Here is a 42,560-nt window from a genome sequence, read left to right as displayed (position 1 = left end):
GCCAGCGGGTCAGCGCCGCGCCGTCCGGGTCCTCCGGGAACAGCGAGACCAGCTCCGGGCGCTCGCCCAGCAGCCGCTCCCACTGGGGCAACGGCCCTTCGTCCGTTACGAGATGACTGGCCGACAGCCCCGGGCCGGCAGTGCTGACGCCGCTCGGACGACCGGCTCCCCGGTGCGGTTACGTCGGCCCGTGCGGGGCGGCCGGGCATCCCCCGCGCCCCGCCCCGGGCGGGTCACTTGCGCAGCAGCAGGATGACGCCCGCGGTCACCAGGCCGACCACGACCGCGGCCGCGCCGTACGCCAGCCGGTGCGCGCGCAGGACGGGCAGGAAGCGGTCCACGGCGTAGCGGCCGGGCCCGGTCAGGGCGAGCGCGGCGGCGCCGGCGGTGAGCAGCAGCTCGTACTCGCTGCCCTTGGGCGCGAAGAAGCCGCCGCCCCAGGTGACGGCGAGCGCGTTGACCACGGTGCCGAGGATGGCGGCGGCGGCCAGCGGGGTCAGCAGGCCGACGGCGAGCGCGAGGCCGCCGAAGGTCTCGGTGAGACCGGCGACCACGGCCATGGCGTCGCCGGCCGGGTAGCCGCTCATGGTGAAGAACTGACCGGTGCCGTCGAGGCCGCCACCACCGAACCAGCCGAAGAGCTTCTGGCTTCCGTGCGCGGCCATGGTCAGGCCGAGTGCGAGGCGCAGCAGGAGCAGGCCGGCGTCGTAGGCGTGCGGTGACGTCGCCGCGGACGCGGGTACGGCCCGGCCCGGGAGGACGGTGGCGGTGGTGGGGGCGGTCGTGCTCGGGCTGGTGCTCGGCATGCGCGTCTCCATCATTCGGGATCGGTCGAGGCAAGGGGTCACGGACGGTCACGGGTGAGCAGTTCGTTCAAATTCGAACCGGCCGCCGTTCGACCGTACCTGGAAGTTCGAATTTGAACAACCGCGGCGAACGCGGGGCGTGAGGAGAGGTGCACCCGGACCGGACCGGCCGCGGCGCGGGCGCGAGTCGCGGGCCGTCGAACGCGGGCGCAGGGTGGAGGCATGGCTCACCGCAGGGAACACCAGCGGCCGGCGCGGCCCGGCACGCCGTACGCCGGAGCGCTGGCCGCGTTCGGCGAGCGCGTCCGGCTGGTCGCGCCCGACCAGTGGGACGCGCCCACACCGTGCGCCGAGTGGTCGGTCCGGGACCTGGTCAACCACCTCACCGGCGAACAGCTCTGGGTACCCGAGCTGCTGATGGGCTCGACCGTCTCGGAGGTCGGCGGCCGCTTCGAAGGCGATGTGCTCGGCACCGACCCGGCCGCCGCCTGGACGGCCGCCGCCGGAGCCGCCCGCGCGGCGTTCGAGGTGCCCGGCGCCACCGAGCTGACCGTCCACCTCTCGTTCGGCGACGTCTCCGCCCAGTACTACCTGGACCAGCTCACCACCGACGCCGTCGTGCACACCTGGGACCTCGCCGAGGGCATCGGCCGGCGGACCCGGCTGCCGAGCGGCCTGGCGGAGTTCGCGCTCGGGCAGCTGGCGGGCTACGGGGACCTCTCCGGCAGCGGCCTGTTCGACCCGCCGCTACCGGTGCCCGACGACGCCGACCCGCAGACCCGGCTGCTCGCCCTCACCGGGCGCCGCGACCGCGCCTGATGCCGCGCCCGCCCCGGAGCGCGCCCGCACCGGGACCGGACGCCGATCGGGCCGCACACCCGGGGTGACCTGGGGTGATCCGTTCCGCCCCGCCGCAGTGCCCGACGCCGGATACTGGAGGAGTCGGGGGATCACCGGACGAGAGGCGGGCGCGCCATGAGCCGCAGGCCTGACATCCTCGGCGAGTTCACCGCCGACCACCGGGCGGTGACGGAGCTGCTCGCCCGGATCGAGGCCGCGCCGGACGGTGCGCCCGAGCGTGGCGAGCTGGTCGGACAGCTGACCGACCTGCTGTTCACCCACTGCGCCGCCGAGGAGGAGCACCTCTTCCCGGTCGTCCAGCACGATGTGCCGGACGGCGGGGCACTGGTGTTCACGAGCATCCACGAGCACCTCGCGATCGGCCAGTACCTCTCCGACCTGCAGGGGGTCGGCCCCGGTGAGCCGGCCTTCGCCACCCTGTACCAGGGGCTCGCCGACATCGTGCGCCGGCATCTGGCGGTGGAGGAGGAGCAGCTCTTCCCGGTCGCCCGGAAGGCGCTGCCCGCCGCCGCCCGGGCCGCGCTCGGCGAGCGGCTGCGGGCCGGGCGGGAGCGGCAGGAGGTCACGGAGCAGGGCCCGTAGCGGGCCTCGGGCCGGAGCGCAGGCACCGGACGTCGGACCCCGCCGGACGTCGGACCGTCGGACCTCAGGCCTTCGGGCTGATCACCGCGAAGCGGCCGCCCTCCGGGTCCTGGAGACGGGCCACCCGCCCGTACGGCGAGTCGAAGGCCGGCCCGATCCCCGAGCCGCCGAGCGCCTCGGCCCGGGCCAGCGCCGCGTCGGTGTCCGGCACCGAGAAGGAGACCTCCCAGTGCGGTGACAGTCCGGTCGGCCCGCCCGCGTGCTCCCTTGCCAGGGCGGCCACGCTGTGGCCCTCGGCCCGCAGCACCACCCGGTCGTGCTCCCACCGCACCTCGAAGCGCTCCGGGTCGCGGCCGTCCCAGCGGAACACCTCGCCGTAGAAGAGCGCGGCCGCGAACGGGTCCGGCGTGCGCAGCTCGATCCAGACCGGCGCGCCCGGCAGGTCCAGGCGCCGGGCGCGGCCCAGCGGGCCCTCCCAGATGCCGAACACCGCGCCCGCCGGGTCCGCGGCGAAGGCCACCCGCCCGGCGTCGAAGGCCAGCGGGCCCACCGCCAGGGTCGCGCCGCGCTCGCGGACCGCGTCGGCCGCGGCGTCGGCGCTCTCCGTCCCGAAGTAGCTGGTCCACGCCACGGGCATCTGCCAGCCGCTGCCGGCGACTCCCAGCCCGGCCACCGCCTCGCCGCCGGTCACCGCGTGCACGTAGGGGCCGAAACGATCCGGTCCGGGCTCGAACTCCCAGCCCAGCAAGGGCCCGTAGAACGCCTTCGCCGCGTCGAGATCGCGCGCCATCAGGCTCACCCAGCACGGAACGGCCGCCACGCAGCGCACCTTGGCGGTCTCACCGCTGCCCATCGCGCACCTCCTCGACGCCCGTCCGCCGGGCCCCTCCCGACGCCCACGGCCTACCGGCCGCCCGGGCGACTTCAGCCTAGGCCGACATGCCGACCCGGGCGCGGCACGGCGCGCAGGGGGCAGCGCTCGCGGCGCCCCGCCGGCGCGCGGGCACCGGCGGGCGCGGGCCGGGGGCGGGCCGGCGACGCAGTTGCGGCGCGCCGCGCCCTCCGAAGGCGTCGTGACCCACGCGGGACGCGGGGCGGGCGGGCCGGACGCCCCCCGGGGCGTGCTGTCGGCGGTGCTGCTCCCGGACAGGCGGACGCAAAGCCGCCTCGCGCCCTCGGAGGAGTTCCGGAGCGGGCGTCCGCGAAGGGGAGGACACCTCCGATGCGGCGGGCGTGCCGGTCACCGTGTGCCCCCGGAGCTACGGGGCCTCATCTCCCGATCGGCTGGACCCGGCAGGCCCCGGCAGCAGCCGGCCGCCGTCCATGGTCGCGACGGAGTCCGCGAGCACGTCGGCGGCGGACAGGTCATGGGTGACGAAGAGCAGTGCGAGGCCGCTGCCGGCCCGCAGCTCCGCGAGCCTGCCGAGGATCGCCGCCCGGGTCGCGGCGTCCAGGCCCGAGGTGATCTCGTCGCAGACCAGGACCGCCGGCCGGGCGATCAACGCCCGGGCCAGAGCCGCCCGTCGCAGCTCACCGCCGGAGAGGGCGGCGGGCGGGCGGGCCGCCTGGGCCGGGCCGAGGCCGAGCCCGGCGAGGAGCGCGAGGGCCTCGTCGGCCGCCGCCGGCCCGCGCAGGCCGCGCAGCCGGACGGCGGCGCGGGCGACCTGCCCGCCGACCGGGCGGCCGTCCGCGAAGGACGCCCGGGCGTCCTGGAACACGTACTGCACGGCGGCGAGTTCGGCGCGGTCACGGCCCCGGACACTGCGCGGCAGCGGTGCGCCGTCGAGCAGCAGGAGGCCCCGGTGGCGGGAGTGCAGACCGGCGAGACAGCGACCCAGGGTGGTCTTGCCGCTGCCGGAGCGGCCGACCAGCGCCAGACACTCCCCCGCCCGGAGCACGAGACGCACGTCGTGCAGGACGGTGCCGCCGCCGGGGTGGCGGGCGGTGAGGCCGGTGACGGCGAGGCGGGCCGGCCCGGGCGGGCGCGGCCGGGCCGGGGGGACGGCCGGGACGGGCCGGCCGGGCGCCACCGGCGCGAACCCGTCGAGCACCTCCGACGGCGGGCCGCAGCGCCGCACCCGGCCCGCGTCGAGGACGACCACCTCGTCCGCGAGCTCCGCCACCACGCCCAGGTCGTGGCTGAGCAGCAGGATGCCCGTGCCGCGCGCGGCCAGGGCGCGGAGCAGGGCGGTGAGCCGCGCCTTGGTCCGCGCGTCCTGGCCGGTGGTGGGCTCGTCGGCGACGATCACCCGCGCGCCGAGCAGCAGTGCCTGGGCGAGTACCACGCGTTGCTGCTGGCCACCGGAGAGCTGGTACGGGAATCGTCGCAACAGGCCCTCCACACCGGCCAGTTCGGCGTCCCGAAGAGCTTCCTCGACGGCGGCCGGTCCGGCGCCGGTCCGGCGGGCGACGTCGCGCAGCAGCACGCCGACCCGGCGCGCCGGGTTGAGTACGGTGGCGGGATGCTGCGGGAGGTAGCCCGCCGGACCGGCCGAGGCGGCGACCGTACCGCGGACCTGCGCCCCGGGCGGGTACTCCCCCAGCAGGGCGAGCGCGGTGGTGGTCTTGCCGCTGCCGGAGGGCCCGACCAGCGCGGTCACCCGGCCCCGGCGCACCCGCAGGCCGACGCCGTCCACCAGCGCCCTCCCGTCCACCGCCACCCGCAGGCCGTCCACGCTCACCAGCACCGGAGCGGTCATCGTCGCGTCCCCTTCCGGCCGCCGCCGTGCAGGGCGGCGTCGAGCAGCAGGTTGGTGCCGGTGGCGAGACCGGCGATCAGCAGTGCGGGGACGACCACCGCCCAGGGCTGGAGCAGGAGGCCGGGCCGGTTGCGGTCCACCATCACCGCCCAGTCGGCGGCATCCGGCTGTACGCCCAGGCCGAGGAAGGCCGCCGTGGCGACCAGGTGGAGCGCGCCGACCAGCCGGGTGCCGGCATCGGCGGCGAGGGTGCGGCGGATCGACCGGGCCACCTGGCCGAACGCGATCCGCGACCAGGACTCCCCGTGCAGCCGCAGTGCCTCCACCACCGGGCGCGCGGCGGCCTCCACGGCGGCCGCGTGCACCACCCGGGCGATGTCCGGGACGGCCGCCACCGCGACCAGGACGGCCAGCCCGACCGGCCCGGGCGACAGGGCGGTGGCGGCCAGCAGGACGAGCAGCAGTGTGGGCACCGCGATCAGCACGTCCACCGGCCGCAGCAGCACCTCCTCCAGCCAGGCCCGCCCGGTGAGCGCGGCCGCCAGTGCGAGCGGCAGCGCCACCGCGTACCCGAGCGCCGTCGCGGCGACCGCCACCAGGACCACCGGCCGCCCACCGAGCAGGATCTGGCGCCAGACGTCGCGCCCGGTGAAGTCGGTACCCAGCCAGTGCCCGCCGCCCGGGGTGAAGGAGACCGCGCGCGGCCCGGCCTCCCCCGCGAGCAGCGGACCGAACAGCGCGAGCAGCAGCGGCCCGGCGATCAGCGCGGCGCCCAGCAGGTACCGGCGCGTGCCACCGGCACCCCCGGCCTCCCGCGCCCTCACACCGCCACCTCCGTCCGGGGCGCCAGCCGACGGGCCACCAGGTCGGCGGCCAGGTTGAGCAGCACCGTCACCACACCGAACAGCAGCGCCAGGGCCTGCACCACCGGGACGTCCCGGGTGGCGACGGCGTCCAGCAGCACGGTGCCCAGGCCCGGGATCACGAACAGCGCCTCGACGACGACCACACCGCCCAGCAGCCAGTCCGCGGTCCGGGCGAGCTGCTGGGCGGCCGGGGCGAGGGCGTTGGGCAGGGCGTGCGTCCAGCGCACCCGGGCCGGCGCGACGCCGCAACGCAGCGCGTGGACGGCGTACGGCGCGGCCATCGCCTCGATCAGGCCGGCCCGGACCAGCCGGGCGATCGAGCACACCGGGCGCGCCAGCAGCACCAGCACCGGCAGGGCCAGGACGGCCGGCTGCCGCCCGAGTCCGCCGACGGCGGTCGGCGGCAGCCAGTCCAGCCGCAGCGCGAACACCGCGGTCAGCAGCACCCCGAGGGCGAACTCCGGTACCGCGTGGACCGCCAGGGTCAGGGTGCTGATCGCACGGTCCAGCGGCCCTCCCTCGCGGCGGGCCGCGAGCATGCCCAGCCCGACCGCGATCGGGACGAGCAGCACCAGGGTGAGCGCCGCCAGCAGCACCGTCGGTCCGAGGCCGTCGGCGAGCAGGCCGGCCACCGGGCGGCCGCCGGCCAACGAGCGGCCGAGCTCGCCGTGCGCCAAGTCCCCCAGCCAGTCGGCGAATCGCTCGACCGCCGGGCGGTCGAGCCGCAGCGCCTCGCGGATCGCGGCGATCCGCGCCGGACCGGGGTCGTCCCCGGCCAGGGCGACGGCGGCGTCGCCGGGCAGCGCCTCGGTGAGGGTGAAGACCAGCACGGGGACGGCCGCCACCTGGGCCGCGCCGAGCAGCAGCCGGCGTCCGGCCCAGGCGCGCAGCGGTGCGCTCACGCCAGCCAGACCTGGTCGAAGCGGGCCCAGTCCAGGGTGTTCGCGGGGGCCCCGGCGTCGACGCCGCGCAGGCGCGGCGCGGTGCCGACGATCCAGTCCGCGAAGCCCCAGATCAGGAAGCAGCCCTCGTCGTACAGCCGGCGCTGCATCCGCTCGTAGAGGGCCGCGCGGGCACCCTGGTCCGCGGTGGACTGGGCCTGCGCGTACAGGTCGTCGAAGTCCCGGTGGCGCCAGTGGCCGGCGTTGGTGGTGGAGTCGGAGAGCAGCCGCTGGGAGATGTGCGACTCGATGGGCAGCACACCGGAGCGGTAGGAGGCGAGCACGCCGCCGTCCAGGATGTCCTTCCAGTAGGTGTCCTTGCTGCCGACCTTCACCTCGACGGTGACGCCCGCCCGGGCCGCCTGCTCCTTGAAGATGCCGGCCGCCTCGACGAAGCCGGCGGCGACCGGGGAGGTGTCCAGGGTGACCTTGAGCCCCTCGGCCCCGGCCTCGCGCAGCAGGGCGCGGGCCAGGGCGAGGTCCTGGGTGCGCTGGGGCAGCGCGGCCGGGTAGTACCGGGCGCCCTTGCCGAAGAGGTCGTTGCCGATCTCGCCGGCCCCGGAGAGGGCGCCGTCGACCAGTTCCCGCCGGTCGGCGATCAGGAAGAAGGCCTGCCGCACGCGCGGGTCGTCGAAGGGCGGCCGGTCGGTCTTCATCACGAACCCCTGCATCGCGCTGCCCCGCAGCCGGACGATCCCGATCCGCCCGCCGCCCTGGTGCGCACGGGCCGTGGCGGGCGTCAACTCATGGGCGTAGTCGGCCTGTCCGGCGAGCAGGGCGTTGGCGCGGGCCGACTCCTCCGCGGCGTCGAGGATCTCCAGCTCGTCCAGGTGCGGGGCGCCCTCCCAGTATCCGTCGAACCGCCGGACGAGCAACGAGTGGCCGGGCTCGAACCCGACGAAGACGAACGGGCCCGAGCCGACCGGCCGGTCGAAGGACTCCGCCCCCTCGGGCACGATGTAGGCGCCGAACGCGGCCAGTACGTTGGGGAATTCGGCGTACGGGCGCTTGAGACGGAACTCCACGGTGGCGGCGTCGACGGCCCGGCTGGCGGCGAGGTCGATCGGTTCCAGGGAGGCGCGGGCCCGGAACGCCCGCTTCGGGTCGGCTATTCGGCGGTAGCTGTACAGCACGTCGGCAGCGGTGACGGGCCGGCCGTCGTGGAAGGCGGCCGGACGCAGCCGGACCGTCCAGGTGTCCAGGGCGGCATTGGGCTCCCAGCCACTGGCCAGCCGGGGCACGGCGGCGAGGTCGGAGCCGAAGTCGGCGAGCTTGTCGTAGAGGGCCTTGGCGCGGGCCGCGTCGGCGAAGAGGTTGACGAGGTGCGGGTCGAGGGTCTCGCCGGCGCCGCCGCCGGCGAAGACGGCGGGCAGCCGCCCGCCGGCGCGCGGCGCGGCTCCGGCGTCGGCGGCCACCGGGTTCGTGCGGCCCGGGGAGCAGGCCGCGAGGCCGAGGGTGCCGGCGGCGGCGAGCAGGGTGCGGCGGGCAAGGGGGCGGCTCATCGGGTCATCCGCTCTTTCCGGTAAGGGCGTTGGGGCGATACCGGCCTTCGAGCCGGGCAACCAGGTGGAGGCGGTCGCCGTCGGCGGTGTCGGCGGGCCGGTCGCCGTCGGCGGTGTCGGCGGGCCGGTCGCCGTCGGCGGTGTCGGCGGGCCGGTCGCCGTCGGTCCAGGGCGGTTCGGTGCGCGGGCCGGGCCGGTCGTAGAGGTCGAGGACGGTGAAGCCGTGGGCGGCGAGCAGGCGGCGGAGCTCCTGCGGGAAGAGCAGCCGCCAGGCGGACTGCTGCTCGACGGCCGGGGAGCCGTCGTCGCTGCTCCAGGTCCTTGTGCGGCGCAGGAGTTGGGCGGCGTGGTCGATCCGGAGCACGGTGTGCGAGGTGCGGGTGACGCCGTCGCTGGTGACGCTGTCGGTGCGCGGGGCGTCGAGGAGTTCGGTGCGGCCGAGGAAGAAGGCGCCGTTGCGCATCTCGGCGACCAGCAGGCCGCCCGGGCGCAGGTGGCGGCGGAGCCGGCCGAACAGCGCGTCGAGGTCCTCGTTGGTGTGGCAGTACAGGAGGGCGCTGTCCAGGCAGAGGACGGCGTCGAACCGGCCGGGGAGGTGGAAGGTCCGCATGTCGCCGACGTGGTAGTCGGGCCCGGGGTGGTGGGTGCGGGCGTGCCGGATCATCGCCTCCGAGCTGTCGAGACCGGTCACCGTGCGCCCGGCGGCGCGGTGCAGCCAGCCGGCGTCCCGGCCGGTGCCGCAGCCGAGGTCGAGCACGTCCGGTCCGGCGCGGTGGTCGCGGAGCACCGACTCGGCCCATCGGGCGGCGATGAACCCCGGGTCGGGGAAGCGGAGTTCGTAGAGTTCCGGAGTGTCGGTGAGCAGGTTGTGGCCGGTCATCGGGCCTCGCTGGGGAGTGGGCGGGCGGGGGCGGGGAGCCGCCCGGTGCGGTGCAGCCGGGCGAGCGCGGCGGCGGAGCCGAGGCCGAGGGCGGCGCAGAGCAGCCAGGGTGCGGCGGCGGCGCCGTCCATGGCGCGGCCGACGGCGGTGTTGCCGACGGCGGCGGCGAGGCCGGAGACCACGTAGTACAGGCCGTAGTAGGTACCGGTCAGGCCGTCGCGGCCGAAGGCGGGGATCAGGGTCAGGACGAAGGGCTGGGCGGTCATCAGGCCGAGTTGGAGCAGCAGCACGCCGCCGAGGACGCCGGGCAGCCCGGGGGCGGTGAGCGGGAGCAGGAAGCCGGTCGCGGCGACGGCGAGGCCGGCCGCGATCCAGCGGCCGGGCGGGCCGTGCCGCTGGAGCAGGGTGGTGACGCGGAGTTGGAGCGCGAGGTTGGCGAGGGTGCTGGTGAGGAAGACCAGGCTGACCGCGCCCGCCCAGCCGGTGGCACGGCGGGCGGCGTCGGGCAGCAGCAGGTAGAGCTGGCTCTCCATGCCGAACAGGCCGACCATGGCGAGCGAGAAGGCCAGGAACCCCCGGTCAGCGGCCACTTCACGCCAGTCGGCGAGCACCCCGCGCGGCGGCGGCGGGACGGCCCGCCCGGGGAGCGCGACCACCTGCGCGACGGTGAGCAGGGCGAACACGCCGGCGGCGGTGAGCGCGGCGGCGCGGAAGTCGACCAGCAGCAGGACGGTGCCGAGCAGGGGACCGGCCAGCGCCCCGGTGGTGGCGAACACGTTGAACAGCGCGAACGCCTCGGCCTTGCGGTCGGCGGCCTCGTGCGCGACATAGGTGCGCACGGCGGGGTTGAACAGGGCGCCGGCCAGCCCGCTGAGCGCCGACGCGGCCAGCAGCACGGTCAGCGACTCCCCCAGGGCGAACAGCCCGAAGCCGACGGAACGCAGCGCGCAGCCGGCGATGATGACGCGGCGGGCACCGAGCCGGTCGGCGGCCGAGCCGCCGAGGATGAACAGACCCTGCTGGCTGAGGTTGCGCAGGCCGAGGACGGTGCCGACGGCGAGGGCGGAGAGCCCGAGGTCCTGCCCGAGGTGGCCGGCGAGGTACGGGACGAGCAGGTAGAAGCCGGTGTTGACGCCGAACTGGTTGACCAGCAACAGCCGCACGGGCTTCGGAAAGCTCCGTACGGCGCGCAGTATCGTCACCGGTCGGCCGCCGGGCCCGGGGCGGGTTCTCCGGCGGGCGCCGGGCGGACGCCGAGCCCGGCGCGGTCCGACGTGCGGACGGTGCCGTCCGTGCCGCCGATGCCCTGCCAGGGGTCCTCGGCGAGCAACAGGTGGCCGTCCAGGTCGACCCAGCGGGCCCGGTCGGCGAGGTGGACGGCCGGGGCGATACCGAGCGAGCCGGCGACGAGGCAGCCGAGCATCAGCTCGGTGCCGCTGCCCCGGAGCGCCGCCTGGATGCGCAGCACCTGGTGGACACCACCGCACTTGGCGAGCTTCAGGTTGACCCCGTGGACCCGCCCGGCGAGCCGGCAGGCGTCCTCGTAGTCGACTGCGTCCTCGTCGGCGATCACCGGGATCGGCGAGCGTTCGGCGACGGCGGCGAGCGCGTCCGGATCACCGGGGGCGATCGGCTGCTCGACGGCCTCGACGCCGGCGGCGGCGAAGGCCGGGAGGAGCCGGTGGGCCTGTTCCTCGGTCCAGGCGCCGTTCGGGTCGAGCAGCAACCGGGCCCCGGGGGCCGCCTCGCGGACGGCGCGGACCCGGGCGAGGTCGTCCGCGGGATCGGCGGAGCCGGCCTTGACCTTGAGTACGGTGAACCCGGCGGTGGCGAGCCGGGCGGCCTGGTCTGCGGCCCGGGCGGGCGGCTCGATGCCGATGGTGCGGGCGGTGGCGACGGCCACCGGCGCCGACCGGCCGAGCAGCCGGTGGACGGGCTCGCCGGCCCGCTTGCCGGCCAGGTCGAGCAGGGCGGCCTCGACGGCGGCCAGCACCCCGGCCGACAGCTCCTTGAAGGGAGCCGCACCGCACCGGAGGTCGGCGAGCGCCTGGTCGGGGTCCGGGAGGCGCTCCAGGGCGGGGCGCAGCCCGGCGAGTTCACGCCGGATCCGCTCGGCGGGCAGCCGCAGGTAGTCGCTGGCGACGGCCTCGCCGTGGCCGGTGAGGCCGTCGTGGCGCACGGCGAGCCGGACGGCATCGCGCTCGACGGTCACCGAGCGGGAGATCCGCAGCGGCTCGGCGAGCCGGAGCCGTACGGTGCGGACATCGAGCCTCATCGGCCCTCCTCCGGGCGGTGGTCGGTGCGGTGGTCGGTGGTGCTGCGGTGGTCGGCGGTGCTGCGGTCGGCGGTGCGGTGGTCGGCGGTGCTGCCGTCCGCGCTGCCGTCGTCCGCGCTGCCGTCGTCCGCGCTGCCGCGGTCCGCGCGCCGGTGGACGGCAGGGCGGTGACCGGCGACGGGGTCTACGGGGTCGGCCGGGCCGGTCCGCCCGGTGCGACAGCGCGCCCAGCCGGCGACCTCGACGGCTGCGGGGTGCGGGATCTCGATCGGGCGCAGCGCGGCGCGCTCCGGCTCCAGCCCGTGCCGGTGGCAGAACCCGTCGTCGTAGACGGTGCCCAGGTAGCGGTGCGGGCCGTCGGGGAAGACGGTGGCGACGGTGGCGCCCGGCTGGACCCGGGCGGCCCAGGCGGCGACCAGCGCGACGGCGCCGGTGCTCCAGCCGCCGCTGACGAACGCGCCGCGGGCCAGCCGCCGGCAGGCGTCCACGGCCTCGGCCGGGCCGACCCAGTGGATCTCGTCGAAGGCCTGGTGCGCGACGTTGCGTGGGTGGATCGAGCTGCCCAGCCCGCGCATCAGCCGGGGTCGGGCAGGCTGACCGAAGATGGTCGAGCCGACCGAGTCGACGCCGATGATCCGCAGGGCGGGCCAGCGGCGGCGGAGCGGTTCGGCGAGCCCGGCGCTGTGGCCGCCGGTGCCGACACTGCAGACCAGCACGTCCAGGTGGTCGAGTTCGGCGGCGATCTCATGGGCCATCGAGCGGTAGCCGGCCGCGTTGTCGGGGTTGTTGTACTGGTCGGGCCAGTAGGCGTCGGGGAGTTGGCCGAGCAGGGTGCGCAGCCGGGCCAGCCGGGCAGCCTGCCAGCCGCCGTGCCGGGCCGGTCGGTCGACGAGCTCCAGCCGGGCGCCGTAGGAGCCTAGCAACTGGCGCATGGACGGTTCGAGTTCGGCGTCGCCGACCAGCACGACGGGGTGGCCGAGGGCCTGGCCGGCGAAGGCGAGGCCGATCCCCAGAGTGCCCGAGGTGGACTCCACCACCGTGGCGCCGGGCCGGAGTTCACCGCGCTCATGGGCGCCGCGGAGCATGGCGACGGCGGAGCGGGCCTTCATCCCGCCGGCGCCGAGGCCCTCCAGCTTGGCCCAGAACCCGGGGTGCGGGTGCGGAAGCGGGGTGCTGATCCGGGCGAGCGGGGTACGGCCGAGCAGGGGCAGCAGGTCGGGGTTGCCGAGGGCGGCGGAGGCGAGCAGCGCGGTCACCGGACGCCGCCGGCCGGGCGGGCGGACGGCGGGGGTCCGCCGTACAGGTGGAGCAGGCTGGGGCCGCCGTCGAGCCAGAAGAAGGGGTAGGGCTCGGCGCTGACCGCGCTCACGCCGTCGCCGAGCAGCCTGGCCAGGACGGCGCTGCCGGTCTGGGCGAAGAGCACCAGCGGCTTGCCGGTGGCGCGGGCGTGGGCGAGGAGCGGGTCCAGCGTCCCGTTGCCCAGGGTCATGCCGGAGGCGAGGATCGCGTCGCAGTCGTCGAGCCGGGCGAGGGCGTCGGGGTGCACGGGCTCGCCCCACTCGGTGGTGCCGCCCTTCAGGTCGCACGCGAGGTACCCGAGGCCACGGGAACGGAGCTGCTCCAGCAGGGAGTTGACCACACCGACGACCAGCACCCGCCGGACCGCTCCGACCGGGAGCAGTCCGACCACGGCGCGCGCCCGGGCCCGGGACTTCTCCAGCGAGCCGCCGGCCGGGACGGTGACCGGGCGGGCGCCGTGGGCCGGCGCGTGCGGGCGGCAGTGCATCAGGTAGGCGTCGAGCGCGGCGACCCGGACCGGCGTGAGCGGGTGGTCGAGCAGCTCGGCGACGCTGGCACCGACACAGTCGGTGAGCGCGTCGGCGGGCAGCCCGCCCGGTTCGACGGCGCAGGAGCCGACGGCCGCGCCGAGGCGCAGGCTGAGCACCTCGTTGCGGTAGCCGCGGGCGCGTCCGTCGTGCCGCACGGCCTGGGCGGTGGTGAAGGCGAGGGCGATCCGCTGGCCGGCCGGGTCGGGCCCGTAGGCTCCGGCGCGGGCCGGCCCGGCGATCCGCTCCAGCGCCGTGCCGGGGAGGGTGGCGGTCATGCCGGCACCGCCGCGGCCTCGGCGGGACAGCCGGCGGCCGCACTGCTGTCCGGCCCGGGTACGGCGGCCCCGGACACGGCAGACCCGGACACGGCGGCCCCGGACGCGTCGGCCCCGGACGCGTCGGCCCCGGACGCGTCGGACCGGGACACGTCGGCCCCGCCGGGCGCCTCGCCCGGGCCGTCGGCGGCGTACCGGGGGGTCAGCCCGGCGAGCAGCCGCTCAGCCGCTCGCCGGGCCCCGGCGCCGGTGGTGTCGGCGGTCATCACATGACCGAGGTACTCGTTGTTGCTGGTGGCGGGCCGGACGTCGCGGCCGGGGCCGGCGAGAGTCAGCTCGACCACGGCGGGGTCACGCCGGACGGCCGGCTCGCCGTCGAAGCCGTCCAACAGGCCGACCTCCTCCCCCGGAACGAGGAAGGCGATCGCGGCGCTGGTGACGCCGGTGGGGTGGACGACCAGGTCCGGGCGGCGGCCGAGGGCCACGTCCACGCAGGCGGCGGCGAGGTCGATGCCGGTGACCCGACGGACCAGCTCGGTGATCCGGTTGCCGGCCGGGCGCGGATTGACCTCCACCACCCGGGGCCCGGCCGGGGTCAGCTTGATCTCGGTGTGCGCGACGACCTGGTCCAGGCCGAGCGCGGTCAGCGCGGCGACGGCGGTGTCGGCGGCGGCCGCCGCGTCGGCGGGGGTCAGCGCGGCGGGGAACATGTGGCCGGTCTCGATGAAGGCGGGCGCGCCGCCGACGCTCTTGTCGGTGATCCCGACGACATGGACGCCGCCGTCGGCGCAGACCGTCTCGACGCTGACCTCGGGGCCGGTCAGCAGCTCCTCCAGCAGGACGACGGGCGCCCGGCGCTGGCCGCGCGCATTGACCGGGAAGGCCTCCAGGGCCCTCAGCGCGGCGAGGAGTTCGGGCTCGTCGAGGACCGCGCGGACGAACATCCCGGCGCAGAGGTCGACCGGCTTGACCACCAGGGGGAAGCCGAGCACCCGGGCGGCGTCCAGCGCCTGTTCGCGGTCGGCGCAGAGTGCGTACGCGGGCCCGGGGACACCGGCGTCGGCGAGCGCGCGGCGGGTGAGGTCCTTGCGGCAGGCGGCGGTGACGGCCTCCGGCGCCGGGCCGGGCAGTCGGAGCCGGCGGGCGACCTGGGCGACCAGCGGCAGGTAGTAGTCGCAGGAGGAGACCACCCCGTCGAAGCCGAGCACGCCGTGCAGCCGCTCGGCGTACGGGAGCAGGGTGGCCGGATCGTTGGTGTCGGCGGTGAGCACGTTCTCCGCGGCGAGCAGCGGGTGCGGGCCGTCGGCGGGCGCCGCCCGCAGGTAGTGGTGCAGGTCGCGGGTGAGGAAGGTGAAGCGGTGGCCGCCCTCCCCCAGTGCCCTGGGCAGCAGCCTGCTCATGGAGCCGACCCAGCTTTCGATCACCAGCAGATGCGCCACGGATCTCCCTCTCGACGACGGGTGCGGCAAGCCGGACCGACGTGCCGAGGGAGAACGTAACGGCATTCGTTTTCATTTTCAACACGCCGGGAGCCGATTCACCGGCGAGGCGTCAGATGAAATTCGTTTTCATGTAGGGTGACGGTAACCCACCCCCGAGCCGACCAGTGGAGTCGTCTGATGGACCGTCAGGACGCTTATGACATCAGGCACGCCCGCCCGGAGGACGTGCCCGGCGCCCGCCGACTGATCCTGGACACCTTCTACCGCGAGTTCGGCTACGGCTACGTACCCGCCTGGCATGCCGACGTCGTCGATCTCCAGCACCACTACCTCGACCACCCCCGGCACGCCCTGCTGGTCGCCGTCCACCGCGGCGAGGTGGTCGCCACCACCGCACTGCACTCCAACGGGCCCGCCCACCCGCCGCATCCGCGCGAGCTCGTCGACCGCTACCCCGGTGGCATCACCGCCCAGCTGGTCCGGGTCTACGTCCGGGCCGAGCACCGCCGGCACGGGCTGGCCCGCGAACTGGTGCGCCAGGCCTGCGAGTTCGCCGTGAACGAGGGTGGCTACCAGCACCTCTACCTGCACACCAACGCGGCGATCCCGGGCGCCGAGGCGTTCTGGCGCAGCCTCGCCGAGGAGGTGTACGACGCCCGCCCGACCGGCGAGCACGGGCCCGGCGTGGCCACCGTCCACTTCGAGATCCCGCTGCGCCGCCCGGCGGCGGTCTGACCCGGGCAGGGCGACGCGGCGGCGGTCTGACCCGGGCGGGGCGACGCGGCGGCGGCCCGGACCGCGGGTGCGGGCGCGGCGAGCCGCTGAGGACCACGGAGGACCGCGAAGGACCACGCGAAGCAAAGTGACGCAGGTCACACCGGGGCGGGAATTTCCGGGGAGGGATTCCCCGTTTGGTCCTTCGTAGGCCTAAGCGGGGAAATTCTCCCCGCTACCCTGGGAGGAGCAAAGCAGTGAGCAGCAGCACCGCCGCCGCACCTGCCCGCAGCACGGAGCCCGTCCGTACGCCGAAGCTGCGCGCGGACGCGACTCGTAACCGTGAGCGGATCCTCCTGGCGGCGCGGGACGCCTTCGTCGAGCTCGGCGCGGACGCGCCGCTGGACGAGATCGCCAAGCGGGCCGGCGTCGGCAACGCCACGCTCTACCGGAACTTCCCCGACCGCTCGGCACTGATCCGCGAGGTGGCGCTGCTCATCAAGAGCCGTGTCCTGGCCATCGCCGAATCGGCGACGGCGGAGGGTTCCGGCCCGTTCGACGCCCTCCAGCGGTTCGCGCACGCCACCGTCGAGGAGAAGATCGGTGCGCTCTGCCCGATCCTCACCAACCGGGTCGACCCCTTCGATCCGGAGCTGGTGGACGCCCGTGAGCGGCTGGTGGCCGCCGTCGGCGGCCTCATGACGCGAGCCAAGGAGACCGGCGAGCTGCGGGCGGACGCCGACCACGGTGACCTGTTCATCGCGATGAGCCAGCTCACCCGCCCTCTGCCGGGCACCTCGTGCCGGCTCCTGGACGAGTTCGTCCACCGGCACCTGCAGCTGTTCCTGGACGGCCTGCGGGCGCCCGCCCGCTCGACCCTTCCCGGCCGGGCCGCGACCTTCGAGGACTTCCACCCCGACCACTGACCCGCAGCCCCAGCGCTGACCGACGGCCCGCCGGACCACGACCGTACCGGCGGCCGTGGCCGACTGTGCCCCGCCCCGCCTCACCGACTTCGCCCTGATCCGTAAGCACGCACCCGAAGTGAGTACCTCCATGCCGAAAACCGATGCCCTGCCGGCCATCCAGCCCGATCCGCGGCGCTGGAAGGCGCTGATATTCATCGGCCTCGCCCAGCTGATGGTCGTCCTCGACGCCACCATCGTGAACATCGCCCTGCCGTCGGCCCAGAAGGACCTCGGCATCACCGACGGCAACCGCCAGTGGGTGATCACCGCCTACGCGCTGGCCTTCGGTGGCCTGCTGCTGTTCGGCGGCCGGATCGCCGACCTGTGGGGCCGCAAGCGGACCTTCGTGGTCGGCCTCACCGGCTTCGCCCTCGCCTCCGCGCTGGGCGGCGCCGCCGCCAACACCGCCATGCTGCTCGGTGCCCGCGCCCTGCAGGGCGTCTTCGGCGCACTGCTCGCGCCGGCCGCGCTCTCGCTGCTGGCCGTGATGTTCACCGAGGCCAAGGAGCGCGCCAAGGCGTTCGGCATCTACGGTGCCATCGCCGGTGGTGGCGGCGCGATCGGCCTGATCCTCGGCGGTCTGCTGACCGAGTACATGAACTGGCGCTGGACCTTCTTCGTCAACATCCCGTTCGCCGTGGTCGCCGCCGCCGGTGCCGTCATGGTGATCCGCGAGCCCGCCCAGGGCCGCAACCGCAACCGTCTGGACATCCCCGGCGTGCTGCTGGTCACCACCGGCCTGGTCTCCCTGGTCTACGCCTTCACCCGCGCCGAGTCGGACGGCTGGACCTCCGGCATCACGCTGGGCCTGTTCGTCGCCGCCGCCGTGCTGCTGGCCGCGTTCGCCCTGGTCGAGATGAAGGTCAAGGCCCCGCTGCTGCCGCTGCGGGTCGTCCTGGACCGCAACCGCGGCGGGGTGTACCTGTCGCTGGGCCTGGCCGTGATCGGCATGTTCGGCCTCTTCCTGTTCCTCACCTACTACCTGCAGATCGTGCTCGGCTACAGCCCGGTGCTGACCGGCGTCGCCTTCCTCCCGATGGTGGCGGGCATGATCACCGGCTCGACCCAGATCGGCGCCCGGCTGATGACCCGGGTCCCGGCGCGCTACCTGATGGCGCCCGGCTTCCTGGTCGCCTCGGTCGGCATGCTGATCCTGACCCAGATCGGCCTGGACACCTCGTACCCGGCGCTGATCCTGCCCGGTCTGATCCTGATGGGCCTCGGCATGGGCACCGCGTTCATGCCCGCGATGAGCCTGGCCACGCACGGTGTCGAGCCGCGCGACGCGGGCGTGGCGTCCGCGATGGTCAACACCTCGCAGCAGGTCGGCGGCGCCATCGGCACCGCCCTGCTGAACACCATCGCGGCCAGCGCCACCGCGACCTGGCTGGCCTCCCACGCGGCCGTCGCGACCAGCCCGGCCGCCGCCCAGGCCGCGCAGTTCCAGGGCATGGTGCACGGTTTCTCGACCGCGATCTGGTGGTCCTTCGGCATCCTGGTCGCGGCCGCCGCGATCGCCTTCGTCCTGATCAACGCCGGTCGCCCCGACCACGCGGCGGCGGGCTCCGGCGCGGCGGAGAACAACGAGGTGCCGGTGCTGGTGCACTGACCCACGGGGTACACGCAAGGGTGCACGGCGGCCCGTCCGGTGTTTCGACACCGGGCGGGCCGCTCGCCGTTCCGGGGGCGCCGGCCGAACCGCACCGGCTCACCGCCCACGAGCGGCCGCCCCCTCGAACTACCGGCCCCGGTGGACGAGAATGGGGTGGCCCCCACCCGGGTCCGTACGGGGCCCTCCCGTGGGCCGCACGGCGCGGGCACCCGGATCCCCGGCCCACCGCCGAGGAGCAACGCCCTCCCCGGGACCGGCCGCCAGGCACCACGGACCCCGACCCGCGACCAACCGCCCCACGACGGCCGCGGACAGCGACACCCGCCCTGGACAGGGAGGACATCGTGCACGACCGTACCGACCAGCTCGCCGACACCAGACACCTCCTGCTCACCACCTTCGACGAGGACGGCAACCGCCTGTGCTCGGCGATATGGGTGGTGGCCGACGGCACGGCGCTCGGCATCTGGACGCCCGCCCACTCCGGCGAGGCCGAGCGCATCCGCCGCCACCCCGGGGTGCTGGTGGGCCCCTGTGACGCCCACGGGCGACCGACCGGCCGCCAGCTCCCCGCCCGGGCGGCGGTCTGCGACGAGGACGCCACGGCGCGCTACCGCACCTCGCTGATCAACAAGTACGGCATGACGGCACTGATCGCCCTGGCCCGCAGCCGGTTCCGGCTCGGTCTGTCCGGGACGGTCGGAATCCGGATCACGCTCGACCGGGTGGAGCGGCGGCTGATCGGGCCGGAGTGGCAGCTGCCGACGACCTACTGCCCGAACTGACCGGCCGAGCCGAGCCGACTGCCCGAACCGCCGACCGCCCCCGGGCACGGGCCAGCCGCCCCGGGCACGGGCACGGCGGCGTGCCGGGGGCCGGTCGTGCGACCAGCCCCCGGCACCGTTTCCGTCCCAGCCCGCGCTGCTCTGCAAAGACACACTTTGCAAAGCAGCACCGCCGCCCGCCGGGCCGCGGTCGGGTCTCCCCGGCCAAGTCCCGCGGTCAGGCCCCCTCGATCAGATCCCCGCGGTCAGATCACGTCGTCCGGGGCCTTGACCAGGTCGCCCGGCTCGCATGCCTCCCGGCCGGTCCCGACGTGCACCACACGCACCGGCCGGTCGGGACCGCCGGGGACGACCTGCTGCTCGCGCCCGCACCGTGGGCAGATCAGCGGGATGCGCGCCCTCCGGGGTTCCTCGGCGGGAGACCCGGCGCCGGCGTGCGGCGCCGTCACGACAGCGGGTGGGTCGGAATCGGGCTGGCCTGCTGAATCTCACCGTGGGCCTTGGTGAGAAGCTGCGAGGCGAGGTCGTTGAGCGCCCGGGCCGCGGCGACCTCCTCGCCGACCCGCAGCTGTTCCGGGTCCGACGGGTGGCGGCTGGTGTAGCCGTGGGCACGGAGTTCCGTTCCGTCGCCGAGTCTCAGCAGAGCGGCGGCGGCCGTCCGCGGCCCCTCCTCACGGAACTCCATCTCGATGTGCCAACCGACGAGTGTCTGCATGGCCGATCACCTCCATAGGTTCCTTCTCCAGAGTGCGCCGCCCCCGGCACGAACACCAGAGGAGGCGATCCGGGTTCGACTTGAACGCGTTCAATTACGCCGCGTACAGTCACTGGCGCAAGGTATTGAACGCGTTCAAGGAAGGGGTGTGCGGCCATCATGGGCAAGGGCACCACGGAGCTGGTCGACCTGCTCGTCCTGCTCGGCATGGGCGCGGTGATCCCCCTCGGTCTGACCCTGATCGACGAACCCGGGCTCGCCCGCGTCCGCCGGCTCTGGCCCCTGGCCGCCGTCCCCGGAGCGCTCTCGCTCTGGCTGCCGCGCGGCGGCCTCGCCATCGGCTGCGCCGCCCTCTACGCGCTCGGCACCCTCGCCCTCGCCGCCCACGCCCCGGTGCGGCTCGCCCGCACCCGCTCGCTCGCACCGCGTGAGGTCGCCGTGCTCACCGCGCTCGGCACCCCCTCGGTGGCCGGGCTCGCGCTGGTCGCCGAACGCTCGGGCCACGAACTCCTGGGCTTCGACCTCGACATCCTGGCGCTGACCGTGCCGCACTTCCACCACGCCGGATTCACCGCCGCCCTGGTCGCCGGGCTGGTCTGCCGGGCCGCGCCGGCCAGCCGGACCGCCCGCTGGGCCGCGCTCAGCGTGCCGCTCGGCACCCTGCTGGTCCTGGCCGGCTACTTCGTCGACGACTGGGCCGAACTCGCCGGAGCCGTGGTGCTCACCACCGGCATGTGGCTGGTCGGCGTGCTCACCTGGCGCGACCTGCGCATCCGCACCCCGGACCGGACGGCCGCCGCGCTGCTCGGGATCGCCTCCGCCGTACTCGCCGCCACCATGCTGCTCGCCCTCTGGTGGGCGCTCGGCGAGGCGTCCGGCCTCCCGCACCCCACCCTCACCTGGATGGCCGCCACGCACGGCGTCGGCAACGCGCTCGGCTTCGCGCTCTGCTCCCTGCTCGCCTGGCGCCGCCTCACCCGGCCGCCGGACCCGAAGCCGCACCGGCAGCCGCACCCTCGGGGAGCCCTACGATGAACCACCCCCGCGACCTCGTCCGGGACGCCGGCCCCGCACTGGCCCGGGCAGACGGTCACCCGGATCGAGCGACTGATGGCCTTCGACCCACCGCGGCCGCCGTTCCCCGGCGCCGACCGCAGCTGAAGCCGGCCCGGGGCGGCAGGTCAGACCGGGTGGACCGGGACGGTGACCAGGACGGTGGCGCCGTCCAGGGTGCGGACCTCGAAGTGGTCGATGGCGCTGGGCGCGAACCCCGTGCCGCCGCTGGTCCGCAGGGCGGCCGGGCCCGCACCGGCGCTGCCGTAGCCGGCGGCCGGGACGCTCCAGGTGGTCACGGTCTGGCGCTCGCCGGTGTGCGAGACGGCGACCAGATCGCAGCTCAACGGGCCGCGGATATTGGTGAGTTCGAGACTGATCTGGCTGCCCCACCCCTTGCCGTCGACGCCGACGACGGCGTGGGCCCCGGTGGTCGCATCGGTCGCGGCGAACTGCTGGGACGCGACGGCGACCACGCCGGGGGTGGAGTCCGCGGTGACCACCACGGCGGTGACGGCCGGGCCGGCCACCACCATGACCGCCGCCACGGCGACCAGGGCCAGCCGTCGGACCTTGCCCCGGCGGCGGCCGGCGGAGACCTCGGCGACCAGCCGGTCCAGCAGCAGCGCGTCCGGCCGGGGCGCCGGCCCCGCCGGGTCCAGCCCCGCGTCCTCAGCGGAGGCCGCGTACTCGGCCAGCAGCGGCTCCACGAAGCCGAGTTCGCCCACTTCTTCGGTGCACTGCGGGCAGTCGGCCAGGTGCGCCGCGAACGCGACGCGCTCGGCCGGGTCGAGCAGGCCGAGGACGTAGGCGCCGACGTCGAGGTGCTCGCCGCCGGGGGTGCGGTCCTGCTCGGGGCCGGTCGGTCCGGGCCTGGACGATGTCACGATGTCACTCCCCGTTCCTCCAGCGCGAGCTTGAGCGAGCGCAGTGCGTAGAACACCCGCGACCGTACGGTACCGGCCGGGATGCCGAGTTCGGTGGCCGCCTCGTTCACCGTGCGGCCCTTGAAGTACGTCTCGACGATGACCTGCCGGTGCGCCTCCGAGAGGTCTCCGAGCGCCTCCGAGATGGTCATCAGCCGCAGCGCCCGGTCGAGTTCGTCCTCTGCGGGCAGCAGCTCCAGCGGCGAGGGGTCCACCTCGCGCGGCCGGGCCTGGCTGCTGCGGTGACCGTCGATGACGATCCGCCGTGCCACCGTCACCAGCCAGGGCCGCAGCGAGCCGACGGCCGGGTCGAGCCGGTCGATGTTGCGCCAGGCGCGGACCAGCGTCTCCTGCACCACGTCCTCGGCACGTTGGCGGTCCCCTGCGACCAGGTGGAGGACGAAGCCGAAGAGCGGCCCCGCGTGCTCGTGGTACAGGGCGCGCATCAGCTCTTCGTCCGGGGCTGCGCCGCCGCGTGCGGCCGCGCCGCCGCCACGGTGCTCGTCGGTCACGACGCCATTTTCACGCACCCGTACCTCCGGGTCGAGGGTTCCACATCCGGTCCGGACCGTCATCGGGGCGGATCAGTAGCCGCCGTAGCCACCGCCGGGGGTGGCGGGCGCGCTCGGGGTGGAGCTCGCGGCACCCGCCTTGCCGCCCGCCGGGGTCAGCACGAACCAGGTGCCGTCGACGCCCTGGCCCTTGGTGTCGCCGGGCTGCTTGTCGGGCGTGTAGCGGTAGGCCGGCCAGCCGTTCAGGGTGATCTGCTTGCTGCCGTCGGCCCGGGTGACGGTGCCGACCAGCTTGCTGTCGATGCCCTTGACGGTGACCGAGCCGTCGGCCGGGACGGGTGGCCAGATCGAGGCGCAGTTTCCGTTGCAGTTGGACATCGGGGGCTGCGCGGTGTCCGCGTCGAAGCGGTAGAGGGTGAAGCCGGCACTGTCGGTCACGATGGTGCCGAGCTTGGGGTCGGTGGCCGTCTTCAGGGTGGCGGTGTCCGGGGTGCTGGGGCTGCTCGGCGTCGCGGGTGCCGTCGAGGTGGCGCCGGAGCCGGCGGGCGTCGAGGATCCCGAACCGCCGGAGCCGGACGACCCGCACCCGGCGACCAGGGCGGCCACCGCGATCCCGGACGCGGCGACTACGGCGATCCGGTTGGTGCGACTGGTGCGACTGGTGCTGTGCATGGGCTCTTCTCCCCCGGTGGACGCGCACGGCCGCCTCTGGACGCGGGCCGCACTGTTCGTACCGCGCTGCCGCGGACACCCACCTGTACGGACGCGGGCGGCGGAGCGCTCAACGCGCGGCCGGGAATCTTCGGAATAGTGCGCGGGCGGTCGCGGTTGTGGCGGGCAGATGGCCCTGAAACGCCACCCCCGGAAGGGCAGGAACCGCGAGATGAGCAACACGGTCGAGCTGACCAAGGAGAACTTCGACGACATCGTCCCTGGCCAGGACGGTAAGGACTTCGTCTTCATCGACTTCTGGGCGGCCTGGTGCGGCCCGTGCCGGCAGTTCGCGCCGGTGTACGAGAAGGCCGCCGAGCGCCACTCGGACCTGGTCTTCGCCAAGGTCGACACCGAGGCGGAGCAGGAGCTGGCCGCCGCCTTCGGCATCCAGTCGATCCCGACGCTGGCGATCATCCGCGAGGGGGTGCTGGTCTTCTCGCAGGCGGGTGCGCTGCCGGAGGCCGTCTTCGAGGATCTGATCGGGCAGGCGCGCAAGCTGGACATGGACGAGGTGAAGCGCAAGGTGGCGGCGGAGCAGAACGGCGGCCACGAGGCCTGACCGCCCGGCGGACGTCGGTGCGGCCCCGACGACCCGAGCGGTCCGGCGCCGTCTGACCAGTCCGCCGTGCGGGTGACCTCGCGACGGTAGGCCCGGGTGGCGAGTGCCCCCGGGCCCGTCGGCGTTCCCGGGGTGGGGATCGTCCGGTCAGGTTGCCGCCAGGCGGGCCGCGAGGCCGTCCAGGAGCAGGCGCAGGGCGAGTTCGAAGCCGCGTTCGTCCAGCCCCGGTGCTCCGGTGCCGGGCCCGCCGCCGCGTGCGGCGGAGGCCTCCAGCGCGTCGGCGAGGGCCGGGTAGCGCGGCCGGTAGTCGGCCGAGGATCGGGTGAAGCCCGCGGTGAAGGTCTCCAGCGCGGAGCCGAGCACCAGGTAGTCGATCGCGGCCGCGGCCTCGGCGGCGTCGGCGGGCGCGAGGCCGGCCCGGCCCAGCGCGCCGAGCAGGGCGTCGTAGCCCAGCAGTTGGCGTTCGGCCTCGACCCGGCGGCGGGCGAGCAGCGCGATGGTGTGGGGGTGGCGCAGGAAGGCGGCGCGGTAGCCGCGTACGTAGGCGGTGAGCCCGGTCCGCCAGTCGCCGCCGGTGCCGCCGGTGCCGCCGGTGCCACTGAGCGGTCGGAGGTCGATCCCGGCGTTGACGAGTTCGGCGAGCCCGTCGATCAGCTCGTCCTTGCCGCTCACGTGGTTGTAGAGCGAGGCCGCCTTCACGCCCAGCCGGTCGGCGACGGCGCGCATGGTGAGGCCGTCGGAGCCCTGTTCGTCGACCACGTCGAGGGCGGCCCTGGCGATGATCTCCCTGCTCAGCAATGCCCTGGTCGGTCGTCCCACGCTCTTCGCCCCTCCCTGCCGGCTGCGTCGCCCCACGGTAGTACAGGCCGGTCTCGTGTGACTCCCAGCGATAGCCGTCACCTACGTGGTCAGGTCATGACGAAGGGCGGTGAACGTGACCTCCCCGCTCGCTGGCGGGTCCCGGGTGAGGGACTGTACGAACGTTGGCTCTGTCGCACGTCCGGTGAGTCCCTGGCCCGGAGTCAGCCGACGGCGTCTTCCCCTGTGCGGGCTCCCGTGGCGTGTCGCCTCAGTACCAGACGGAGAACGTGGCGTCGGCTCTGCCGGCGGCGGTGGAGATCGGGTCGATGCGCAGCGCGTAGTCGAAGTGCCGGATGTAGCGGTCCGGGTAGTTGTAGGAGCGGAACGATGACCAGGACGGGTCGGCGAGCCCGGCGGTCTTGTGGAAGGTGGCGTCCTGGGCGAACTTCGTGGTGCCGTCGTTGACGTCCAGTCGCAGCTGGTAGTAGGCGTGCTGCAGATAGCGGGTCGGCTGGTTGACGGACTGGAAGGGGCGCGGGGCAGGGCAGTGCGGGCGGCACCGTTCCGGGCCGTTCAACCGGAGGTGACGCCACTGTTTCGCTCGTGTGAGATTGTTAACGCTCACAATTCAGCCGGGCAAGAGGCAGGTCCGCCGTTACCCAATCTTGATCCGCTGGGCCCGGGCGGAGTAGATCCGGTCCACCTCGACGTGACAGGAGCCCGCTGGAGCCTCGGGAACGCCGAAGCCGTCCTCGAACTCCGCGCCGTCCAGGCCGATGAGGACCTCGACGCCCACCTCGCCCACCACCACACCCGCGAACACCAGCGCGCCTACGCCGACCAGCACAACCTCCAACTCGGAGCATGATCAACGGCCTTCCCCCAAAGAGGATCCGCACCCCGCAGTGACGCCACCTTCGGCGTGGCCAGCCGACCCAACCGGGGTGCCGACGCCTCACCAGAAGCGTCGGCATCCCCCTTTTCCGCCTCCCCACGCCCGCCGCACGCAAGTTGGACCGACCGGCAGCAGGCGACCGCTGTCATGCGATGGGCGGAGTGGATGCAGTGCGGGCACGAGCCCAGGTGATCGTGGAGCCCTACGTCAGTGATCGCGAACGACGGTCGTGCCCGCCCCACCGTCCCGGATATCGCAGCCAACTCGGGCCACGGTCACCGGATTCACTCCACCCGGGCCCAACGGATCAAGATTGGGTAACGGCCGACCTACCTCTTGCCCGCTGAATTGTGAGCGTTAACAATCTCACAGGGGCGAAACGGCGGCGTCATCTCCGGTTCATCGAACGGCCGGGAGGCGGTGCTGCCCGGACTGCCCCGCCCCGCGCCCCTTCCGCGTCGTGCGGTGGCCGTCCACCCACGGTGCCACCCTCCGAACGACAGGAACTTCCCCATGTTCGCGCTACGCGCACGGCTGTCGGCGACACTGCTCGCCGTATGCCTCCTCTTCACAGGGCTGGCCGCGATGGCCGCACCCCAGCGGGCCGCCGCCGCCGGCGCCGAACCCGGCTACCTGATGGTGCACTTCACCGGGGAGGGGGCGACCAACCAGCAGATGTACCTGTCCCACAGCACGGACGGTGTGCACTGGAACGACCTCAACGGCGGAGGCATGGTCCTGCGCTCCCCGGTCGGCACGAAGGGGGTACGCGACCCCGCACTGGTGCGCTCCCCCGACGGGAGCAAGTACTGGATCGTCGCGACCGACCTGTGCATCGGCTGCGGACAGAACTGGGACGGCTCCATCAACAACGGCAGCCGCAACCTCGTGGTGTGGGAGTCGACCGACCTGGTCACCTGGTCGCAGCCGTGGCTGCTCAACGTCGCCGGCGCGATCCCCGACGGCCGCAACGCCTGGGCACCGGAGGCGATCTGGAACCCTGAGACCAACGACTACGTCCTGTACTGGGCGACGAACGTGCCCCTCAACGGCGTGAAGAAGCACCGCATCTTCTACGCCCGCACCAGCGACTTCCGCACCATCACCACCCCGCAGACCTACATCGAGCGCCCCGGCACCCAGGAAATCATCGACACCCAGATCATCGAGGTCCCGTCAGGCGTCGGCAACTACCGCTACGTGCGGGCCTCCGGCGACGGCCAGATCACCCTCGAAGGCAGCAACTCGATCCTCGGCACCTGGACGAACCTCGGCAACCTCTCCGGCATCGGTCTGACCGGGGCGATGGTCGAGGGCCCCATGTGGATGAAGTTCAACGGCACCGACAAGTGGGCCCTCTACCTCGACCAGTACGCCACCAACGGCGGCTACATGCCCGTCCTGACGACCGACCCGTCCAACCCCGCCGCCTACCAGAAGCAGGCCTCAGGCAGCTACACCATGGGCGGCACGAAGAAGCGCCACGGCTGGATCCTGAACCTGACGGCCGCCGAGGAGAGCCGGGTGCTCGCCCGCTGGCCCAACACTCCGGCCCAGCGGCTCCAGTCGTTCAACTTCCAGGACCGGTACGTGCGGCAGACCAACTTCGACGTGCGCATCGACCCGAACGTCAGCCCGCTCGACGACTCCCAGTTCCGGCTGCGGACCGGCCTGGCGGGCACCGGCACCGTCTCCTTCGAGTCGGTGAACATGCCCGGGTACTTCCTGCGGCACTCCGACTACGACTTCCAGCTCGCCCACAACGACGGCACCACCCAGTTCGCCGCGGACGCCACCTTCCGCCAGGTCGCCGGACTCGCCGACCCGAGCTGGTCATCCTTCCAGTCCTACAACTTCCCGGACCGCTACATCCGGCACTACGCGTACGAGTTGCGGCTCGACCCGATCACCACCACCACGGCCCGCGGCGACGCCACCTTCCGCGTGACCAGCTGACCCGACGCCGACAAGGACGTGCGCACCGGCTCCGGCCAGGCGGGCTGCGCTCGCGCACCGGCCCGGCCTTGTCCAGCGCGCACGGTCCGACGGGCCGGCAGCGATACGCAACGCGGCGGGGGCCGCCGGCTCCCGCCGCGGCGGTGAGAGACGGAGCCGTCCGACATGTCGGCACGGCATGACGGGCCGGGTGCCGGCACCTTGACCGAGGCGTCGCCCACCCTTCCACAGCCAGGTCTTCTTCAGGGGATGTGAAACCATGCACAGCGCAATAGCTCAGCGCCGCCGGAGATTACCGCAGGGCGCTCTGGCCGCCGTGGCCGCCGCAGTCTCGCTCCTGGTGAGCGTCGTCGCTCCGGCGGCCCCCGCCGGGGCGACGGAGATCACCGACGGCCTGGCCATCTGGTACAAACTCGACGCCACCTCGGGCACCGTGGCGGCGGATGCCTCGGGCCACGGCAGAGACGGAACCGTGAACGGCACTGCGGGCTGGTCGGGTTCCGGTGAAGGGCTCACGTTCAACGGGTCCAGCACCTACATCAAGGTGCCGGACAACGTCATGAGCGGCATGAACTCGATCACCGTCTCGATGGACGTGCAGATCGACGCCGCCCAGGCCACGCCCTACTTCCTCTACGGCTTCGGCAACACCAGCAACGGCGCCGGCAACGGGTACCTGTTCACCACCGGAAACTCGTTCCGGACCGCCATCACCTCCGGGAGCCCGTCCACCGAGCAGAACACCGCCGCCCCGGGCGCACTGCAGCGCTCGGTCTGGAAGCACGTCACCTACACCCAGACGGGCAACACGGGCGTCCTCTACCGGGACGGGGTGGAGGTGGCCCGCAACACGGCGGTCACCACCACCCCCGGTTCCATCGGGTCCGGCACCACCACGGCCAACTACGTCGGCAAGTCGGTCTTCACCGGTGACAAGCTCTTCAAGGGCAAGATGCGCGACTTCCGGGTCTACGACCGCGCGCTGGCGCCCGGCGAGGTCCTCGAACTCAGCGGGAACACCGCGGGCATCGCGAAAGTCACCCACCCCGCGCTGAAGACCGACGCCATCATCGACGACGCCAACAGCAAGATCACGCTGCCGGTGAGCGAGGGCACGGATGTCACCGCGCTCGCTCCGCAGTTCACCCTCGCCCAGCGCTCGTCCATCAGTCCGGCCTCCGGCACCCCACGCGACTTCACCGATCCCGTGACGTACGAGGTGACCGGCTCCGACGGGACGAAGCGCACCTGGACGGTCGAGGCGCTGGTCATGAGGAGCCCGGTCCTGCCGGGGCTCACCGCCGACCCGAACATCGTCCGCTTCGGCGACACGTACTACATCTACCCGACCACCGACGGCTTCGCGGGCTGGAGCGGTACCCAGTTCAAGGCGTACTCCTCCAAGGACCTGGTCCACTGGAGGGACCACGGCGTCATCCTCGACCTCGGCCCTGACATCAGCTGGACCAACAGCCGGGCCTGGGCCCCGACGACGACCGCGAAGAACGGGAAGTACTACTTCTACTACTCCGCCGACACGAACATCGGCGTCGCGGTCTCCGACTCGCCCACCGGCCCGTTCACGGACCCCCTGGGCAAGCCGCTGATCGCCCGCGGCGCCTATCCCGGCCAGATGATCGACCCGGCGGTCTTCACCGACGACGACGGCCAGTCGTACCTCTACTGGGCCAACGGCCGGGCCTACGTGGTCCCGCTGAACGACGACATGGTCTCCTTCGACGCTTCCAAGGTCACCGAGATCACCCCGCGCGGCTACCGCGAGGGCTCTTTCGTCATCAAGCGCAAGGGCACCTACTACTTCATGTGGTCGGAGAACGACACGCGTGACGAGAACTACCGCGTCGCCTACGCCACCGGGCCCTCCCCCACCGGTCCCTGGACCAACCGAGGCGTGATCCTGGAGAAGGACCTCGCCCTCGGCATCAAGGGCACCGGCCACCACTCCGTGGTCCAGGTGCCCGGCACCGACGACTGGTACATCGCCTACCACCGTTTCGCCATCCCCGGCGGAGACGGCACCCACCGCGAAACCACCATCGACAAGCTGGAGTTCGACTCCGACGGCCTGATCAAGAAGGTCGTCCCCACCCTGAGCGGCATCGACCCGGTCTCCGGCGGCACCGCCCTGCCGACGGACACCACCCGATCGCTCCGGTCGGTCAACTTCCCGGGCCGCTACGCCGTCGTGCGGTCGGACGGCCGCGGCTACATCGACCCGGTGACGTCCACCAGCACCACCGCGGTCAAGCGGAGCGCCACCTTCACGATCGTCCCCGGTCTGGCCGATGGAAGCTGCTACTCGTTCCGTGACGCGTCCGGCCGCTACCTGCGCCACCTGGACTACCGGATCCGCTTCGACGCGAGCAACGGCACGACGGTCTTCAACAGGGACGCCACCTACTGCGCCCGCCCCGGTTCGGCCACCGGCTCGGTCAGCCTGGAGTCGTACAACTACCCCGGCCGCTTCCTCCGCCACTACGACTACGAGCTGCGCATCGACCCCTACCAGGACAACGCCACCTTCCGCGCCGACAGTTCCTTCACGGCGGTCAGCCCCTGGGCCTGATCGGTTCCCACGCTCACCAGGTGGCCCGCACGGCGAAGCCCTGCGGGCCACCCGCCCGCCTAGCGTGACGAGCCGCCCGATGATCTTGGTGGCAACTCTCGCCGTCCGTGCCAACGACAGAGAGAAGTCGCCTCTCGACTCTTCCCATGCCCCGGGTGGGGGGTTTACCGTCCCTGACTAACAAAGTTAGTTTTCTGTGGCGGGCCCGTCCGAGGGGCTCACCACGGGCGACGGCAAGGTGGAACGCCCCATGACCGACAACCTCCCGAGAGCCCGCGGCGCCGCGGCGCCCGGCACCCCGAACAGCACCCGGCCCCGTACCGTCACCGACCCAGGCGGCAGCGGCACCGACGCCGGCCCGGGCGGCAGCGGCACCGACGCCGAGCGGCTCGCCGCCCTCGGCTACCGCCAGGAACTGCGCCGCAGCCTCGGCGTGCTCGGCAACATCTCGATGGGCTTCGCCGTCGTCTCCCCCGTGGTCGGCCTCTACGCCGTCGGCCAGGTCGGCCTCGGTGTGGCCGGCGGCGCCTGGGTCTGGGCGCTGCCGGTCTGCCTCCTCGGCCAGATGCTGGTGGTGGCGGTCTACTCCGAACTCGCCTCGCAGTGGCCACTGGCCGGCGGCGCCTACCAGTGGAGCCGACGCCTCACCGGGCCGACCTTCGCCTGGCTGACCGGCTGGATGTGGCAGTTCGCGGTGATGTTCGCCAACACCACCGTCGCCTATCTGGCCTCGCCGTGGTTCTTCGCGCTCTTCGGACTGACCCCGACACCCGCGCAGCTGGTGCTGGTGTCGGCGGCGTTCCTGCTCGCCTGCACACTGGTCAACGCCTACGGCGTCAACGTGCTGCGCCGGTTCGTCTCCCTGGGCATCGCCGCCGAGGCGGTCGCCTCCGTGCTGGTCGGCTTCGCGCTGCTGCTGCTCTTCCGGGCCCACGGCCTCGGCCTGCTCACCGACCTGCTGGACGCCCCCGCCACTGCCGGGGTCTCCACCGGAGCGGCCTTCCTGGCCGTGATCGCCGTCGGCGGCTGGGCGTTCATCGGCTTCGACGCGTGCGTCTCCACCGCCGAGGAGACCAAGGACGCGGGCCGGCAGGTGCCGCGGGCGATGTGGTGGGCGCTGCTGAGCGTCGGCGTCGTGGTGATCCTGAACGCCGTCGCCGTGGAACTCGCCCACCCCGACCCGGCCGCCGTGGTGCGCGGGGAGGACCTCGACCCGGTCACCACCGCCGTCACCTCGGCCTTCGGCGACTGGTCCGCCAAGCCGTTCGTGGTGGTCGTGCTGATCTCGTTCACCGCCTGCCTGCTGGCCTCGCAGGGCGGCGCCGCCCGCGGCCTCTACTCGCTGGCCCGGGACGGCGTCTTCCCGTTCGCCGAGCGGGTCCGCCGGGTCAACCGGCACCGGGCACCGATCGGCGGGCTGGTCACGGCCACCCTGGTCAGCGCGGCCGCGCTGCCGCTCGGGCTGGAGTCCACCGCGATGGGGAGCCTGATCGCCTTCGGCACCGCCGCGACCTTCCTGCCGTTCTTCCTGCTCAGCCTGGCCGCGCTGGTCGCCCGGCTACGCGGCGTCTGGCGCCCGTCCGGCCAGGTCTCGTACGGGCGCGCCGGAACGGTGGTCAACGCCCTGGCGGTGCTGTGGACCGGCCTGGAGGTGGTCAACATCTGCTGGCCGCGCAGCATCCTGGCGCCGCCCGGCGCGCCCTGGTACCAGGTGTGGGCCGCCGTGCTGGGCGTCGGCCTGGTGACCCTGGCGGGCCTCGGCTATCTGCTGGTCCGCCGCCCGCAGCAGCGGATGCGCACCGGCGACGCCGACGAACGGTCGGGCGTGGACGAACTCGCCCCCGCCGTGCACTGAAGCCCTGAAGCACTCAGGCACTCAGGCACTCAGGCACTGGAGCACTCAGGCAGGGCCACGCCGGCCCCGGCGGGCGCTACCCCGGTTCGGCCCACCCGGCGAGCCGGGCGGCGAGCGCCCGGACCTCCTCACGCAGCGCGTCCGGGCGCCGGACGGTGAACGGGCGGCCGTACCCGGCCAGCATCACCGCGACCCCGTCGAGGTTCTGGGCCCGGGCGCGGAGCAGGACGCGCCCGTCCTCGGTCTCGGTGAGCGACCCGACGACGGGCGGGATGCGCTGCCGGGCGTCGGCGAGGGTGGTCGTGAGGACGACCTCCACCTCGTGCGTCCACGGCACCGAGGCCAGCGACTCCACCACCCGCTGGACCGGGTCGAAGCCCTCCGGCGACTCGAAGGCGGTCGCGCTCGGCTCGACGGCCTCGATCCGGTCCAACCGGAAGGTCCGCAGCTCACCGCTGCGGTGGTCCAGTCCGGTGGTGTACCAGCGGCCCGAGTGGAAGACCAGCCCGTACGGGTCGAACTCGCGCTCGCTCGGCTCGCCCAGCCGGTCGCGGTAGGCGAGCCGGACCCGGCGCCGGCGGCGGGTCGCCTCGGCGAGCGCGAACAGCGCGGTGGCGGCCGGGCTCGGGCCGGCGGCGGGCGCCGAGGTCAGCCCGAGGGTCTGTTCCACCGCCGCGACGTGCTCGCGCAACTGCGTCGGCAGCACCCGTTGGATCTTGGCGAGCGCCGATTCGGCGGCCTGCTCCCCCACCGACAGCCCCGAGCGGCGCCCGGCCAGCAGTCCGAGCACCACCGAGGCCGCCTCGTCCGCGGTGAGCATCAGCGGCGGCAGCCGGAAGCCGGGGCGCAGCCGGTAGCCGCCGTACCGGCCGCGGTCGGCCTGGACGGGGATGCCGAGGTCGGCCAGCCGGGCCGCGTACCGGCGCACCGTGCGCTCGTCCACCTCCAGGCGGGCGGCCAGCTCGGCGCCGGTGAGGCCGGGCCGGGCCTGGAGCAGCTCCAGCAGGGCGAGGACGCGGCTGACCGGGTGGTTCATCGGCTCCCCCTTCGTCGTCCGGTTCGTCGGCCGGTTCGTCGGCCGGCCGGACCGGACGACGAACTAATCCGGGCGAGATCTGTCCGGTTCCGATCCTAGAGTCGTTCATGACGGTTCCCCCCGACAAGGAGTAGCCCCCATGAGCACCTTCGTACTCGTCCCCGGTTTCTGGCTGGGCGCCTGGGCGTGGGACGACGTCGCGCGCCCGCTGCGCGAGGCCGGGCACACCGTCCATGCGGTGACCCTCACCGGGATGGCCGAGCGCTCCGCCGAGGCCGGGCCGGAGGTCGGCCTGGAGACCCACATCGCCGACCTCACCGACCTGCTGACGCGCGAGGACCTGTGGGACGTCGTCCTCGTCGCCCACAGCGGCGGCAGCACCCCGGTCACCGGCGCGGCCGACCGGATGCCCGAGCGGATCCGGCGCGTGGTCTACCTCGACAGCGGTCCCGTCCCCGACGGGGCCGCGCTGGGCGACCTCTGGGAGGCCGACCACCGGGCCCACGTCATGGCGACCCTGGTCGACGGCTGGCGTCACCCGATGCCGTCCTGGGAGGAGTTCGCCGCCTCCGGCACCAGTGCGGACGGGCTGGACGACGCCGCCCGGGCCGCCGTCCGCGAGCGCGCCACCGACCAGCCGGTCGCCACCTTCACCGACCCGCTGCGGCTGACCGGCGCCGGGGCGGCCCTGCCGAAGGCGCTGGTCTCCTGCTCGTTCCCGCTGGAGCAGGTCCGCGCCATGATCGCCTCCGGTCATCCGTACTTCTCACGGCTCGGCGGTCCGGAGTGGGAGCTGCGCGAGCTGCCGACCGGGCACTGGCCGATGTTCTCGCGGCCGGCGGAGACGGCGGCGGTGCTGGCGGAGCTCGCGGCGGTCACCGGACCGGCGGGCTCGGCGGGCTCGGCGGGGCGGTGACCCGGCGGCGGCGGTCCCGGTGGGCCGCCGCCGCGCTCCTCGGACCGCTCGGACCGCTCGATTCGCTCGGGCCGGTCCGCTCGGCAGGTCGGCTCAGCCGTCCGCTCGTCGGACCGCTCCGTGCGCGCCCGGCCACTTGCCCCACGGCGCACTCGCCCGCGTGTTCGGCTGCGCGGGGCGGCCCCGGCGGCGCAGGATGGGCACGGCGCCCGTGCCCCCGGGGCGCCCCGTGACACCGAACGAGAGCGAGGCCCGCCCGCCATGAGCCCGACCCCGACCAGCCCGACGAGCTCCGAGGCGGCCGTGGCCGCGCCGGAGTTCCGGCGGGTCACCACCGCCGTGGTGACCGGCAGCAGCACCGACGCGCCGTTCCACGTCGACGTGAAGGCCGGCGCGCACCCCCTGACCGCCGACGAGCCGGTGCGGCGCGGCGGTTCGGACAGTGGGCCGGAGCCGTTCGCACTGCTGCTCGCCGGGCTCGGCTCGTGCACCGCGATCACCCTGCGGATGTACGCGGAGCGCAAGGAGTGGCCGTTGGAGGCCGTCCGGGTCAGGCTCCAGTACGAGACGGACGGGAGCCGCGGGCGGGTCTCCCGCCTGGTCTCGCTCACCGGCGCACTCGACGACGCCCAGCGGGCCCGGCTGCTGGACGTCTGCGAACGCACCCCCGTCACCCTGGCCCTGCGCGCCGGGGTGACCATCGACACGACGGAGGACCGCGCATGACGACCACGCCCGAGGAGTACGACGTCATCGTGGTGGGCGCCGGCCCGACCGGCGAGAACGTGGCCGACCGGACCGCCGCCGCCGGGCTGCGCACGGTGATCGTCGAGGCCGAACTGGTCGGCGGCGAGTGCTCGTACTGGGCCTGCATGCCGAGCAAGGCGCTGTTGCGCCCGGTGGCCGCTCTGGCCGGCGCCCGCGCCGTGGCCGGTGCGCGCGAGGCCGTCGGCGGCGCCGCCCTGGACCCGGCCGCCGTACTGGCCCGGCGCGACTCGTTCGCCTCGCACTGGCAGGACGACGGCCAGGTCCGGTGGCTGCGCGACACCGGCATCGAGCTGGTCCGCGGACACGGCCGGCTGGTCGGCGAACGGGCGGTCACGGTCGAGGCCGAGGACGGCTCCGAGCGGCTGCTCACCGCCCGGCACGCCGTCGCGATCTGCACCGGCAGCCGGCCGGTGCTGCCGGAGGGCGTCCCCGGGCTGGCCGAGGCCCGGCCGTGGACCAACCGGGAGGCGACCGGCGCGCCCGCGGTGCCCGGGCGTCTCGCCGTGGTCGGCGGCGGCGTGGTCGGCGTGGAGCTGGCCACCGCCTGGCGCGCGCTCGGCGCGGAGGTCGTCCTGCTGGTGCGCGGTGACGCGCTGCTGCCCCGGATGGAGCCGTTCGCGGGCGAGCTGGTCGCGGAGGGCCTGAAGGCCGCCGGAGTCGACCTGCGCTTCGGGACCGAGGTGGCCTCGCTGGAACGCGTCGACGGCGCCGGGGTGACCCTGGTGCTCGGCGACGGCGAGCGGCTGACCGCCGACGAGGTGCTGTACGCGACCGGCCGCGCCCCGCGCACGGCCGACGTCGGGCTGGAACAGGTCGGCCTGAAGCCGGGCTCCTGGATGGACGTGGACGACAGCTGCACCGTGCTCGGCGTCGACGGCGACTGGCTGTACGCGGCCGGGGACGTGAACCACCGGGCCCTGCTCACCCACCAGGGCAAGTACCAGGCCCGGATCGCGGGCGCGACGATCGTCGCGCGCGCTGAGGGGCGGCCGCTGGACACCGCGCGCTGGGGCGCGCACGCCGCGTCCGCCGACAGCGCCGGAGCGCCGCAGGTCGTCTTCACCGAGCCGGAGGTGGCGGCCGTCGGACTGACGTCGGAGGCCGCCGAGCGGGCCGGACTGCGGGTCAGGTCGATCGACCACGATCTCGGCGCCGTCGCCGGCGCCTCGCTCTACGGCGACGACTACCGGGGCCGGGCCCGGGTGGTCTTCGACCTGGACCGCCAGGTGCTGGTCGGCGCCTCCTTCGTCGGCCCCGGGGTCGCGGAGCTGCTGCACTCGGCCACCGTCGCGGTGGTCGGTGAGGTGCCGATCGACCGGCTCTGGCACGCCGTGCCCGCGTACCCCACGATCAGCGAGGTGTGGCTGCGCCTGCTGGAGGGCTGCCGGGGCTGAGCGTGCCCGGCAGCCGGGGCTCGGGCCACGGCCCGGGCTGCGGCTGCGGCGGTCCCCGGCGCGGCGAGGTGTGGCCCCGGGCGGTCAGCGGGAGACTGGCCGGTGGGGGGTGTCCGGTGGGGGCCGTTTCACCGACCAGGTGGTGGCTGGCATGACCGAGGTGCTGTTGACCGTCGGAACCGAGAAGGGCCTCTTTCTCGGCCGCAGCCGAGACCGGCTGAACTGGGAGTTCAGCGGGCCGCACTTCCCGATGAACGCGATCTACTCCGTCTCGATCGACCGCCGGGCCGACCGGGTCCGGCTGCTGGTCGGGGCGGACAGCAGCCACTGGGGCCCGTCGGTCTGGCGCTCGGACGACCTCGGCGCGCACTGGACCGAGCCGTCCAGACCCGCCGTCCGCTTCCCCGAGCACACCGGTGCCTCGCTCACCCGGGTCTGGCAGCTCCAGCCGGCCGGCGACGAGGCACCCGGCGTGGTCTACGCGGGCACCGAACCGGCGGCGCTGTTCCGCTCCGAGGACGGCGGCGAGACCTTCGCCCTGGTCGAACCGCTCTGGAACCACCCGCAGCGGTCCGAGTGGGGCGCCGGGTACGGCGGCCAGGGGCTGCACACGATCCTCACCGACCCGCGCGACGCCGGGCGGCTGCTGGTCGCCGTCTCCAGCGGCGGCGTCTACCGGAGCAAGGACGGCGGCGCGAGCTGGGAGCCCTCCAACACCGGACTGCGCGCGGAGTTCTTCCCGCAGGAACGCCAGTACCCCGAGTTCGGCCAGTGCGTGCACAAGATCGCACCGGACGCCGTCCGGCGGGACCGCCTCTACCTACAGAACCACGGCGGTGTCTACCGCAGTGACGACGCGGGTGCGAGCTGGCGGTCCGTCACCGACGGCCTGCCCGCCGACTTCGGCTTCGCCGTCGCCGCCCACCCGCGCCGGGCCGACACCGCCTACCTCTTCCCCCTCGGCGGCGCCGACGACCGCGTCCCGCCGGGCCGCCGCTGCCGGGTCTTCCGCACCGAGGACGGCGGGGACAGCTGGCACCCCCTCGCGAACGGCCTGCCGGGCGAGGACCACTACGGTGTCGTCCTGCGCGACGCCCTGCGCACCGACGACGCCGATCCGGCCGGCATCTACTTCGGCACCCGCACCGGCGAGGTCTACGGCAGCCCGGACGAGGGCGAGAGCTGGCGACTGCTGCTCGCCCACCTGCCGGACGTGCTCTGCGTCCGGGCGGCGACGGTGTCCTGACGCCGCGGCGGGTTCGGGGCGGCGCCCGGCACGCCGGTCCAGGCCTCCGCCGGCACCCCTTGATCTCCGGTGGCCTCCCGCCGATCATGGCGGGGAGGCAGACTGCTCCCGGAGATTGGACGGACCGGCATGGCCGAGACGGAACCCGACTGGCGGCTGGGACGCGACATCGACGGCCTTCCCGTGGTGCGCTACCAGCGCGGGGAGCGTGAAGGGCGGCCCTGGGCCAGCCTGTTGGAGGTGCTGGCCCCCGGGGCCCCGGGGGTCGGCGAGGCCGTCAGCACCGTCGACCCGGTGGAGTTCGTGCTCTCGGACATGTCGGGCTGGATCGTCTCCGGCTCCGTCGACTTCGGCGAGCGGCTGCTGCGGCGCGGGGCCCGCACGCTCCGGCTCGGTCACACCATGCTGCGGGACCTCGCCGGTGATCCGCCTCCCGCCGGGTGGGCCGACTGGGCCCGGACTCCCCTGCGCGACGGGTACCGCAGCGTGCCGTGCGACCGGGACGCCGGGGAGCTCGCCCCGGCGCTGGACGCGGCGTTCGGCCCCGGCCACCCGGACCACCGCCCCGATCGCGACGAGCAGAGCAGGCAGGAGGAGTTGCGCGACCTGCTGGCCGGTCGGGTCGTCGGCCCCGTGCTGCCGTCCAGCGCCCTGATCGTGGACGCGACCGACCAGGTCGTAGCCGGAGCCGTCGTCACCGACTTCGACGGCACGCCCTGGATCGCCCATGTCTTCCGACACCCCGGCCTCGGCTACCCCGGGCTCGGCCGCGACGTCATGCGCCGGGTGATGGCCGACCTCGCCGACCGCGGAAACCCCGGGATGGGCCTGGCCGTGACCGAGGGCAACTCGGCCCGCCGCCTGTACGAGTCGCTCGGCTTCCGGTTCACCAGGAGCACGCTGACAGTCGTCGTCCCCTGAGCACCCCGCCCGACCGACCGCGGACGGGACGGCGTCCCGGGCCGCAGGTCGGACCAGGCCCTCCGGGCGGGCGAGCTCCGGGACGGCGATCCCCACCGGCAGCACCGGGCCGGCCCCGACGAACAGGCCGCGGCCGCGCCGGACCCGGGCGATCAGCCCCGGGCTCGGCCCCTGGAGCAGGACGAGCCCGTCCGCGACGGCCTGCTCGGCCGCGCCGAGAGCGGGCAGCTGCGCCCGCCCGGGCCTTCCCTTCCGAGTGACTTCTCCGGGCCTGGTCAGAGCCGGTGTGTAGGCTCGCGGGCATGGTGAGGGTGACGCGGGACGACGTGGCGCGGGTGGCGGGAACGTCGACGGCGGTGGTCAGCTATGTGATCAACGACGGGCCGCGGCCGGTGGCGGCGGCCACCCGGGCCCGTGTCCTGGCGGCGGTCGAGGAGCTGGGGTACCGGCCGAACCGGGTCGCCCAGGCCATGGCCCGGCGGCGGACCAACCTGATCGGCATGGTCGTGCCGGACGCCCGGCAGCCGTTCTTCGCCGGGCTCGCGCACATGGTGGAGCAGGCGGCGGCCGAGCGCGGCCGGCTGCTGTTGATCGGCAACTCCGACTACGCCGACGAGCGGGAGGCGCACTACATCCGGGCGTTCCTCGGCATGCAGGTGGACGGACTGATCCTGGTCACCCAGGACCCGTCCGTGCCCGGGGTGGCCGGCGTCGAGACCACCGACGGCACCCCCGTCGTGCTGCTGCACCACCGGGCGGAGACCGAGAGCGGGGCAGCCGTCGTCGCCGACGACGACGGCGGGGCGCGCGCGATGGTGCGGCACCTGCTGGGCCACGGCCACGCCGGAGTCCACTGCTTCGGCGGGACGTTCGCGCTCAGCCCGAACGACCCGGTGACCGCCCGCACCGCCGGCTGGGCGGCCGCCCTGGCCGACGCCGGCCTGCCCACCGACGGGCGACTGACGCCCGCGCCGTTCGACCGCGTCCGCGCGCACGCCGAGGCGCTCGCGCTGCTGGCCCGGCCCGACCGGCCGTCCGCCGTGTTCTGCGCGACCGACGACCAGGCGATCGGCCTGCTGCGCGCCGCCGACGACCTCGGCATCCGGGTGCCGGAGGACCTCGCGGTGGCCGGCTTCGACGACATCGCGGAGGCCGTCATCGCCGGCCCGCCGCTCACCACCGTCGCCACCGCACAGGACGCGATGGCCCGGGCCGCCGTCGACCTCGTCCTGACCGCCAAGGCGAACGAGGAGCCCGTCCCCGCGGGCGCGCACACCTTCCCCGCCCGCATGGTGATCCGCCGCTCCTGCGGCTGCCCGGCCAGGACCTAGCGACGCGGCAGGCGACCTTCGCCCCGTCGCGGCACCAGCGGGGCCCGGGCACGCGGGCGGGGCCGGAGGAGGTCAGGCGCTGCCGGGCACTTCGGCGCCCAGGAAGTCGAGCAGCAGCGCGGTGAGCTCGTCGGGGCGCTCCAGGGCGGGCAGGTGGCCCGCCCAGGGGAGGTCGAGGCGGCGGGCGCCGGCGATGCGCTCGGCGAGGTGGTCGGCGATCCGCTGGAAGTCCGGGAAGTCGTGCGCGCCGGTGACGAGCAGGGCGGGCGCCGTGACGGCGGACAGGTCGGTGTCGACCTGGATCTGGCCGAACTCCTCGGTGGCGGCCAGCTGGACCTCGAAGGCGTGCTGCTGCATCTCCCGCACCTGCGCACGGGCCGCCTCGTCCGCGTCGGGTCCCAGCCAGGTCGCCACGTTGAGCGCGGTCGCCCCGGCGACGTCCCCGGCCTCGATCAGCGCGTCCTCGCGCTCGCCGAACGCCCGGAGCCCGGCGCTCGGCTCCTGCCCGGCCAGCGCCGTGCAGAGCAGCGCGAGCGCCGTCACCCGCTGCGGCCAGCGGGCCGCCACCGCCAGCGCGACCCGGCCTCCGCCGGACGCCCCGACCAGCGCCGCGCGCTCGATCCCGAGCTTGTCCAGCAGGTCCACGACGTCCTGGGCGTTGTCGTACGGGCCGTCCGGCACGGGCGTCTCGCCGAAGCCCCGGAGGTCGCAGCGGATGACCCGCAGGCCGGCTCCGACCAGGGCGGGCACCTGCCGGTCCCACATCCGCCGGTCACAGACCGTGGAGTGCACCAGAACCACCGCCGGGCCGTTGCCGGCCACATCATGAGAAATGATCATCGCACCAGCCTAGGGATCGGCCACGCGGAAGCCCACCAGATTTCCCTCCTGGCGCAACGCCGGCGCCCGCCGCGAGCAGGGTGACACCGTCCCACCCCTTGCCGTCCGCGCCGTCCCGCTGTCCCGCTGTCCCGCCCGACCGGCAGTGACCCCGCGCCCGGTCCGGCGTTGATCGGGGCGAGGGCAGCAACGATCACCCGATCCCGCTTCGCGAAGGGCACGTTCATGGACACCACCACCGCCAAGGGACACATCTTCACCATGCTGGACGTGGACGGCGACGGCGTCATCTCCCGGCACGAGTACCTGACCCGCCCCGAGCAGGCCGCCGCCGCACTCGGCCGGGACGCGGCGGACCCGCTGGTCTCCGCCGCGCGCGCGGCCCACGAGCGCGTGTACGCCTCGATGGACGCGAACGGCGACGGCAGGGTCACCTTCGAGGAGTACGCGGCGTGGGCGGGTGGCGGCGCCTTCGACGAGGTCTGCCGGCCGGCGCTGGGGTCACTGTTCGACCTCGCCGACGCGGACGGGGACGGGGCCCTGGGCCGCGCGGAGTTCACCTGGCTCCGGGCCGCGCTGGGCAACTCCGCCGACAACGCCGCGAAGGCCTTCGACGCGCTGGACACCGACGGCGACGGCCGCATCGACCGCGACGAGTACCTGGCCTCGATCCGGGGGTTCGTCACCGACGGCGCGTCGCCCATGGCCGAGGCGCTGCACGACCGCGCCGGCAGCCCGGCCTGAGGCGGGCGGCGACGGCCGTGGTCTTCCCGGCGGGCCCGGACGACACGCTCGACGACCTGCTCGACGCGGAGGACGCCTGACCGGTGGTGCTCGCACCGCCGCCCGGGGCGTAGGGCCACGCCCCGGCGGCAGACCGAGGCCATGCGCAACCCTCGGGTTGCACCTCGCGGATCGACGTGCAACTCTGGAGTTGCACACATTGGGCAGCGACGAAGGAGTTCCTCATGAGCGACGACCGGATCGAGCGCGAGACCCTGATCGAGGCGTCCCTGGAGCACGTCTGGACCCTGGTGGCCCAGCCCGGGTTCTGGGTCGCCGAGGAGGCGAGCCTGGCCGGCACCGTGGCACGGGAAGGCGAGTCCATGGTGGCGAAGAACCCCGAGTACGGCGAGTTCCCGGTGCGGGTCGAGAAGGTCGAGCCGCCGACCTACCTCGCCTACCGCTGGGCCAGCGCCTTCCCCGGCGAGGAACTGCGCGAGGACAACAGCACCCTCGTGGAGTTCACGCTGACCCCCGAAGGCGACCGGACGCGGCTGCGCGTCGTCGAGAGCGGATTCGCGGCCCTGGCCGGATCCGAGGACCTGCGCAGCCAGGCGGTCAAGAACAACACCGACGGATGGCCCCAGGTGCTCGACGCGTTCCGCAAGCGCGCCGAACAGCCCTCCGCATGACCGACGAGGGCCGCGGCGCCGCCGAGCCGGTCGACGGCGTCCTCGCCGCCCTCGCCGACCCGACCAGGCGTCAACTGCTGGACCTGCTGGCCGAGCAGGGCGAGGCCACCGCGACCACCCTCGCCGAACGCCTGCCCGTCTCACGACAGGCGGTGGTCAAGCACCTCGCCGTCCTGGACGGCGCCGGACTGGTCACCGCCGCCCGGGTCGGCCGCGAGGTGCGGTACGCGGTGCGGCCGGCGGCGCTCGACGCCACGGCACGGTGGATGGCCGCCCTCGCCACCGACTGGGACCGACGGCTGGCGACCATCAAGCGCCTCGCCGAGGCGGCCGAGCGGGACGCCCGGTAGGACGCCGGCGCCGGCCCGCACCTGCGCCCGACCCGTCACGGGTCGGGCGCAGGGCGAACACCCGCCCCCGCCCCTCCAACCGCGGCCCCGGGGCGTAGTGTGCGTGCGGTGAACGAACTGATCTTCCGGGGGAAAGACCGGTACCGGCCCTCCTGGCCGCAATTCGCCTTCCTCGGCGTCCTGTTGGCCGCTCAAGGGACCCTGGCCGCCTACCGGCTCGGCGCGGTGGGCTTCTGCTGGATGCTCGGCGGGACCGCCGCGATCGCCGGCCCCGCCCTCGTCATCTCGCGCCGGTGCTGGAGCGCGGTCGGCGCCGCCGGAATAACGATCTGCTGGGGCGTCGGACGGCGCGGCCGCACCTACCCCTGGCGGGACATCCGCTGGATCGACGTGCGTGAGACCAAGAGCCGGTTCGGGGCGTCGTACGCGGTCCGGATGACCCTGGCGGGCGGGAAGCGGCGCACACTGCCCGGGCTGCAGCACAGCGACGCGTACCCCGCCGCCGACTTCGACGAGCAGTTCCATCGGGTCGTCAACTGGTGGGAGCTGAGCACCGACCAGGCCGCCCGGGTCCAGCCGCCGAAGCAGCTCCGGGACCGGCTGTCCCCCACGGCGCTCGGGGTCGTCTTCGGGATCCTCATCGCCCTCGTCGCCGCGCTCGTCATCGCCGCGCGGGGCTAGGGTCCCGTCCGGCCGCTCCGCCCGCTCCGCGGGAGCGCGCCCGCTACCCGAG

The 42,560-nt window shown here is 74.4% G+C and carries 42 protein-coding genes and 1 pseudogene (1 of these 43 cut by a window edge); 21 read left to right on the top strand and 22 right to left on the bottom strand.

Annotated features, from left to right (window positions below):
- Nucleotides 1-233: 233 nt before the first annotated feature.
- A complete protein-coding gene (locus tag AB0J08_RS10105) occupies nt 234-806 on the bottom strand; it encodes a DoxX family protein (protein WP_360629911.1) in 573 nt (190 codons plus the stop codon).
- A 222-nt stretch (nt 807-1,028) separates the two neighbouring features.
- Between AB0J08_RS10105 and AB0J08_RS10100 the strand changes: the two genes are divergently transcribed.
- Together AB0J08_RS10100 and AB0J08_RS10095 are read left to right on the top strand one after the other, a co-directional pair.
- Nucleotides 1,029-1,625 carry a TIGR03086 family metal-binding protein gene (locus AB0J08_RS10100; protein WP_360629908.1) on the top strand — a complete coding sequence of 199 codons (597 nt, stop codon included), beginning with the start codon at nt 1,029-1,031 and terminating at the stop codon, nt 1,623-1,625.
- Nucleotides 1,626-1,781: 156 nt separating this feature from the next.
- On the top strand, nt 1,782-2,249 hold the full coding sequence (locus tag AB0J08_RS10095) for a hemerythrin domain-containing protein (RefSeq protein ID WP_360629905.1): 468 nt from the start codon (nt 1,782-1,784) through the stop codon (nt 2,247-2,249).
- Nucleotides 2,250-2,313: 64 nt separating this feature from the next.
- Here the strand turns inward: AB0J08_RS10095 and AB0J08_RS10090 are convergent, their stop codons facing one another.
- From AB0J08_RS10090 to AB0J08_RS10040, 11 genes are all read right to left on the bottom strand, one after another.
- Nucleotides 2,314-3,102, bottom strand: a complete 789-nt coding sequence (locus AB0J08_RS10090; protein WP_360629902.1) for a VOC family protein — start codon at nt 3,100-3,102, stop codon at nt 2,314-2,316.
- A 406-nt stretch (nt 3,103-3,508) separates the two neighbouring features.
- Nucleotides 3,509-4,948, bottom strand: coding sequence for an ATP-binding cassette domain-containing protein (locus tag AB0J08_RS10085; RefSeq protein ID WP_360629899.1), 1,440 nt, complete (start codon nt 4,946-4,948; stop codon nt 3,509-3,511).
- On the bottom strand, nt 4,945-5,772 hold the full coding sequence (locus tag AB0J08_RS10080; RefSeq protein WP_360629896.1) for an ABC transporter permease subunit: 828 nt from the start codon (nt 5,770-5,772) through the stop codon (nt 4,945-4,947). Before AB0J08_RS10080 ends, AB0J08_RS10085 begins: the two co-directional genes overlap by 4 nt.
- Nucleotides 5,769-6,716: an ABC transporter permease gene (locus AB0J08_RS10075; protein ID WP_360629893.1), complete on the bottom strand. Its 948-nt coding sequence runs from the start codon at nt 6,714-6,716 to the stop codon at nt 5,769-5,771. The genes AB0J08_RS10080 and AB0J08_RS10075 overlap by 4 nt, the downstream gene beginning before the upstream one ends.
- Nucleotides 6,713-8,257 (bottom strand): ABC transporter substrate-binding protein, encoded by a 1,545-nt coding sequence (locus tag AB0J08_RS10070; RefSeq protein ID WP_360629890.1) that lies wholly within the window; start codon nt 8,255-8,257, stop codon nt 6,713-6,715. Before AB0J08_RS10070 ends, AB0J08_RS10075 begins: the two co-directional genes overlap by 4 nt.
- A 4-nt stretch (nt 8,258-8,261) precedes the next feature.
- Nucleotides 8,262-9,137, bottom strand: a complete 876-nt coding sequence (locus AB0J08_RS10065) for a methyltransferase domain-containing protein (RefSeq protein WP_360629887.1) — start codon at nt 9,135-9,137, stop codon at nt 8,262-8,264.
- On the bottom strand, nt 9,134-10,339 hold the full coding sequence (locus AB0J08_RS10060) for an MFS transporter (protein WP_360629884.1): 1,206 nt from the start codon (nt 10,337-10,339) through the stop codon (nt 9,134-9,136). The genes AB0J08_RS10065 and AB0J08_RS10060 overlap by 4 nt, the downstream gene beginning before the upstream one ends.
- A complete protein-coding gene (locus AB0J08_RS10055) occupies nt 10,336-11,412 on the bottom strand; it encodes a dipeptide epimerase (protein ID WP_360629881.1) in 1,077 nt (358 codons plus the stop codon). The genes AB0J08_RS10060 and AB0J08_RS10055 overlap by 4 nt, the downstream gene beginning before the upstream one ends.
- The gene (locus AB0J08_RS10050; protein WP_360629878.1) at nt 11,409-12,668 is read right to left on the bottom strand and encodes a pyridoxal-phosphate dependent enzyme; all 1,260 of its coding nucleotides are present in this window, start codon (nt 12,666-12,668) and stop codon (nt 11,409-11,411) included. Before AB0J08_RS10050 ends, AB0J08_RS10055 begins: the two co-directional genes overlap by 4 nt.
- Nucleotides 12,665-13,516, bottom strand: a complete 852-nt coding sequence (locus AB0J08_RS10045; protein ID WP_360629875.1) for a DUF364 domain-containing protein — start codon at nt 13,514-13,516, stop codon at nt 12,665-12,667. The genes AB0J08_RS10050 and AB0J08_RS10045 overlap by 4 nt, the downstream gene beginning before the upstream one ends.
- Nucleotides 13,513-14,955 (bottom strand): ATP-grasp domain-containing protein, encoded by a 1,443-nt coding sequence (locus AB0J08_RS10040; protein WP_360629872.1) that lies wholly within the window; start codon nt 14,953-14,955, stop codon nt 13,513-13,515. The genes AB0J08_RS10045 and AB0J08_RS10040 overlap by 4 nt, the downstream gene beginning before the upstream one ends.
- Nucleotides 14,956-15,135: 180 nt before the next feature.
- Between AB0J08_RS10040 and AB0J08_RS10035 the strand changes: the two genes are divergently transcribed.
- The 4 genes from AB0J08_RS10035 (at nt 15,136) to AB0J08_RS10020 (ending at nt 19,037) form a co-directional block, all read left to right on the top strand.
- Nucleotides 15,136-15,693 (top strand): GNAT family N-acetyltransferase, encoded by a 558-nt coding sequence (locus AB0J08_RS10035; protein ID WP_360629869.1) that lies wholly within the window; start codon nt 15,136-15,138, stop codon nt 15,691-15,693.
- A gap of 236 nt (nt 15,694-15,929) precedes the next feature.
- A complete protein-coding gene (locus AB0J08_RS10030; protein ID WP_360629866.1) occupies nt 15,930-16,598 on the top strand; it encodes a TetR/AcrR family transcriptional regulator in 669 nt (222 codons plus the stop codon).
- 130 nt (nt 16,599-16,728) lie between these two features.
- The gene (locus tag AB0J08_RS10025; RefSeq protein ID WP_360629863.1) at nt 16,729-18,249 is read left to right on the top strand and encodes an MFS transporter; all 1,521 of its coding nucleotides are present in this window, start codon (nt 16,729-16,731) and stop codon (nt 18,247-18,249) included.
- Between the two features lie 347 nt (nt 18,250-18,596).
- Nucleotides 18,597-19,037, top strand: coding sequence for a PPOX class F420-dependent oxidoreductase (locus AB0J08_RS10020; protein WP_360629860.1), 441 nt, complete (start codon nt 18,597-18,599; stop codon nt 19,035-19,037).
- Between the two features lie 445 nt (nt 19,038-19,482).
- On the opposite strand, the gene AB0J08_RS10015 is transcribed toward AB0J08_RS10020, so the two are convergent.
- Nucleotides 19,483-19,752, bottom strand: a complete 270-nt coding sequence (locus tag AB0J08_RS10015; RefSeq protein WP_360629858.1) for a DUF1876 domain-containing protein — start codon at nt 19,750-19,752, stop codon at nt 19,483-19,485.
- A gap of 159 nt (nt 19,753-19,911) precedes the next feature.
- On the opposite strand from AB0J08_RS10015, the gene AB0J08_RS10010 reads away from it, so the two are divergent.
- Nucleotides 19,912-20,787, top strand: coding sequence for a YndJ family protein (locus tag AB0J08_RS10010; protein ID WP_360629855.1), 876 nt, complete (start codon nt 19,912-19,914; stop codon nt 20,785-20,787).
- 146 nt (nt 20,788-20,933) lie between these two features.
- On the opposite strand, the gene AB0J08_RS10005 is transcribed toward AB0J08_RS10010, so the two are convergent.
- From AB0J08_RS10005 to AB0J08_RS09995, 3 genes are read right to left on the bottom strand one after another with little or no spacing between them, the layout of a single operon-like run.
- Complete coding sequence (locus AB0J08_RS10005; protein WP_360629852.1) at nt 20,934-21,692, bottom strand: zf-HC2 domain-containing protein; 759 nt, start codon at nt 21,690-21,692, stop codon at nt 20,934-20,936.
- Nucleotides 21,689-22,306 (bottom strand): sigma-70 family RNA polymerase sigma factor, encoded by a 618-nt coding sequence (locus tag AB0J08_RS10000; RefSeq protein WP_360629849.1) that lies wholly within the window; start codon nt 22,304-22,306, stop codon nt 21,689-21,691. The genes AB0J08_RS10005 and AB0J08_RS10000 overlap by 4 nt, the downstream gene beginning before the upstream one ends.
- Before the next feature lie 9 nt (nt 22,307-22,315).
- Nucleotides 22,316-22,915: a hypothetical protein gene (locus AB0J08_RS09995; protein WP_360629846.1), complete on the bottom strand. Its 600-nt coding sequence runs from the start codon at nt 22,913-22,915 to the stop codon at nt 22,316-22,318.
- A gap of 169 nt (nt 22,916-23,084) precedes the next feature.
- Here AB0J08_RS09995 and AB0J08_RS09990 point away from each other — a divergent pair, with 169 nt between their 5' ends.
- Nucleotides 23,085-23,516, top strand: a complete 432-nt coding sequence (locus tag AB0J08_RS09990) for a thioredoxin domain-containing protein (protein ID WP_360629843.1) — start codon at nt 23,085-23,087, stop codon at nt 23,514-23,516.
- Between the two features lie 147 nt (nt 23,517-23,663).
- Here AB0J08_RS09990 and AB0J08_RS09985 read toward each other — a convergent pair whose 3' ends face one another.
- From AB0J08_RS09985 to AB0J08_RS09975, 3 genes and pseudogenes are all read right to left on the bottom strand, one after another.
- Nucleotides 23,664-24,335: a TetR/AcrR family transcriptional regulator C-terminal domain-containing protein gene (locus tag AB0J08_RS09985; RefSeq protein ID WP_360629840.1), complete on the bottom strand. Its 672-nt coding sequence runs from the start codon at nt 24,333-24,335 to the stop codon at nt 23,664-23,666.
- Between the two features lie 250 nt (nt 24,336-24,585).
- Nucleotides 24,586-24,846 (bottom strand): annotated as a pseudogene (locus AB0J08_RS09980) (AbfB domain-containing protein); the annotation flags it as partial.
- A gap of 126 nt (nt 24,847-24,972) precedes the next feature.
- Nucleotides 24,973-25,173 carry a hypothetical protein gene (locus AB0J08_RS09975; protein ID WP_360629837.1) on the bottom strand — a complete coding sequence of 67 codons (201 nt, stop codon included), beginning with the start codon at nt 25,171-25,173 and terminating at the stop codon, nt 24,973-24,975.
- Between the two features lie 552 nt (nt 25,174-25,725).
- Between AB0J08_RS09975 and AB0J08_RS09970 the strand changes: the two genes are divergently transcribed.
- The 3 genes from AB0J08_RS09970 to AB0J08_RS09960 all read left to right on the top strand — a co-directional run bounded on the left by AB0J08_RS09970 (nt 25,726) and on the right by AB0J08_RS09960 (nt 31,610).
- On the top strand, nt 25,726-27,168 hold the full coding sequence (locus AB0J08_RS09970) for a glycoside hydrolase family 43 protein (protein WP_360629834.1): 1,443 nt from the start codon (nt 25,726-25,728) through the stop codon (nt 27,166-27,168).
- A 316-nt stretch (nt 27,169-27,484) separates the two neighbouring features.
- A complete protein-coding gene (locus AB0J08_RS09965; RefSeq protein ID WP_360629831.1) occupies nt 27,485-29,755 on the top strand; it encodes a family 43 glycosylhydrolase in 2,271 nt (756 codons plus the stop codon).
- A 250-nt stretch (nt 29,756-30,005) separates the two neighbouring features.
- Nucleotides 30,006-31,610 (top strand): APC family permease, encoded by a 1,605-nt coding sequence (locus tag AB0J08_RS09960; protein WP_360629828.1) that lies wholly within the window; start codon nt 30,006-30,008, stop codon nt 31,608-31,610.
- 76 nt (nt 31,611-31,686) lie between these two features.
- Here AB0J08_RS09960 and AB0J08_RS09955 read toward each other — a convergent pair whose 3' ends face one another.
- Nucleotides 31,687-32,646, bottom strand: coding sequence for a YafY family protein (locus tag AB0J08_RS09955; RefSeq protein WP_360629825.1), 960 nt, complete (start codon nt 32,644-32,646; stop codon nt 31,687-31,689).
- A gap of 139 nt (nt 32,647-32,785) precedes the next feature.
- Here AB0J08_RS09955 and AB0J08_RS09950 point away from each other — a divergent pair, with 139 nt between their 5' ends.
- The 6 genes from AB0J08_RS09950 (at nt 32,786) to AB0J08_RS09925 (ending at nt 39,222) form a co-directional block, all read left to right on the top strand.
- A complete protein-coding gene (locus AB0J08_RS09950) occupies nt 32,786-33,562 on the top strand; it encodes an alpha/beta fold hydrolase (RefSeq protein ID WP_360629822.1) in 777 nt (258 codons plus the stop codon).
- Between the two features lie 261 nt (nt 33,563-33,823).
- On the top strand, nt 33,824-34,288 hold the full coding sequence (locus AB0J08_RS09945; protein ID WP_360629819.1) for an OsmC family protein: 465 nt from the start codon (nt 33,824-33,826) through the stop codon (nt 34,286-34,288).
- Nucleotides 34,285-35,724 (top strand): NAD(P)/FAD-dependent oxidoreductase, encoded by a 1,440-nt coding sequence (locus AB0J08_RS09940; RefSeq protein WP_360629816.1) that lies wholly within the window; start codon nt 34,285-34,287, stop codon nt 35,722-35,724. The genes AB0J08_RS09945 and AB0J08_RS09940 overlap by 4 nt, the downstream gene beginning before the upstream one ends.
- 151 nt (nt 35,725-35,875) lie before the next feature.
- Nucleotides 35,876-36,970, top strand: coding sequence for an exo-alpha-sialidase (locus tag AB0J08_RS09935; RefSeq protein WP_360629813.1), 1,095 nt, complete (start codon nt 35,876-35,878; stop codon nt 36,968-36,970).
- A 129-nt stretch (nt 36,971-37,099) separates the two neighbouring features.
- Nucleotides 37,100-37,891, top strand: a complete 792-nt coding sequence (locus AB0J08_RS09930; protein ID WP_360629811.1) for a GNAT family N-acetyltransferase — start codon at nt 37,100-37,102, stop codon at nt 37,889-37,891.
- A gap of 302 nt (nt 37,892-38,193) precedes the next feature.
- Nucleotides 38,194-39,222, top strand: a complete 1,029-nt coding sequence (locus AB0J08_RS09925) for a LacI family DNA-binding transcriptional regulator (RefSeq protein ID WP_360629808.1) — start codon at nt 38,194-38,196, stop codon at nt 39,220-39,222.
- A gap of 72 nt (nt 39,223-39,294) precedes the next feature.
- Here AB0J08_RS09925 and AB0J08_RS09920 read toward each other — a convergent pair whose 3' ends face one another.
- Nucleotides 39,295-40,062, bottom strand: a complete 768-nt coding sequence (locus tag AB0J08_RS09920) for an alpha/beta hydrolase (RefSeq protein WP_360629805.1) — start codon at nt 40,060-40,062, stop codon at nt 39,295-39,297.
- 225 nt (nt 40,063-40,287) lie between these two features.
- Between AB0J08_RS09920 and AB0J08_RS09915 the strand changes: the two genes are divergently transcribed.
- From AB0J08_RS09915 to AB0J08_RS09900, 4 genes are all read left to right on the top strand, one after another.
- Nucleotides 40,288-40,806, top strand: a complete 519-nt coding sequence (locus AB0J08_RS09915) for an EF-hand domain-containing protein (RefSeq protein ID WP_360629802.1) — start codon at nt 40,288-40,290, stop codon at nt 40,804-40,806.
- Nucleotides 40,807-41,030: 224 nt separating this feature from the next.
- Complete coding sequence (locus tag AB0J08_RS09910; protein WP_360629799.1) at nt 41,031-41,477, top strand: SRPBCC domain-containing protein; 447 nt, start codon at nt 41,031-41,033, stop codon at nt 41,475-41,477.
- A complete protein-coding gene (locus AB0J08_RS09905) occupies nt 41,474-41,827 on the top strand; it encodes a metalloregulator ArsR/SmtB family transcription factor (protein WP_360629796.1) in 354 nt (117 codons plus the stop codon). The genes AB0J08_RS09910 and AB0J08_RS09905 overlap by 4 nt, the downstream gene beginning before the upstream one ends.
- A 108-nt stretch (nt 41,828-41,935) precedes the next feature.
- On the top strand, nt 41,936-42,508 hold the full coding sequence (locus AB0J08_RS09900; RefSeq protein WP_360629793.1) for a hypothetical protein: 573 nt from the start codon (nt 41,936-41,938) through the stop codon (nt 42,506-42,508).
- Between the two features lie 43 nt (nt 42,509-42,551).
- Here the strand turns inward: AB0J08_RS09900 and AB0J08_RS09895 are convergent, their stop codons facing one another.
- A protein-coding gene (locus AB0J08_RS09895; RefSeq protein ID WP_360629790.1) for a GNAT family protein crosses the window boundary here: on the bottom strand, nt 42,552-42,560 show its 3' portion. It continues 504 nt past the right edge of the window; the window shows 9 of its 513 coding nt (coding positions 505-513); its start codon lies off the right edge, out of view — the gene reads right to left on this strand; it ends in the stop codon at nt 42,552-42,554.

The organism is Kitasatospora sp. NPDC050463, assembly GCF_040655255.1.
In the GTDB taxonomy this organism is placed as follows: Bacteria; Actinomycetota; Actinomycetes; order Streptomycetales; family Streptomycetaceae; genus Kitasatospora.
The sequence above is the reverse complement of the archived record's forward strand: the minus strand, read 5'-3'. Positions and strand labels throughout refer to the sequence as shown.

Bases quoted from the DNA above. Each gene is read 5' to 3' on its own strand.
- AB0J08_RS09915 (WP_360629802.1), top strand. From the start codon at position 40,288: ATGGACACCACCACCGCCAAGGGACACATCTTCACCATGCTGGACGTG.
- AB0J08_RS10035 (WP_360629869.1), top strand. From the start codon at position 15,136: ATGGACCGTCAGGACGCTTATGACATCAGGCACGCCCGCCCGGAGGAC.
- AB0J08_RS10100 (WP_360629908.1), top strand. From the start codon at position 1,029: ATGGCTCACCGCAGGGAACACCAGCGGCCGGCGCGGCCCGGCACGCCG.
- AB0J08_RS09995 (WP_360629846.1), bottom strand. From the start codon at position 22,915: ATGCACAGCACCAGTCGCACCAGTCGCACCAACCGGATCGCCGTAGTC.
- AB0J08_RS09955 (WP_360629825.1), bottom strand. From the start codon at position 32,646: ATGAACCACCCGGTCAGCCGCGTCCTCGCCCTGCTGGAGCTGCTCCAG.
- AB0J08_RS10000 (WP_360629849.1), bottom strand. From the start codon at position 22,306: ATGACGGTCCGGACCGGATGTGGAACCCTCGACCCGGAGGTACGGGTG.
- AB0J08_RS09910 (WP_360629799.1), top strand. From the start codon at position 41,031: ATGAGCGACGACCGGATCGAGCGCGAGACCCTGATCGAGGCGTCCCTG.
- AB0J08_RS10010 (WP_360629855.1), top strand. From the start codon at position 19,912: ATGGGCAAGGGCACCACGGAGCTGGTCGACCTGCTCGTCCTGCTCGGC.
- AB0J08_RS09945 (WP_360629819.1), top strand. From the start codon at position 33,824: ATGAGCCCGACCCCGACCAGCCCGACGAGCTCCGAGGCGGCCGTGGCC.
- AB0J08_RS10025 (WP_360629863.1), top strand. From the start codon at position 16,729: ATGCCGAAAACCGATGCCCTGCCGGCCATCCAGCCCGATCCGCGGCGC.
- AB0J08_RS09925 (WP_360629808.1), top strand. From the start codon at position 38,194: ATGGTGAGGGTGACGCGGGACGACGTGGCGCGGGTGGCGGGAACGTCG.
- AB0J08_RS10105 (WP_360629911.1), bottom strand. From the start codon at position 806: ATGCCGAGCACCAGCCCGAGCACGACCGCCCCCACCACCGCCACCGTC.
- AB0J08_RS09905 (WP_360629796.1), top strand. From the start codon at position 41,474: ATGACCGACGAGGGCCGCGGCGCCGCCGAGCCGGTCGACGGCGTCCTC.
- AB0J08_RS09990 (WP_360629843.1), top strand. From the start codon at position 23,085: ATGGCCCTGAAACGCCACCCCCGGAAGGGCAGGAACCGCGAGATGAGC.
- AB0J08_RS10095 (WP_360629905.1), top strand. From the start codon at position 1,782: ATGAGCCGCAGGCCTGACATCCTCGGCGAGTTCACCGCCGACCACCGG.
- AB0J08_RS10065 (WP_360629887.1), bottom strand. From the start codon at position 9,137: ATGACCGGCCACAACCTGCTCACCGACACTCCGGAACTCTACGAACTC.
- AB0J08_RS10090 (WP_360629902.1), bottom strand. From the start codon at position 3,102: ATGGGCAGCGGTGAGACCGCCAAGGTGCGCTGCGTGGCGGCCGTTCCG.
- AB0J08_RS09960 (WP_360629828.1), top strand. From the start codon at position 30,006: ATGACCGACAACCTCCCGAGAGCCCGCGGCGCCGCGGCGCCCGGCACC.
- AB0J08_RS09940 (WP_360629816.1), top strand. From the start codon at position 34,285: ATGACGACCACGCCCGAGGAGTACGACGTCATCGTGGTGGGCGCCGGC.
- AB0J08_RS10055 (WP_360629881.1), bottom strand. From the start codon at position 11,412: ATGAGGCTCGATGTCCGCACCGTACGGCTCCGGCTCGCCGAGCCGCTG.
- AB0J08_RS09930 (WP_360629811.1), top strand. From the start codon at position 37,100: ATGGCCGAGACGGAACCCGACTGGCGGCTGGGACGCGACATCGACGGC.
- AB0J08_RS09970 (WP_360629834.1), top strand. From the start codon at position 25,726: ATGTTCGCGCTACGCGCACGGCTGTCGGCGACACTGCTCGCCGTATGC.
- AB0J08_RS09935 (WP_360629813.1), top strand. From the start codon at position 35,876: ATGACCGAGGTGCTGTTGACCGTCGGAACCGAGAAGGGCCTCTTTCTC.
- AB0J08_RS10085 (WP_360629899.1), bottom strand. From the start codon at position 4,948: ATGACCGCTCCGGTGCTGGTGAGCGTGGACGGCCTGCGGGTGGCGGTG.
- AB0J08_RS10045 (WP_360629875.1), bottom strand. From the start codon at position 13,516: ATGACCGCCACCCTCCCCGGCACGGCGCTGGAGCGGATCGCCGGGCCG.
- AB0J08_RS09920 (WP_360629805.1), bottom strand. From the start codon at position 40,062: ATGATCATTTCTCATGATGTGGCCGGCAACGGCCCGGCGGTGGTTCTG.
- AB0J08_RS10070 (WP_360629890.1), bottom strand. From the start codon at position 8,257: ATGAGCCGCCCCCTTGCCCGCCGCACCCTGCTCGCCGCCGCCGGCACC.
- AB0J08_RS10015 (WP_360629858.1), bottom strand. From the start codon at position 19,752: ATGCAGACACTCGTCGGTTGGCACATCGAGATGGAGTTCCGTGAGGAG.
- AB0J08_RS09950 (WP_360629822.1), top strand. From the start codon at position 32,786: ATGAGCACCTTCGTACTCGTCCCCGGTTTCTGGCTGGGCGCCTGGGCG.